Source organism: Burkholderia sp. AU45388, from assembly GCF_030481585.1.
GTDB classification, from domain to species: domain Bacteria; phylum Pseudomonadota; class Gammaproteobacteria; order Burkholderiales; family Burkholderiaceae; genus Burkholderia; species Burkholderia sola.
Map to the genome: position 1 here is coordinate 115,343 of NZ_JAUJPV010000007.1, position 56,872 is coordinate 172,214.

51 protein-coding genes and 1 riboswitch (2 of these 52 cut by a window edge) are annotated in these 56,872 nt (G+C 66.9%); of the genes, 35 read left to right on the forward strand and 16 right to left on the reverse strand.

Annotated features, from left to right (window positions below; all coding sequences use genetic code 11):
• Together QZM72_RS14865 and QZM72_RS14870 are read left to right on the forward strand one after the other, a co-directional pair.
• On the forward strand, positions 1–855 hold the 3' portion of the coding sequence (locus QZM72_RS14865) for an aconitase X (RefSeq protein WP_089469220.1). Its footprint begins 393 nt before the window's first position; only the last 855 of its 1,248 coding nucleotides appear in the window; the start codon falls outside the window, past its left edge; it ends in the stop codon at positions 853–855.
• Positions 848–1,345, forward strand: a complete 498-nt coding sequence (locus tag QZM72_RS14870) for a DUF126 domain-containing protein (RefSeq protein WP_301738511.1) — start codon at positions 848–850, stop codon at positions 1,343–1,345. The genes QZM72_RS14865 and QZM72_RS14870 overlap by 8 nt, the downstream gene beginning before the upstream one ends.
• 82 nt (positions 1,346–1,427) lie before the next feature.
• On the opposite strand, the gene QZM72_RS14875 is transcribed toward QZM72_RS14870, so the two are convergent.
• From QZM72_RS14875 to QZM72_RS14885, 3 genes are all read right to left on the reverse strand, one after another.
• A complete protein-coding gene (locus tag QZM72_RS14875) occupies positions 1,428–2,015 on the reverse strand; it encodes a hypothetical protein (RefSeq protein WP_301738512.1) in 588 nt (195 codons plus the stop codon).
• 11 nt (positions 2,016–2,026) lie between these two features.
• Complete coding sequence (locus QZM72_RS14880) at positions 2,027–2,572, reverse strand: hypothetical protein (RefSeq protein WP_301738513.1); 546 nt, start codon at positions 2,570–2,572, stop codon at positions 2,027–2,029.
• Between the two features lie 204 nt (positions 2,573–2,776).
• Complete coding sequence (locus QZM72_RS14885; RefSeq protein WP_301738514.1) at positions 2,777–3,847, reverse strand: AraC family transcriptional regulator; 1,071 nt, start codon at positions 3,845–3,847, stop codon at positions 2,777–2,779.
• Between the two features lie 75 nt (positions 3,848–3,922).
• Between QZM72_RS14885 and QZM72_RS14890 the strand changes: the two genes are divergently transcribed.
• Positions 3,923–5,956 carry an NADPH-dependent 2,4-dienoyl-CoA reductase gene (locus QZM72_RS14890; RefSeq protein WP_089469225.1) on the forward strand — a complete coding sequence of 678 codons (2,034 nt, stop codon included), beginning with the start codon at positions 3,923–3,925 and terminating at the stop codon, positions 5,954–5,956.
• Positions 5,957–6,142: 186 nt separating this feature from the next.
• On the opposite strand, the gene QZM72_RS14895 is transcribed toward QZM72_RS14890, so the two are convergent.
• Positions 6,143–6,547: a DUF2471 family protein gene (locus QZM72_RS14895; protein ID WP_089469226.1), complete on the reverse strand. Its 405-nt coding sequence runs from the start codon at positions 6,545–6,547 to the stop codon at positions 6,143–6,145.
• Positions 6,548–6,712: 165 nt separating this feature from the next.
• Positions 6,713–7,606 carry a LysR family transcriptional regulator gene (locus QZM72_RS14900; RefSeq protein ID WP_301738515.1) on the reverse strand — a complete coding sequence of 298 codons (894 nt, stop codon included), beginning with the start codon at positions 7,604–7,606 and terminating at the stop codon, positions 6,713–6,715.
• Positions 7,607–7,692: 86 nt separating this feature from the next.
• Here QZM72_RS14900 and QZM72_RS14905 point away from each other — a divergent pair, with 86 nt between their 5' ends.
• On the forward strand, positions 7,693–8,472 hold the full coding sequence (locus QZM72_RS14905) for an NAD(P)H-dependent oxidoreductase (protein WP_301738517.1): 780 nt from the start codon (positions 7,693–7,695) through the stop codon (positions 8,470–8,472).
• Positions 8,473–8,627: 155 nt separating this feature from the next.
• Here the strand turns inward: QZM72_RS14905 and catC are convergent, their stop codons facing one another.
• The 3 genes from catC to QZM72_RS14920 are packed head-to-tail and all read right to left on the reverse strand — an operon-like array spanning position 8,628 to position 11,030.
• The gene (gene catC, locus QZM72_RS14910) at positions 8,628–8,918 is read right to left on the reverse strand and encodes a muconolactone Delta-isomerase (RefSeq protein ID WP_301738519.1); all 291 of its coding nucleotides are present in this window, start codon (positions 8,916–8,918) and stop codon (positions 8,628–8,630) included.
• Between the two features lie 43 nt (positions 8,919–8,961).
• On the reverse strand, positions 8,962–9,864 hold the full coding sequence (catA, locus tag QZM72_RS14915) for a catechol 1,2-dioxygenase (protein WP_301738520.1): 903 nt from the start codon (positions 9,862–9,864) through the stop codon (positions 8,962–8,964).
• Positions 9,865–9,896: 32 nt separating this feature from the next.
• Positions 9,897–11,030, reverse strand: a complete 1,134-nt coding sequence (locus tag QZM72_RS14920) for a muconate/chloromuconate family cycloisomerase (protein WP_301738521.1) — start codon at positions 11,028–11,030, stop codon at positions 9,897–9,899.
• Positions 11,031–11,121: 91 nt separating this feature from the next.
• Here QZM72_RS14920 and QZM72_RS14925 point away from each other — a divergent pair, with 91 nt between their 5' ends.
• The 3 genes from QZM72_RS14925 to QZM72_RS14935 all read left to right on the forward strand — a co-directional run bounded on the left by QZM72_RS14925 (position 11,122) and on the right by QZM72_RS14935 (position 14,234).
• A complete protein-coding gene (locus QZM72_RS14925) occupies positions 11,122–12,012 on the forward strand; it encodes a LysR family transcriptional regulator (RefSeq protein ID WP_089469232.1) in 891 nt (296 codons plus the stop codon).
• A gap of 168 nt (positions 12,013–12,180) precedes the next feature.
• Positions 12,181–13,878, forward strand: coding sequence for a methyl-accepting chemotaxis protein (locus QZM72_RS14930; RefSeq protein ID WP_301738522.1), 1,698 nt, complete (start codon positions 12,181–12,183; stop codon positions 13,876–13,878).
• Positions 13,879–13,922: 44 nt separating this feature from the next.
• A complete protein-coding gene (locus tag QZM72_RS14935) occupies positions 13,923–14,234 on the forward strand; it encodes a hypothetical protein (protein ID WP_301738523.1) in 312 nt (103 codons plus the stop codon).
• 143 nt (positions 14,235–14,377) lie between these two features.
• Here the strand turns inward: QZM72_RS14935 and andR are convergent, their stop codons facing one another.
• Positions 14,378–15,337 carry an anthranilate 1,2-dioxygenase regulatory protein AndR gene (andR, locus tag QZM72_RS14940; RefSeq protein ID WP_301738524.1) on the reverse strand — a complete coding sequence of 320 codons (960 nt, stop codon included), beginning with the start codon at positions 15,335–15,337 and terminating at the stop codon, positions 14,378–14,380.
• 213 nt (positions 15,338–15,550) lie between these two features.
• Between andR and andAc the strand changes: the two genes are divergently transcribed.
• The 5 genes from andAc (at position 15,551) to QZM72_RS14965 (ending at position 20,346) form a co-directional block, all read left to right on the forward strand.
• Positions 15,551–16,822 (forward strand): anthranilate 1,2-dioxygenase large subunit AndAc, encoded by a 1,272-nt coding sequence (gene andAc, locus QZM72_RS14945; RefSeq protein WP_012338515.1) that lies wholly within the window; start codon positions 15,551–15,553, stop codon positions 16,820–16,822.
• 14 nt (positions 16,823–16,836) lie between these two features.
• The gene (gene andAd, locus QZM72_RS14950) at positions 16,837–17,313 is read left to right on the forward strand and encodes an anthranilate 1,2-dioxygenase small subunit AndAd (protein WP_011548235.1); all 477 of its coding nucleotides are present in this window, start codon (positions 16,837–16,839) and stop codon (positions 17,311–17,313) included.
• A gap of 35 nt (positions 17,314–17,348) precedes the next feature.
• Complete coding sequence (gene andAb / locus QZM72_RS14955) at positions 17,349–17,675, forward strand: anthranilate 1,2-dioxygenase ferredoxin subunit AndAb (RefSeq protein ID WP_301738525.1); 327 nt, start codon at positions 17,349–17,351, stop codon at positions 17,673–17,675.
• Positions 17,665–18,885, forward strand: a complete 1,221-nt coding sequence (gene andAa / locus QZM72_RS14960; protein WP_301738526.1) for an anthranilate 1,2-dioxygenase system ferredoxin--NAD(+) reductase — start codon at positions 17,665–17,667, stop codon at positions 18,883–18,885. The genes andAb and andAa overlap by 11 nt, the downstream gene beginning before the upstream one ends.
• A 174-nt stretch (positions 18,886–19,059) precedes the next feature.
• The gene (locus QZM72_RS14965) at positions 19,060–20,346 is read left to right on the forward strand and encodes a DUF445 domain-containing protein (protein WP_301738527.1); all 1,287 of its coding nucleotides are present in this window, start codon (positions 19,060–19,062) and stop codon (positions 20,344–20,346) included.
• 48 nt (positions 20,347–20,394) lie between these two features.
• Here QZM72_RS14965 and QZM72_RS14970 read toward each other — a convergent pair whose 3' ends face one another.
• Positions 20,395–20,694, reverse strand: a complete 300-nt coding sequence (locus QZM72_RS14970; RefSeq protein WP_050017389.1) for an addiction module antidote protein — start codon at positions 20,692–20,694, stop codon at positions 20,395–20,397.
• Between the two features lie 3 nt (positions 20,695–20,697).
• Positions 20,698–21,036, reverse strand: coding sequence for a type II toxin-antitoxin system RelE/ParE family toxin (locus tag QZM72_RS14975; protein WP_089469239.1), 339 nt, complete (start codon positions 21,034–21,036; stop codon positions 20,698–20,700).
• 377 nt (positions 21,037–21,413) lie between these two features.
• Here QZM72_RS14975 and QZM72_RS14980 point away from each other — a divergent pair, with 377 nt between their 5' ends.
• From QZM72_RS14980 to QZM72_RS15010, 7 genes are all read left to right on the forward strand, one after another.
• Complete coding sequence (locus tag QZM72_RS14980) at positions 21,414–23,054, forward strand: acetolactate synthase large subunit (RefSeq protein ID WP_301738528.1); 1,641 nt, start codon at positions 21,414–21,416, stop codon at positions 23,052–23,054.
• A gap of 28 nt (positions 23,055–23,082) precedes the next feature.
• Positions 23,083–24,516: an aldehyde dehydrogenase family protein gene (locus tag QZM72_RS14985; protein WP_175883690.1), complete on the forward strand. Its 1,434-nt coding sequence runs from the start codon at positions 23,083–23,085 to the stop codon at positions 24,514–24,516.
• A 236-nt stretch (positions 24,517–24,752) separates the two neighbouring features.
• Entirely contained in the window at positions 24,753–26,336 is a 1,584-nt protein-coding gene (locus tag QZM72_RS14990) for a Na+/H+ antiporter (RefSeq protein ID WP_089469242.1), read from the forward strand.
• Positions 26,337–26,816: 480 nt separating this feature from the next.
• Entirely contained in the window at positions 26,817–27,950 is a 1,134-nt protein-coding gene (locus QZM72_RS14995; protein ID WP_089469243.1) for a hybrid sensor histidine kinase/response regulator, read from the forward strand.
• Positions 27,951–28,074: 124 nt separating this feature from the next.
• Positions 28,075–29,751: a methyl-accepting chemotaxis protein gene (locus QZM72_RS15000; RefSeq protein ID WP_089469244.1), complete on the forward strand. Its 1,677-nt coding sequence runs from the start codon at positions 28,075–28,077 to the stop codon at positions 29,749–29,751.
• On the forward strand, positions 29,748–30,260 hold the full coding sequence (locus QZM72_RS15005) for a chemotaxis protein CheW (protein ID WP_089469245.1): 513 nt from the start codon (positions 29,748–29,750) through the stop codon (positions 30,258–30,260). Before QZM72_RS15000 ends, QZM72_RS15005 begins: the two co-directional genes overlap by 4 nt.
• Positions 30,257–31,672 carry a protein-glutamate O-methyltransferase CheR gene (locus QZM72_RS15010; protein WP_089469246.1) on the forward strand — a complete coding sequence of 472 codons (1,416 nt, stop codon included), beginning with the start codon at positions 30,257–30,259 and terminating at the stop codon, positions 31,670–31,672. The genes QZM72_RS15005 and QZM72_RS15010 overlap by 4 nt, the downstream gene beginning before the upstream one ends.
• Before the next feature lie 64 nt (positions 31,673–31,736).
• On the opposite strand, the gene QZM72_RS15015 is transcribed toward QZM72_RS15010, so the two are convergent.
• Positions 31,737–32,789: an RNA-guided endonuclease TnpB family protein gene (locus QZM72_RS15015; protein ID WP_089469247.1), complete on the reverse strand. Its 1,053-nt coding sequence runs from the start codon at positions 32,787–32,789 to the stop codon at positions 31,737–31,739.
• 92 nt (positions 32,790–32,881) lie between these two features.
• Between QZM72_RS15015 and QZM72_RS15020 the strand changes: the two genes are divergently transcribed.
• The 5 genes from QZM72_RS15020 to QZM72_RS15040 all read left to right on the forward strand — a co-directional run bounded on the left by QZM72_RS15020 (position 32,882) and on the right by QZM72_RS15040 (position 39,078).
• Positions 32,882–33,586 carry a chemotaxis protein CheW gene (locus tag QZM72_RS15020; protein WP_301738529.1) on the forward strand — a complete coding sequence of 235 codons (705 nt, stop codon included), beginning with the start codon at positions 32,882–32,884 and terminating at the stop codon, positions 33,584–33,586.
• Entirely contained in the window at positions 33,583–35,892 is a 2,310-nt protein-coding gene (locus QZM72_RS15025) for a hybrid sensor histidine kinase/response regulator (protein ID WP_301738530.1), read from the forward strand. Before QZM72_RS15020 ends, QZM72_RS15025 begins: the two co-directional genes overlap by 4 nt.
• Entirely contained in the window at positions 35,889–36,908 is a 1,020-nt protein-coding gene (locus tag QZM72_RS15030; protein WP_089469250.1) for a chemotaxis response regulator protein-glutamate methylesterase, read from the forward strand. Before QZM72_RS15025 ends, QZM72_RS15030 begins: the two co-directional genes overlap by 4 nt.
• Before the next feature lie 78 nt (positions 36,909–36,986).
• Positions 36,987–37,091, forward strand: a riboswitch (Fluoride riboswitch).
• 79 nt (positions 37,092–37,170) lie between these two features.
• Positions 37,171–38,412 (forward strand): voltage-gated chloride channel family protein, encoded by a 1,242-nt coding sequence (locus QZM72_RS15035; RefSeq protein ID WP_301738531.1) that lies wholly within the window; start codon positions 37,171–37,173, stop codon positions 38,410–38,412.
• Positions 38,413–38,493: 81 nt separating this feature from the next.
• On the forward strand, positions 38,494–39,078 hold the full coding sequence (locus tag QZM72_RS15040) for a hypothetical protein (protein ID WP_089469443.1): 585 nt from the start codon (positions 38,494–38,496) through the stop codon (positions 39,076–39,078).
• 16 nt (positions 39,079–39,094) lie between these two features.
• On the opposite strand, the gene QZM72_RS15045 is transcribed toward QZM72_RS15040, so the two are convergent.
• Positions 39,095–39,808: a riboflavin synthase subunit alpha gene (locus QZM72_RS15045; RefSeq protein WP_301738532.1), complete on the reverse strand. Its 714-nt coding sequence runs from the start codon at positions 39,806–39,808 to the stop codon at positions 39,095–39,097.
• A gap of 220 nt (positions 39,809–40,028) precedes the next feature.
• Entirely contained in the window at positions 40,029–41,891 is a 1,863-nt protein-coding gene (locus QZM72_RS15050) for an ABC transporter ATP-binding protein (RefSeq protein WP_089469253.1), read from the reverse strand.
• A gap of 489 nt (positions 41,892–42,380) precedes the next feature.
• Here QZM72_RS15050 and QZM72_RS15055 point away from each other — a divergent pair, with 489 nt between their 5' ends.
• Positions 42,381–43,262, forward strand: coding sequence for a Dyp-type peroxidase (locus QZM72_RS15055; protein ID WP_089469254.1), 882 nt, complete (start codon positions 42,381–42,383; stop codon positions 43,260–43,262).
• Between the two features lie 104 nt (positions 43,263–43,366).
• Here QZM72_RS15055 and QZM72_RS15060 read toward each other — a convergent pair whose 3' ends face one another.
• Together QZM72_RS15060 and QZM72_RS15065 are read right to left on the reverse strand one after the other, a co-directional pair.
• Positions 43,367–43,768, reverse strand: coding sequence for an OsmC family protein (locus tag QZM72_RS15060; protein ID WP_089469255.1), 402 nt, complete (start codon positions 43,766–43,768; stop codon positions 43,367–43,369).
• Positions 43,769–43,865: 97 nt separating this feature from the next.
• Positions 43,866–44,789 (reverse strand): LysR family transcriptional regulator, encoded by a 924-nt coding sequence (locus QZM72_RS15065; protein WP_089469256.1) that lies wholly within the window; start codon positions 44,787–44,789, stop codon positions 43,866–43,868.
• Between the two features lie 485 nt (positions 44,790–45,274).
• On the opposite strand from QZM72_RS15065, the gene QZM72_RS15070 reads away from it, so the two are divergent.
• From QZM72_RS15070 to QZM72_RS15115, 10 genes are all read left to right on the forward strand, one after another.
• Positions 45,275–46,336 (forward strand): helix-turn-helix domain-containing protein, encoded by a 1,062-nt coding sequence (locus tag QZM72_RS15070; protein WP_301738534.1) that lies wholly within the window; start codon positions 45,275–45,277, stop codon positions 46,334–46,336.
• Positions 46,285–47,601, forward strand: coding sequence for an Nramp family divalent metal transporter (locus QZM72_RS15075; RefSeq protein WP_089469258.1), 1,317 nt, complete (start codon positions 46,285–46,287; stop codon positions 47,599–47,601). Before QZM72_RS15070 ends, QZM72_RS15075 begins: the two co-directional genes overlap by 52 nt.
• An 80-nt stretch (positions 47,602–47,681) precedes the next feature.
• Entirely contained in the window at positions 47,682–48,272 is a 591-nt protein-coding gene (locus QZM72_RS15080; RefSeq protein ID WP_301738535.1) for a phosphatase PAP2 family protein, read from the forward strand.
• A gap of 521 nt (positions 48,273–48,793) precedes the next feature.
• Positions 48,794–49,582, forward strand: coding sequence for an SDR family oxidoreductase (locus tag QZM72_RS15085; protein WP_301738536.1), 789 nt, complete (start codon positions 48,794–48,796; stop codon positions 49,580–49,582).
• 37 nt (positions 49,583–49,619) lie between these two features.
• Positions 49,620–50,636: an NADP-dependent oxidoreductase gene (locus QZM72_RS15090; protein WP_301738538.1), complete on the forward strand. Its 1,017-nt coding sequence runs from the start codon at positions 49,620–49,622 to the stop codon at positions 50,634–50,636.
• A 133-nt stretch (positions 50,637–50,769) separates the two neighbouring features.
• On the forward strand, positions 50,770–53,289 hold the full coding sequence (locus QZM72_RS15095) for a type VI secretion system Vgr family protein (RefSeq protein ID WP_256979713.1): 2,520 nt from the start codon (positions 50,770–50,772) through the stop codon (positions 53,287–53,289).
• Entirely contained in the window at positions 53,282–55,243 is a 1,962-nt protein-coding gene (locus QZM72_RS15100) for a DUF3274 domain-containing protein (RefSeq protein WP_089469262.1), read from the forward strand. Before QZM72_RS15095 ends, QZM72_RS15100 begins: the two co-directional genes overlap by 8 nt.
• A complete protein-coding gene (locus QZM72_RS15105) occupies positions 55,233–55,961 on the forward strand; it encodes a hypothetical protein (protein ID WP_089469263.1) in 729 nt (242 codons plus the stop codon). The genes QZM72_RS15100 and QZM72_RS15105 overlap by 11 nt, the downstream gene beginning before the upstream one ends.
• 60 nt (positions 55,962–56,021) lie before the next feature.
• A complete protein-coding gene (locus QZM72_RS15110) occupies positions 56,022–56,720 on the forward strand; it encodes a hypothetical protein (protein WP_256979714.1) in 699 nt (232 codons plus the stop codon).
• 49 nt (positions 56,721–56,769) lie between these two features.
• Positions 56,770–56,872 carry the 5' end (the start) of a hypothetical protein gene (locus QZM72_RS15115; protein ID WP_301738539.1) on the forward strand. It continues 629 nt past the right edge of the window, so the window shows 103 of its 732 coding nt (coding positions 1–103); it begins with the start codon at positions 56,770–56,772; the stop codon falls past the right edge of the window.

The following is a 56,872-nucleotide window of genomic DNA, read 5'->3' on the forward strand; positions in this document are numbered from 1 at the left end:
CAGATCGCGTGGGCCGAATCGAATGCGATCGTGTTCGCGAACTCGGTGCTCGGCGCGCGCACGAGCCGCTACGGCGATTTTCTCGATCTGGCCGCCGCGATCACGGGGCGCGCGCCGTATGCGGGGCTGCACGTCGATGCGAACCGCGCCGCGCGGATCGTGTTCAACGCACCGGATTTCACCGGCCTGCCGTCGCGCGACATCTATTTCGCCGCGCTCGGTTTGGCGATCGGCAAGATCGCGGGCGCGGTCGTGCCGGCGATCGTCGGGCTGCCGGCCGACACCACCGAGGACGAACTCAAGGCGCTCGGCGCGGCCGCCGCATCGAGCGGGGCCGTCGCGCTGTTCCATGCGGTCGGCGTGACGCCCGAGGCGCCGACGCTCGACGCCGCGTTGCACGGGCGCGCCGCGCAACGCACGATCGATATCGCGATGGCCGATCTCGACGAGATTCGCCGCACGCTGAATCACGGCGCGGCCGGCGACGCGCTCGTCGCGGTCGCGCTCGGCACGCCGCATTTTTCGCTGGCCGAATTCCGCACGCTCGACACGTTGCTCGACGCGTTCGACGGCAAGCCGGCCTGCGATTTCTACGTGAACACGAGCCGCTTCATTCTGTGGGAGCTGGAGCAAGCCGGCCTCGCGGAGAAATTCGCCGCGCGCGGCGTGCAGATCGTCGTCGATACCTGCACGTACATCACGCCGGTGATGAAACAGCTGTCGGGGCTGGTGATGACCAACTCGGGAAAATGGGCGTCGTATGCGCCCGCGAACATCGGCGTGACGGTCGCGTACGGCAGCATGCGCGAATGCGTGCGCTCCGCGTACGAAGGCAAGGTGCGATTCGATGACTGACGCGACGGGCACATTCTTGACGGGCGACACGCTCGTGCCGGGCAGCGCATGTGGGCGCCCGTTCATCCTCGACAAGCCGCTCAGCTTCTGGGGCGGATACGACTCGGGCGCGGGCAGGATCGTCGATCGCGGGCATCCGCAGGCCGGCGCGAGCCTCGCCGGCAAGGTGATGGTGATGCCGCACGCGAAGGGCTCGAGTTCGAGCAGCAGCGTGCTCGCGGAAGCGGTGCGCAACGGCACGGGGCCGGTCGGGATCGTGCTGAAGGAGCGCGACCTGATCATCTCGATCGGCGCGATCGTGGCAGCGGAGCTGTATGCGATCGCGGTGCCGGTGGTGTGCGTGGCCGACGAGGTGTACGACGCGATCGTCGCCGCCACGGGCGACGTGCGGATCGAAGCGGGCGAGGGGGATGGTGGTGCGAGGATTTATCTGGGCGCCGATGCTCGTTCGGGCGGACCCGGTTCGACCCGAACGAGCGGCGCGCGCTGACGGCGAGTCAGGCGGTGGCCGTGGCGATGCGATCCGGAGCGAGCAGCCTCGTTCGTCAGCGCTGCAGCCGCACCTGGCCCGGTCAGATGAAGCGCACGTATCGGGTTTCTTCCTGCGTGAGCGACAGCGCTTGAGCGGCCGCGTTCATTTCGCGTTTGCCGCCCGGCTGCGCCAGTCTTCTGATTTCGGGCCACACGATCACGCCGAAGAGGATGCGCAGGATCGCGCTCAGCACGCACAAGCCGATTACACCCGCGCTGATCAGCGCAAACACGTCGAACGTCGATTCCATGCTGAGCGTCACCGCGGATACGATTCCGCTGACGACGGCCGCGCCGATCACGCAAATAAGCATGACGAAGAGGTCGGCCCGGGCGCCGGCGACTTTGGCGGGGCGCAGCAGATAAGCCGAACCGTCGGTCATGTTGCGAATGCCGTAGACGAACTGGCGATCCTGGTCGCCGACATAGGCGACATTCAATCGATCGCCATCGGCGATGAACAGGCGCGTCGTCCGGTTGGTCCTGAACACGAGGGGGGACGCGAGCGAATCGAGTTTGAGCGTGATTTCCTCGATACTTTGCGTCGTCGCGCCCAGGTTGTTGCTCCAGACCTTCGTCTCGATCGATTGCTGGCTGATTGCCGTCACGCGGCCGGATGTGGTCTGCATGTCGTGGTTCGTCATCGGCTGCTGCGCTCCGCGCTGAAACCGGACGGTTCGCCTAGCCAGCAATCCTGGGCTTCGCGTCGCTGCGGCTGGAAGATCAGGTCGGACAAGCCGCCGATGGCGACCAGGTTGCCCACCAGACCGACGATGGACACGACGGTGGCCAGTGCCGAGGTGAACGCCCAACCCGAATGGAGTGCCGCGGCAGCGGTACCCAGACTCAGCACGACCAGGCACGACGCCCAGGCAAGCAGCGACAGGTTCCGTCGCTTGTGCGCGATCACGTCGTACGGCGCGATGGCAAGGCTGCCGCTCCTGATCCACGCGATTCGGCGGCGGCCGCGATGCTCGAATGTGCAGGCGCGTACCGACATGCCGGGTCTCAGTTTCTCGATCTGCTTGAATGCTTCTTCATCGACGTCGTTGGCCGTGACGAAGTAGCAGACGTTCTGCATCGTCAAACGGTATGGCGGGTGCTTCCTGACATCGGCCTTGACTCGGATGAGGTTGGTATCGACGCGGTCGATCGTGGCCTCGATCAGGGTGGTGCGATTGGGCATGGGTCGGAGAGGGCGCGGGTCCGCGCGACGTCGTTTTGATGTGGCGCCCATCATACGCCAACGCTTTCGGCCGACCGTCCGGCATTGCCGGGCGACGGGTGGCCCGGCGCGTGGCAATGAAATCCGCGCGTAGCGGCAGCCGTACGCTGCCGCCGGCGGTTCGGCGTTATTCGCGTACCAGTGCCCGGGTCACCGCTGACGCGATCACTCAGCCGCCGCGTCCCGAAACGCGCCCGGCGTCTGCCCGGCCCAGCGCCGGAACGCACGCGTGAAATTCGCCGGGTCGGTGAATTGCAGCCGCTCGGCGATCGTCTTCAGATCGAGATCCGACGCGGCGAGCAACTGTTTTGCGTCGCGAAACCGCGCTTCGTCGAGCAATTGCCGATAGCTCGACCCGGCTTCCTCCAGCCGGCGCCGCAGCGTGCGCGTCGATACGAGCAGCGCGTCGGCGAGCATGTCCGGCCCCGGATAATCGCCGGCTGCGCGCGCCAGTTCCGCCCGCACGCGCTCGACCAGATCGCCTTCCTCCTGCCGCACCTGCGCATATTCGCGTTCCACCTGTACGAGCGCCTGCCGGTGCGCGACTTCGTCGGCGAGCGGCAGCGGCCAGTCGAGCACGTCGCGCGCGATCCACAGCGCATTGGCCGCGCAGCCGAATGCCACCGGCGGCAACGTATCGCGATAGCGCGCGAAATACGCGGGCTCCGGCCACGCGAATTGCAGCCTGATCGGCGGCGACGCGCGGCCGGACCATTGCGAGATGTTCTGCGCGAGCCCCGTCAGCACGAATTCGAACATCACGTGATGCTGCAGCACGGGGTTCGCCTGCACGCCGTGCAGTTCGAGCGTCGCGCCGCGCTCGTCTTCCGCATAGGTCAGCCGGTACTGGCGATTGCGCATCCGGAAGTAGCGCTGCGTGACCGATAGCGCGTCGCGGATGTCCCGCGCGGTCAGCGTCGCGTAGCCGAGAAAGCCGTGCACGGTCGGTTTCAGCAGCAGCCCGAACGCGAGCCCGATGCCCGGATCGCCGCCGATTTCGATCGCGTTGAGCACGAGCCGCCCCCATTGCGACGGCGCGACGCGCGCGTCCGGCTCGGCCAGCACCGCGTCGCGCAGGCCTGTGCCGGCGCGCACGGCGGCCAAGTCGACGCCGCGCGCGGCCAACGCCTGCAGCAGCAGGCGCGGATAGGCGACCGGAATCGTCGGCCGGCGCAGCCCGAGGCGATCCTTGCGAGAGGGGGAAGTCATGTCGATTTGGCCGGAAATGACAAGCATTATGGCTGTTTGCCCCCTCACGTTCAAGGCGACGCACGCCTACGATGGCAGGCATCGCTTATTGGCCGAATCATCATGACGACACCCTTTCCCCACCTGCTCGCCCCGCTCGATCTCGGCTTCACGACGCTGAAGAATCGCGTGCTGATGGGCTCGATGCACACCGGCCTCGAGGACAGCCGCAAGACGCTGCCGCGCCTCGCCGACTATTTCGCCGAGCGCGCGCGCGGCGGGGTCGGCCTGATCGTGACCGGCGGCTTCGCGCCGAACGTGGCCGGCTGGACCAAGCCGTTCGGCGGCACGCTGATGACGTCGGCCGCCGCGCGCCGGCATCGCGAGATCACCGGCGCCGTGCATGCGGAGGACGGCAAGATCGCGCTGCAGATCCTGCATACGGGCCGCTACGGCTATCACCCGTTCGCGGTCGCGCCGTCGAAGATCAAGTCGCCGATCTCGCCGTTCGCGCCGCACGAACTGAGCGCGCGCGGCGTCGAGCGGCAGATCCGCGCGTTCGTGCGCTGCGCGAAGCTGGCGCGCGAGGCCGGTTACGACGGCGTCGAGATCATGGGCTCCGAGGGCTACCTGATCAACCAGTTCATCTCGATGCACACGAACAAGCGCACCGACCAGTGGGGCGGGTCGTACGAGAACCGCATCCGCTTGCCGATCGAGATCATCGAGCGCACGCGCGAAGCGGTCGGCCGCGACTTCATCCTGATCTACCGGCTGTCGATGCTCGACCTGATTCCGGACGGCAGCGACTGGCGCGAAACCGTGCAGCTCGCGAAGGCGGTCGAGCGCGCGGGCGCCACCATCATCAACACGGGGATCGGCTGGCATGAGGCGCGCGTGCCGACGATCGCGACGTCGGTGCCGCGCGGCGCGTTCGCATGGGTGACGAAGAAGATGAAGGGCGAGGTCGGCATCCCGCTCGTGACGACCAACCGGATCAACCGGCCCGAAGTGGCCGAGCAGATTCTCGCGGACGGCTGCGCGGACATGGTGTCGATGGCGCGCCCGCTGCTCGCGGATGCCGAGTTCGTCGTCAAGGCCGCGCAGGGTCGCGCCGACGAAATCAATACCTGCATCGGCTGCAACCAGGCGTGCCTCGACCACGCGTTCAAGAACAAGATCGCATCGTGCCTGCTGAATCCGCGCGCGTGCCACGAGACGGAGCTGAAATACACGCCCGCGGCGCAGCCGAAGCGCATCGCGGTGGTCGGCGCGGGGCCGGCCGGGCTCGCGTGTTCGACCGTGCTCGCGCAGCGGGGCCATCAGGTCGACCTGTTCGACGGCGCGGCCGAGATTGGCGGCCAGTTCAACATGGCGAAGCGGATTCCGGGCAAGGAGGAGTTTCATGAAGCGCTGCGCTACTTCGGCCGGCAGGTCGAGTTGACCGGCGTGAAGCTGCACCTGAACCGCCGCGTCGACGCGAGCGACCTGATCGCGGGCGGCTACGACGAGATCGTGCTCGCCACGGGCGTCGCGCCGCGCGACCCGAAGATTCCGGGGCAGGACGGGTCGAACGTGCTCAGCTATATCGACGTGCTCGCGGGCAGGCAGCCGGTCGGCCGGCGAGTCGCGGTGGTGGGCGCGGGCGGGATCGGCTTCGATGTCGCCGAATATCTGGTTCAGGACGGCGAATCGCCGGCACTCGATCTGGACGAATGGAAGGCCGAGTGGGGCGTGACCGACCCGGCCGAGACGCGCGGCGGCGTGACGCGTGCGCAGGTATCGGCGCCGGCGCGGGAAGTGACGCTGCTGCAGCGCAAGGCCGCGCCGCTCGGCAAGGGGCTCGGCAAGACGACCGGCTGGATTCACCGCGCGACGCTGAAGATGAAGCAGGTGAAGATGGTCGGCGGCGTGAACTACGAACGGATCGACGCGCGCGGGCTGCATGTGTCGTACGGCGAACAGCGCGCCGATCATGAACTGATCGAAGCCGACACGATCGTGCTTTGCACCGGGCAGGAGCCGCAGCGCGCGTTGCTCGCGCCGTTGCAGGCGGCCGGACGCTCGGTGCACCTGATCGGCGGCGCGGAACTGGCCGCCGAACTCGACGCGAAGCGCGCGATCGATCAGGGCGCGCGGCTCGCGGCGCGGTTGTAACGGGCGGGCGCTGCGAGGGTCGTTCGGCCGGTCGTCGCGTGGCGATGATCGGCCTGCACGACGGTTCGCGGCTTGTTGCGCCGTTTCACGTGCGCAGAACCATAACCAACGACCGCGCCGCCCGCACCGCCACGCAACGTGGCGGCGCGAGCCCGCCAGCCCGAAACCGCGATCGACCGGCGCGGCTCAGGCCGCTTCGGCCCGCTCTTCCTGCTCCGCTTCGAGCATCGCCTTGACGATCAGGTAGACGGCCGGGAGGTCGTCGTCGTCGCGGTGCCAGTCGACCGGCTCCTCGACGTCCGCGGCGACCAGCCGGCTGTCGCGCAGCCGGATGAACGCGTCGACGACGGTCGGATCGTTGCGGTTCAGGAACCCGGGATTCGAGAACGCCAGTTCTTCGACGTTCAGCAGCGCCTGCCAGCTCATCGTGCGGACGGCCGCCGGATGCGTGCGGCGGCGCAGGCCGAGCGCCCGTTGCGCGGGGCCGCCGACGACACGCTGCAGATCGACGACCGCCCGCTGCGCGGCGCGCTCGAAGTGGACGGGGTTGAAGCCGGGTTGCTCGGGATCGAATGCGGAAGCCTGGAACATGGTCGCCTCACAAAAGTCCGTTCGTCTATGGATGACGGAATTCGGGTCAAATGGTGCAAAAGCACTGTAAATATATACAGTGTTCGGCGCGGTTTCAAGCCCCGAATGCAGGATTTCGTCCGTAGGCGCTCGACGCGGGCGAATCGCATCGATCGGGCGGACGACTTACACCGCCGCCGCGATCGTCTCGCGCAGCCATCGATGCGCCGGATCGCGATGCACGCGCTCGTGCCACAGCATCGACATTTCATAGCCGGGCACCTCGACCGGCGCGTCCACCACGCGCAGCGCGGGCACGTCGCGCACCAGCCGCTCGGGCAGCATCGCGACGAGATCGGTGCTCGCGACGGCCGACATCACGAACAGAAAGTGCGGCACCGACAGCACGACGCGCCGCGTGGCTCCCCTCTTCGCGAGTACTTCGTCCGTCACGCCGAAGAAGCCGCCGCCGTCGGGCGACACGATCACGTGCTCGAGCGCGCCGAATTGCGCAAGCGTCGGGCGCCGCTTCAGCTTCGGATGACCGGCGCGGCCGATCAGCACGTAACGCTCGACGAACAGCGGCAGGCGCCGCATGCCGGGCGGCGCGCCCTCGGTCGTATGGAAAGCGAGGTCGATGCCGTTTCGTTCGGCTTCCTGCTCGATGCGCGGCGGCACGAGTTCGACGACGGCCAGCCGCGTGCCGGGCGCGGTCGAACGCAGCATGCGCAGCGCGGGCAGCACGATCGTCGATTCGCCGTAGTCGGTCGCGGCCACGCGCCACGTGTGCGTCGCGGTCGCGGGATCGAACGGCGTGGCCGGCATCACCGCGCGTTCGACGGCTTCGAGCGCCTCGCGCAACGGCTCGCGCAGCGCTTCCGCGCGCGCGGTCGGCCGCATCCCGCGCGGCCCCGGCAGCAGTAGCGGATCGCCGAACACGTCGCGCAGCTTCTGCAACTGCACGCTGACCGACGGCTGCGACATGTTCAGCTTCTCGGCCGCGCGCGTGACGTTGTGCTCGGCGAGCAGCACGTCCAGCGTGACGAGCAGGTTCAGGTCGAGCCTTCTGAGATTATTCATGTCTATAGCTGGAATATCGGGAATTCATTTCAAATATACCTTCGAGGACGGCATCCTGCAGTCATTCAATCCACGGAGTGATGACCATGAATGTACTGATCGTGTATGCCCATCCGGAACCGCGTTCGCTGAACGGCGCGCTACGCGATTTCGCGGTCGCGCATCTCGAAGCGGCCGGCCACGCGGTGCAGGTGAGCGACCTGTATGCGATGGACTGGAAGGCGGCGTTCGATGCGAACGACGTGATCGATCATGCGCCCGACGCGCGCTTCGATCCCGCGCTCGATTCGAAGCGCGCGTTCGCGGAAGGTACGCAGAGCGAAGACATCGCGCGCGAGCAGGACAAGCTGAAGTGGGCCGACGCGGTGATCCTGCAGTTTCCGCTGTGGTGGTTCTCGATGCCCGCGATCATGAAAGGCTGGTTCGAGCGCGTGTATGCATACGGTTTTGCGTACGGCGTCGGCGAGCATTCCGATACGCACTGGGGCGACCGCTACGGCGAAGGGTCGCTGGCCGGCAAGCGAGCGATGATCGTCGTCACGACGGGCGGGTGGGAGCCGCACTACAGCCCGCGCGGCATCAACGGGCCGATCGACGACTTGCTGTTCCCGATCCAGCACGGGGTGCTGTATTACCCGGGGTTCGACGTGCTGCCGCCGTTCGTGATCTACCGGACGGGCAAGATGAATGCCGCGCGCTTCGACGAAACGTGTTCGGCGCTCGGCCAGCGTCTGGACGATTTGTGGACCACGCCGCCGATTCCTTTCCGCCGGCAGAGTGCCGGCGATTACGAGATTCCGGCGCTGACGTTGAAGGACGAGATCGCGCCGGGGAAGGTGGGGTTTGCCGCGCACCTGGCTGCCTGACGATGACTGCACACCGCGATGCAGGGTGACGCGGACACCCGCCGCCAACGCAAAATGCAAAAAACCCGGGCGGCCTGCGTGACATCGCCGGCCGCCCGGGTCGTGCATCTCGTGGCATCGCGCGGCCGTGGGTCACGGCCGCGATGCATCGTTGCTTACCGATCGTCTTCCCGCACCGAAGACGGATGCCGGCACAGCGCCCGCACGTCCATCTCCATATACGGAAACAGCGGCAACTGACTCAGCACGTCATGCAGCTGCTGCACGCTGTCGACGTCGAAGATGCTGACGTTCGCATACTGCCCGGCGATTCGCCACAGATGGCGCCAGACACCTTCGTTCATCAGCCGCTGGCACATCGCCTTTTCTTCCGCCTTCAGCGTGGCCGCCTTGACCGGATCCATGTCCGCCGGCAGGCGAACGGTCATTTCCACATGAAACAGCATCCTGCACTCCTTGCGTGGTCGATTCGTCGAAGGGAAAGCGTGTTCACGCCTGCGCGCGGGCCCGCTCGACCTCGCTGCCCGGCACGTCCTGCTTTTCCTTGAGCAGCGAGAAGTCGAAGTCGATCAGCGCGAACTGCCCGTCGACGCCGTACGGCTTGCCTTCCGCGCCCTCCGCCTGCCTGACCGGCGGGATCAGCCCGTCGCGCGTCGCGAACGCGAAGTCGTCCCACAGATGCGGATCGCCATCGATGTTGATCTGCGTCGTCAGCTTACGATAACCGTCCGCCGAAACGAAGAAGTGGATGTGTGCCGGACGATGGCCGTGGCGGCCGAGCTGGTCGAGCAGTTGCTCGGTCTTGCTGCCCGGCGGCACGCTGTAGCCGACCGGCAGCACGCTGCGGAAGCTGTAGCGGCCTTCGGCATCGGTACGGATCGAGCGGCGCAGGTTGAACGCGGGCTGCGACGCGTCGAAGTACGAGTAATTGCCCAGATGGTTCGCATGCCACACCTCGACCAGCGCGTTCGCGAGCGGCGCGCCGTCCTGGCCGAGCACCCGGCCGCGCATAATCAGCGTCTGGCCCGGATCGGTGCCGTCGTCGAGGCGCGCGTGGCCGACCGATTCCGGCGCGCCGGCGACATACAGCGGGCCTTCGATCGTGCGCGGCGTGCCGCCCTGGATGCCGGCCTTGGCCTCGGCTTCGTCCATCCGCACGTCGAGAAAGCGCTCGAGGCCGAGGCCCGCGGCGATCAGCCCGAATTCGCGGCCGGCTTCGTTCAGGTAGTTCAGCGCGGTCCAGAACTCGCTCGGCTGCACGTCGAAGTCCTCGATCGTGTAGCAGATATCTTTCACGATCCGGTTGACGATCGCGCGTACGCGCGGGTTGCCGGGCTTCTCGGCGGCGTCGTCGAAGGTTTTCAGCAGGGCGTCGATGGCTTGCTTGTTCATCTGTGTCTCCGGTGTCGGTTGTCGTGTGGGGATCAGCGGGCGCCGCGTCGCATCCGTTCGATGCGGGCCCAGTCGAAGGTGATGCCGAGGCCGGGCGTCGCCGGCAGATGCAGCTTGAAATCCTCGTAACGCAGCGGCTCGACGAGGATCTCCTCGGTGAGCAGCAGCGGGCCGAACAGTTCGGTGCCCCATTTCAGCGAGTCGAACGTGCTGAACAGTTGCGCGGACGCCATCGTGCCGGCCGCGCCTTCGAGCATCGTGCCGCCGTACAGTTCGATGCCGGCCGCCGCCGCGATCGACGCGACGCTCGCCGCGCCCTGCAGGCCGCCCGATTGCGCGATCTTCACCGCGAACACGTCGGCTGCGCGATCCTGCGCGAGCGCGAACGCATCGACGGGGCCGTGCAGCGCCTCGTCGGCCATGATCGGCACCTGCGCGAGCTGCGTCAGGCGTTTGAGCCCCGCGCGGTTGGTCGCGGCGATCGGCTGCTCGACGAGGCTCACGCCGGCGTCGGCGAGCCGCGCGCCGGCCCAGATCGCATCGGTTTCGCTCCAAGCCTGGTTCACGTCGACCCGCACGTCGCCGCGCTCGCCGAGCGCACGCTTGATCGCGACCACGTGGGCCACGTCGTCGGCGACCGCGTTCGAGCCGATCTTCAGCTTGAACGCGCGATGGCGGCGCGCGTCGAGCATCGCTTCGGCTTCCGCGATGTCGCGCTGCGTATCGCCGCTCGCGAGCGTCCACGCGACGTCGACCGCATCGGTCCGGCGCCCGCCGAACAACTCGGACAGCGGCACGCCCAGACGCCGCGCCTGCGCGTCGAACAGCGCGGTCTCGATCGCGCACTTCGCGAAGCGGTTGCCCTGGAACAGCTTGCGCGCCCGCGCCATCGCGGCGCCCGGACGCGTCGCGTCCATCCCCTGCAGCAGCGGCGCGAAGTAGGTGTCGATGTTGACCTTGATGCTCTCGGGGCTCTCCTCGCCATAGGCGAGACCGCCGATGGTCGTCGCCTCGCCGACGCCTTCGATACCGTCCGTGCATCGAATGCGGATCAGCACGAGGGTCTGGCAATTCATCGTGGCGACCGACAATTTGTGGGGCCTGATCGTCGGCACGTCGACCAGCAACGTCTCGATGCGTTCGATGGTGGCGGCAGTTGCTATCATGCGATTCCTCCTGTTGGTGAACATGGTAGGAATTCCCGCCCGCCGTCGTCCAACACTCTTTCCGACTACTTCCATACCTTCGAGGCATGAAATGGAATTGCGCCAGCTCCGTTACTTCATCGCCGTCGCCGAGGAAATGAACATCACGCGGGCCGCGGAGCGGCTGCACATGACGCAGCCGCCGCTCAGCCGTCAGCTCCAGGCGATCGAGGAAGAGATCGGGTTGCCGCTGTTCGAGCGCGGCGCGCGGCCGCTGAAATTGACCGATGCCGGGCGCGTGTTCTATACGCAGGCCAAACGTCTGGTCGATCAGGCCGACGAACTGGGGCCGCTGACGCGCCGGCTCGCGCAATCGTCGGAGCGGATCGTGATCGGCTTTGTGCCGTCGGCGCTGTACGGCGCGCTGCCGGACGTGATCCGCGCGTTTCGCGAGGCGCAGCCGGACGTCGAGCTGTCGCTGATCGAAATGTTCACGCTGGAGCAGCTCGGCGCGCTGAAGGGCGGGCGGATCGACGTGGGGTTCGGCCGCTTGCGCTTCGACGACGACCAACTGGTGCGCGAGGCGCTGATCGAGGAAAAGCTGATCGCGGCGCTGCCGGTCGGGCATCGGCTCGCCGATCCGGCCCGGCCGCTGACGCTCGCGGATCTCGCGAACGAGACGATGATCGTCTACCCGAGCACGCCGCGGCCGAGCTTCGCCGATCAGCAGTTGTCGGCGCTGCGCGACGGCGCGGTCGTGCCGGCGGCCGTGCACGAGGTGCGCGAGTTGCAGACGGCGCTCGGGCTCGTCGCCGCGCAAGTGGGCGTGTCGCTGGTGCCGGAGAGCGTGGAGGGCGTGCGTGTGAAGGGTGTCGTCTACCGGCGGCTGCCGGAGCCGGGCGCGACGTCGCCGATCATCATGAGCCGCCGGCTGCACGGCGAAAGCGCGGCGACGGCCGCGTTCTGCGCGATCGCGCGGGAGATGATCGTGCCGTCGGCGTGATGGCCGCCCGATGACCCAACAACGCTCGCCGCGTGTGCCGATTATTGCCGCACATGGTTTTTTCTCTCCCGCCGGCGCCGGATAAACCGGCAATGTTGCGCTCCGTAAACAGGGTTGGAAGTGGGGATTCTCCTTCCGCATCGACCTGCAACATTCGAGGAGAGCAGCGTGAGCCGATTTGGGAAAAGCATAAAGTTCAGGATCTTTTTCGCGCTTGCCGCGTGTGTCGCGCTCATGGTCGCCATCGGCGTGTTCGGCCTGTTCGGCCTGTCGAGGCTGAATTCGAACGTCCATGACGCTTATACGGGCAACACTTTGCCGATCAGCGAATTGTCGGAAATTCGCGCCGCGACCTTCGAGACGCAGCTTCGGCTGCGTGGGGCGCTGTCCGAGCGCGATCCCGCGCGGGCGCGCAGCGGGATCGACGAGACGCGTGCCGAACAACGCCGTCTCGACACGATATGGAACCGCTACTACGGTGAGTCGATCACGAGCGACAAGGAGCGCCGCATCGCGGACCGGATCCGCGACGTGCTGCCCCGGTTCCGCGCGGGCGTGGGCGAAGCGCTCGCGGCGGTGGGCGGCGGGGACCGCGACGCGGCCGCCGCGGCGATCGACCGTCTGGCGCCCGCCGCCGGCGCGCTCAAGCAGGCGCTCGACGACGACATCGCGCTGAACATCGATCAGGCGAAGTCGTTCGTCGACGACAGCGCGTCGACCTTCGTCATGATCGTGTGGATCGCGATCGGCCTGATCGGCGTCGGCGTGCTGGTCGCGGCGTGGGTGTCCGCGCACCTGATGCGGCACATCTCGACGCCGCTCGGGCGGGCCGTGAGCGTGGCCGACGAAATCGCCGGCGGGTCGCTGGACAACCGGATCGACGTCGATTCGCACGATGAATTCGGCCGGTTGCTCGGTGCGCTGGCGACGATGGATCGGCAGCTCGGCGCGACGGTGCGCGGCATCAAGCGCAGCGCGGAAGCGGTGGCGGTCGCGTCGCGCCAGATCGCGAGCGGCAATGCCGATCTGTCGGCCCGCACGGAACAGCAGGCCGCGTCGCTCGAGGAAACCGCGTCGAGCATGACGCAACTGACCGAGACCGTGAAGCAGAACGCCGACAACGCGCAGCAGGCCAATACGCTGGCGACGCGCGCGACCGGCATGGCCGATGCCGGCAACGATGCCGTGCAGGGCATGGTCGCGACGATCGGGCAGATCAGCAGCAGTTCCAGCCAGGTTTCCGACATCACGGGCGTCATCGAGGGCATCGCGTTCCAGACCAACATCCTTGCGCTCAACGCCGCGGTGGAGGCCGCGCGCGCCGGCGAGCAGGGGCGCGGCTTCGCGGTGGTCGCGAGCGAGGTGCGCAGCCTCGCGCAGCGCTCGGCCGCTGCCGCGAAGGAGATCAAGGAACTGATCGGCGCGTCGGTGTCGATGATCCGGGACAGCGCGCAGCAGGCCACGGGCGTCGGCGCGACGATGGGGGAGGTGAAGCTCGCGATCAAGCAGGTGTCCGATATCGTCGCCGAAATCGCGGCTGCGTCGCGCGAGCAGAGCCAGGGGATCGGGCAGGTCAATCTGGCGATCGAGCAGATGGACACGGTGACGCAGCAAAACGCGGCGCTCGTCGAGCAGGCGGCCGCGGCCGCGCATTCGCTCGAGGAGCAGGCCGGCCGTCTGCAGGCGGCGATGGCCACGTTCAAGCTCGCGCCGAACGCCGTCGATGTGCCGGTCGTGGCGTCGTCGGCGCCTGCATCTGCACCCGCACTCGCCCGCGCGCCGACGCGACCGCCGGCGGGGGTGCCGGCGGCGGCGGGGCCGAGCGAACCTGTCACGGGCGGAGCCGTCGACTGGCAGGCGTTTTGATCGGGATAACGGTCCGCAGGCTGCTGCGACGGGAGTATCGGCCCATGAAAGGCTCGACGCGTTCTGCTCACGTGGTACTCACGCTCGATGCGCTCGTCGACGCATGCGTGCGTTTCGATCCGTCGGACGGGGATCAGCGGCTGATCGTCCGAACGCTGGTCGTGCCGATGCTCGCGCGGCGGCTGAAGTGGCTGGGGCTGTTGCTGCGCGCGAGCCCGCGCAGCGAGGCCACGCGCACGATGCTCGAACGGATCGAAGGGGCGCTCGCGTGCGCGGCCGCACGGCTTGACGCGGCGCGCCGGCCGTGCGCGGAGACGGCGACGAATCCCGTGCCGCGGCGCGGGCCGCCGGCATAGAGCCCGCAGTCGTCGCGCGAGCGAGGGCCGACCGTCGATCGGGGCGCGGCCGCCCGCACGCACGGAAGGCGAAGGGTGGGAATGGCGATCGGCAGGACGACGCGCGACATGCGGCGTGCGGCGCGGCGCATGCGCGGACGGCTTCAGCGCTTCGCGTCGAGCGTTTCCGACGGCGATTCGCCGAATTTTTCCCGATACGCGATCGCGAATCGCCCGAGATGGGTAAATCCGCAGTCGAGCGCGATATCGGCGATCCGCCGGTCGGATGCCGCGCCGCGCAGCAGTTCGCGCGCATGCGCGAGCCGCGTCGCACGCAGGTATTGCATCGGGCTCACGCCGCGGAACTGCAGGAACGCGTCGCGCAGCGTCCGTTCGGGCACGTTGGCGGCCTGGACGATATCGGCAAGCTGCAGCGGCTGCGCGTAGTGCGCATCGACGAATTCCTGTGCGCGCCGCACGAAGCCCGGCGCCGGGTCGCGGTGCGACGCCTGCAGCGCGGACGGCGGGTGGCCTTCGATCAGCAGGTCGATCAGCAGATGCTCGAGCTGCGACGCGACGCGCGGGTTCGCGTTCGCGCGTTCGAGCAGCTCGGGCGACCGCGCGACGAGCATCAGCTGCTGGCGCCACGCGGCGAGCGCGGCGTCGCTCACGTGCAGCACGGGGTCGAGCGTCGCGCGCGGGTCGCCGGTCAGCGCGCCGACGGTCGCCGCGTCGATGCGCAGCACGAACTGCTCGCAATCGGCCGACAGCACCGCGTCGAAGCGCTCGCCGGGCGCGCACAGCACGCCCGTCTGCCCGTCGACGCCGAGCTGGCGCCCCATCGCGCGCACTTCGGCCTGGCCGGACAGGCAGAACATCAGCAGGTAATAGCCGTCGACGGCGTCGACCTGCACGCGCATCGCATCGCCGAACGCGATCGTCCCGATCCCGAGCCCGCCCAGCCGGACGAAATCCATGTGCGACGCGCCTTGCACGCGGCCGCTCGGCAGCAGCGCGTGCGGCTGCATCACGCGCGAGATCCGCTCGCGCGTCTCGTCGAGATCGCGGGATTCGAACAGCCGGTGCGCGCGCAGCGCGAGCGGCTCGAACGACGTTGGGGACATGGGCCTGTGCCTGGGTATGGACGACGCGCGCTTCGATCCGACGAATGGGTCGCGATCGTGCGCCGGGTCGCGTGTGCCGTCATGCTAGCGCAGAAATCCGCCGAAAGTGGATATTGCGCCGCCGCAATCGCACTTTCCGGATAGACGCCGAATATTAGCTTTTCAAAAATCGGCTCCATGCATTCAACGCAACGGATCGACAAGGAGTCCGACATGGAGCAGACAGAATCGCCCGTCGTTTTCGCCGCCCGCGGCGACGCATCCGACGTGACCTTCCCGCACGACGACGGCTCGCGCGTGCCGTACAAGGTGTTCAGTTCGCGGGCCGTCTACGATCGCGAGCAGGAGCGCATCTTCCGCGGGCCGACGTGGAATTTCGTCGCGCTCGAAGCCGAAATCCCGAACGCCGGCGACTTCAAGAGCACGTTCGTCGGCGATACGCCGGTGGTCGTCACGCGCACCGAGGACGGCGCGCTGTCCGCGTGGGTGAACCGCTGCGCGCACCGCGGCGCGCAGGTGTGCCGCAAGTCGCGCGGCAACGCGAGTTCGCACACGTGCGTGTATCACCAGTGGAGCTTCGACAACCAGGGCAACCTGCTCGGCGTGCCGTTCCGGCGCGGCCAGAAGGGAATGACCGGGATGCCGGCCGATTTCGATCCGAAGCAGCACGGGCTGCGCAAGCTGCGCGTGGACAGCTATCGCGGGCTCGTGTTCGCGACCTTCAGCGATGAAGTCGCGCCGCTGCCCGAGTATCTCGGCGAGCAGATGCGCCCGTGGATCGACCGGATCTTCCACAAGCCGATCGAGTATCTCGGCTGCACGCGCCAGTATTCGAAGTCGAACTGGAAGCTGTACATGGAGAACGTGAAGGACCCGTATCACGCGAGCATGCTGCACCTGTTCCATACGACCTTCAACATCTTCCGCGTCGGGATGAAGGCGCGCTCGATTCCGGATGCGAACCACGGGCTGCACAGCATCATCACGGTGACGAAGACCGGCGACGACACGTCGGCCGCGTACAAGCAGCAGAACATTCGCTCGTTCGACGAGGGTTTTCATCTGGAAGACGAATCGATCCTCGATCTCGTATCGGAATACGACGAGGACTGCACGAACCATATCCAGCCGATCTTCCCGCAGCTCGTGATCCAGCAGATCCACAACACGCTGGTCGCGCGGCAGATTTTGCCGAAGGGGCCGGACAACTTCGAGCTGATCTTCCACTTCTTCGGCTACGCGGACGACACGCCCGAGCTGCGCGCGCTGCGCATCAAGCAGGCGAACCTCGTCGGGCCGGCCGGCTACATCTCGATGGAGGACACCGAAGCGACCGAGCTCGTGCAGCGCGGCACGGTGCGCGATGCGGATGCGACGTCGGTGATCGAGATGTCGCGCGGCAATCCGGACCAGCAGGACACGGTGATCACCGAGAGCCTGATCCGCAAGTTCTGGGTCGGCTACCAGAAGCTGATGGGCTATTGAGGCGGGAGCAAAAAATGACGGAAGACATGAAGACGTGGTTCGAGATTTACATGCTCCAGAACCGCTACATCGGGCACCTCGACAACGACCGGCTCGAACACTGGCCGGAGATGTTCACCGAGGATTGCACGTACGAAATCGTGCCGAAGGAGAACGCCGATCTCGGGCTGCCGGTCGGGATCGTCCACTGCACGAACCAGCGGATGCTGCGCGACCGCGTGGTGTCGCTGCGGCACGCGAACATCTACGAAGAGCACACGTACCGGCACATGACGTCGGGCCTGACGATCGTCGCCGAACGCGACGGCGAGTTCGATACCGAGAGCAACTACGTGGTCGTGCAGACGCGCAGCAACGGCGAATCGAACGTGTACCAGGCCGGCAAGTACTACGACACGGTCGTGCGCACGCCCGACGGCTGGCGCTACAAGACCAAGCGCGTGATCTACGACACGTCGCGCGTGCAGACGCTGCTCGCGACGCCGATCTGACCGCTCCGACCGATCTGACGAAGCAAGGAATCGACATGACTGAAGCAACGCTGGCCGAGTGGCATCCGCTCGGCGCTTTCGACGAATTCTCCGAAGACGAACCGGCGGCGCGCGTCGCCGGCCAGAAGCCGATCGCCGTGTTCCGGATCGGCGACGAACTGTTCGCGATGCACGACCTGTGTTCGCATGGTCATGCGCGCTTGTCCGAAGGCTATGTGGAGGACGGCTGCGTCGAATGCCCGCTGCACCAGGGGCTGATCGACATTCGCACCGGCGCGCCGAAATGCGCGCCGATCACCGAGCCGGTGCGGGTCTATCCGATCCGGATCGTCGACGGGCAGGTGGAAGTCAATGTCGGCTGACCCGTTCGTGATCGTCGGCGCCGGCCACGCGGCGCGGCGCACGGTCGAGGCGCTGCGCGAGCGCGACGCCGCTGCGCGCATCGTGATGATCGGCGCGGAGCGCGAGTTGCCGTACGACCGGCCGGCGCTGTCGAAGGACGCGCTGTTGAGCGATGGCGGCGAGCAGCGCGCGTTCATTCGCGATGCCGCATGGTACGACGCGCAGCGCGTCGAATTGCGGCTCGGCACGCGCGTGGATGCGATCGAGCGCGACGCACGGCGCGTGCGGCTCGACGACGGTGCGACGTTGCCGTACGCGAAGCTCGTGCTCGCGACGGGCTCGCGCGTGCGCACGTTCGGCGGGGCGATCGACGAAGGTGTCGCCGTGCACTACGTTCGCACGGTCGACGATGCGCGTGCGTTGCGTGCGCAACTCGCGCCCGGGCGCCGCGTGGCGGTGCTCGGCGGCGGCTTCATCGGCCTCGAGGTCGCGGCGGCCGCGCGCCAGCTCGGCTGCGACGTGACGGTGATCGACCCGGCGCCGCGGTTGCTGCAGCGCGCGTTGCCGGAAGTGGTCGGCGCGTATGCGCGGCAATTGCACGATGCGCGCGGCGTGAATTTTCAGATGGCGACGCTGCCGCGCGCGATCCGCCGCGCGCCGGGCGGCGGCGCAGTCGTCGAGACCGATTGCGGCGACGTGCCGGCCGACGTCGTCGTGGTCGGCATCGGCGTGGTGCCCAATGTCGAACTCGCGCACGCGGCCGGGCTCGACGTCGACAACGGGATACGCGTCGATGCGGGCTGTCGCACGGCCGACGCCGCGATCTTCGCGGCGGGCGAGGTGACGATGCACTTCAATCCGCTGCTCGGGCGGCATGTGCGGATCGAATCGTGGCAGGTGGCCGAAAACCAGCCGGCCGTCGCGGCCGCGAACCTGCTCGGCGCCGACGAGCGCTATGCCGAGCTGCCGTGGCTGTGGTCCGATCAGTACGACTGCAACCTGCAGATGCTCGGGTTGTTCGGCGGCGAACGCACGATCGTCGTGCGCGGCGATCCGGCGAGCGGGCCGTTCGCGGTGTTCGGGCTCGGCGACGACGGGAAGATCGTCGCGGTGGCCGCGGCGAACCTCGGGCGCGACATCGGCGCATCGCGGCGGTTGATCGCGGCGGGGGCCGTGCCCGATCCGGTGAAGCTGGCCGATCCGGCAGTCAATCTGAAGACGTTCCTCTGACGCGGTGCGCGAGCGCGGTCCGCGTGGCCGTGTTCGCGTTGGCGCTCGGCGCGGATGGCCGGACATGCAGGGAGCCCGTTTCGGACAACGTGGCCGGCGCGCGCAATGCGCGCGGGTTTGTCGCGGGCCGGCGATCGGTGCATATTAGCGGCATTGCCGTTTCACCGGTTGCCCATGACGCCAGACAAAGCCCTCGAACTGAAACGAAGCAAGCGCCGTGCGCTGTGGCTGCTGCTGGCGGCCGTCGCGGTGTTCGTCACCACCATCCTGCTGCCGCGCGGCCCGTGGGTCGACGGCTGCAAGGCGGTGGCCGAAGCCGCGATGGTCGGCGCGCTCGCCGACTGGTTCGCGGTCGTCGCGCTGTTCCGCCGCGTGCCGATCCCGTTCGTGTCGCGCCACACCGAGATCATCCCGAGGAACAAGGACAAGATCGCCGACAACCTCGCGGCGTTCGTGCGCGAGAAGTTCCTCGGCCCCGACGCGCTCGCCGCGCAGATCCGCCAGCACGACCCCGCGCAGAAACTCGGCGCGTGGCTCGGCGAGCCGGCGAACACCGACGCGCTCGGCGGCTACGTGACGAAGCTGATGAGTTTCGCGCTCGACATGACCGACGACGCGCGGATCCAGTCGTTCGTCCACGATGCGTTTCGCGCGGTGATCGACCGGGTCGACCTGTCGCACTCGGCCGGCGCGATCCTCGACACGCTGACGAAGGACGGCCGCCACCAGGCGCTGCTCGACGACGCGATCGAACAGGTGGTCGACGTGCTCGACAAGGAAGAGAACCGCGAGGTGATCGCGGGCTTCATCGTCGAATGGCTGAAGACGCAATACCCGAAGGTCGAGAAGATCATGCCGACGCAGTGGTTCGGCGAAAACGGCGCGCGGATGCTCGCGAGCGCGGTGAGCCGCGTGCTGGAGGGCGTCGCGGCCGACCCCGAGCACGAGCTGCGGCAACGCTTCGACCGGACGGTCGTGCGGCTGACCGAACGGCTGAAGCACGACCCGGCGTTCATCGAGAAGGGCGAGGAGATCAAGCGCTATATCCGCGACGGCGATGCGTTCAACGACTACGTGCGCGATTTGTGGGACCAGTTGCGCGCGTGGCTGAAGGCCGATCTCGCGCGCCCCGATTCGGCGCTGCACCGGCAGGCCGCGACGCTCGGCGGCTGGCTCGGCGCACGGCTCGCCGAGAGCCCGGCGCTGCGTGCGTCGCTGAACGAGCACGTCGAGAAGGCCGTGCACGAGATGGCGCCCGATTTCGCCGATTTCCTGATGCGTCACATTCGCGACACGGTGCGCAACTGGGATGCGCGCGAGATGTCGCGACAGATCGAGCTGAACATCGGCAAGGATCTGCAAACCATCCGCATCAACGGCACGCTGGTCGGCGGGCTGATCGGGCTCGGGTTGTATCTGGTGTCGCTCGCGCCGCGCTGGGCGGCCGGATGGCTGCACTGACGCGGGCACGCGCGTTGCGCCCGTGGCGCGCTGCGGTGCGCCGCCGGGTTACGCGGCTGCCTTGGCGCCGTGCAATTGCAGGCCGAGCGCCTTGATGACTTTCAGGATCGTGCCGAAGCTCGGATTGCCGTCGTGCGACAGCGCCTTGTACAGCCCTTCGCGCGACAGGCCCGCATCGCGCGCGACCTGCGACATGCCGCGTGCGCGGGCGATCACGCCGAGCGCGTGCGCGATGAAGGCCGGATCGTCGCCGCCCTCCTGCAGGCATGCGTCGAAGTACTCGGCCATGTCGTCTTCGGTTTTCAGGTGTTCGGCCGAATCCCACGGCCGCGTGTTGATCTTGTCCATCGATCACTCCATGTCGAGGTGCGCAAGCATTGCGTGCGCGGCGCGTATGTCGGCTCGTTGCGTCGATTTATCGCCGCCGCAGAGCAGGATGACCCATATCGTTCCGCGCCTCACGTAGTAGACGCGATAGCCGGGGCCGTGGTCGATACGCATTTCGACGACGGGAGCGCCGGCGGATTTCCAGTCGCCCGTATTGCCCATCGACAGGCGGTCGATGCGCGCCTGGATGCGGCGCTTGGCGAGGCGATCGGGCAGGCCGGCAAACCAGGCGTCGAAGACGTCGGTGGTCCGGATGCTGAACGTGGGTGCACTGTAGGGCACGGATTGCAGGATGTCAACCATGGTTCACATGTTCGAGGAAAGGAATCGGTTGCGCCTACGGTAGCGCCGCGCGCGTCGTTCCGGGTCGAATTGGCCGTCAGGCCGATCCTGCCGCGCGGCCGGAGCCGGCCATCCGGTCGAATTCGGAATTCCGCGAATCCGTCTACAATCAAAAACGTCTTTGCCGTCCGTGCGTGCTCGCCGCGCGCGGACGAGTCCGTTCGTCCTCCGGCATCCGGAGGCGCCGCCGCGCATCACGCACCGAGCATCGCGTGTCGCACGGCGAGCAGTGCCGTGGTCTGTGTCCGGTAAGTAAGGCGTCCGCGTGCCGTAGGCCGGCGCGCGTCCTGAACGCCGCGTGTCCGTAGGCCGGGCAGGCGGCATAACCGAGAGTCCCCATGAAAGCATCGGATCTGTTCGTGAAGGCGCTGGAAGCCGAAGGCGTCGAGTACGTGTTCGGCATTCCCGGCGAGGAAAACCTCGATCTGCTCGAATCGCTGCGGCGATCGAAGATCAAGCTCGTGCTGACCCGGCACGAGCAGGCGGCCGGGTTCATGGCCGCCACCTACGGCCGCCTCACGGGCCGTACCGGCGTGTGTCTCGCGACGCTCGGGCCGGGCGCGACGAACTTCGTGACGGCCGCCGCGTATGCGCAGCTCGGCGGGATGCCGATGCTGATGATCACCGGGCAGAAGCCAATCAAGTCCAGCAAGCAGGGCCACTTCCAGATCGTCGACGTGGTCGACATGATGCAGCCGCTCACGAAGTTCACGCGGCAGATCGTGTCGATCGGCAACATCCCGTCGGCCGTGCGCGAGGCGTTCCGCCGCGCGGAGGAGGAGCGCCCGGGCGCCGCGCACCTCGAACTGCCGGAAGACATCGCGCACGAGGAGGGCGACGGCAAGCCGATCCCGCGCAGTTACAGCCGGCGGCCGGTGGCGGAGGAGAAGGCGGTCGCGCATGCGGTCGACGCGATCCAGGCCGCCCGCCATCCGCTGTTGATGATCGGCGCGGGCGGCAACCGCAAGACCACCTGCAAGATGCTGCTCGAATTCGTCGACAAGACGGGCATCCCGTTCTTCACGACGCAGATGGGCAAGGGCGTGATCGACGAGACGCACCCGCTGTGGCTCGGCAACGCGACGCTGTCCGACGGCGACTTCGTGCACCGCGCGATCGAGCACGCGGATTGCATCATCAACGTCGGCCACGACGTGATCGAGAAGCCGCCGTTCTTCATGCGCACCGACGACAAGACCGTGATCCACGTGAACTTCCTCGGCGCGCAGGTCGATCCCGTCTATTTCCCGCAGATCGAGGTGGTCGGCGACATCGCGAACGCGGTGTGGCAGATGAAGGAAGCGGTGGCCCCACAATCGCACTGGGATTTCGAGCGCTTCCGCATGATCAAGGAGCATTTCGACGCGCATCTGCAGAAAGGGCAGCACGACGCACGCTTTCCGATGTATCCGGTGCGGATCGTCAACGACCTGTACAACGCGTTGCCGGTGGACGGCATCGTCTGTCTCGACAACGGGATGTACAAGATCTGGTTCGCGCGCTACTGGCGCGCGCACGAGCCGAACTCGCTGCTGCTCGACAACGCGCTCGCGTCGATGGGCGCCGGCCTACCGTCGGCGATCGCGACGAAGATCGTGCATCCGCAGCGCAAGGTGATCGCCGTGTGCGGCGACGGCGGCTTCATGATGAATTCGCAGGAGCTCGAAACGGCCGTGCGGCTGAAGCTCGACATCGTCGTGATGATCCTGCGCGACGACGCGTTCGGGATGATCCGCTGGAAGCAGGAGAACATGAATTTTCCCGATTTCGCGATGACGCTGCAAAATCCGGATTTCGTGTCGTACGCGCAAAGCTACGGCGCGCACGGGCACCGCGTCGAGTCGGCCGACGATCTCGAGCCGCTGCTGCGCGAGTGCTTCTCGTCGCCGGGCGTGCACGTGATCGACGTGCCGATCGACTATTCGGACAACGAGCGCGTGTTGAACCGCGAGATCAAGCGCCTGTCGGCGCAACTTTGAATTCCCGTTCACAGGAAGGAGTCGTTCCATGTTGAAGGAAACCTATCCGTATTACCTCGCCAACGAAGCCGTCTACGCGAACACCGATCTGGAGGTGACCGACAAGTTCAGCGGCAAGGTCGCCACGCGCGTCGCGCTGGCCGACGCGAAGGCGATCGATGCGGCGATCGCCGCGGCCGTCGACGCCACGAAGCCGATGCGCGAGATGCCGGCCTACAAGCGGCAGGCCGTGCTCGATCATTGCGTCGCGCGGTTTCGCGAGCGTTTCGACGAGCTGGCCGAGGCGCTGTGCATCGAGGCCGGCAAGCCGATCAACGATTCGAAGGGCGAAGTCACGCGGCTGATCGATACGTTCCGCGTCGCGTCCGAGGAATCGGTGCGCATCGACGGCGAGATCGTCAACCTCGAGATCTCCGCGCGAGCGCAGGGCTACACGGGCTACACGAAGCGCGTGCCGATCGGCCCGTGCTCGTTCATCTCGCCGTTCAACTTCCCGCTGAACCTCGCCGCGCACAAGGTCGCGCCCGCGCTCGCGGCCGGCTGTCCGTTCGTGCTGAAGCCCGCGAGCCGCACGCCGATCGGCGCGCTGATCATCGGCGAGGTGCTCGCGGAAACCGACCTGCCGAAGGGCGCATTCTCGGTGCTGCCCGCGCATCGCGACGGCGCCGACCTGTTCACGACCGACGAGCGCTTCAAGCTGCTGTCGTTCACCGGTTCGCCGGCCGTCGGCTGGGCGCTGAAGGAGAAGGCCGGCAAGAAGAAAGTCGTGCTGGAGCTCGGCGGCAACGCGGCCGCGATCGTCGATGCGGACCAGCGCGACCGGCTCGATTACGTGGTCGAGCGGCTCGCGTTCGGCGCGTACTACCAGTCGGGCCAGAGCTGCATCGGCGTGCAGCGGATCCTCGTGCATGCAGACCTTTACGACGCGCTGCGCGAGAAGCTGATCGCGAAGACGCGTTCGCTGAAAATGGGCGATCCGAAGGATCCGTCGACGTTCGTCGGCCCGATGATCTCCGAATCCGAGTCGCGCCGGCTGTCGGGCTGGATGGACGCGGCCGTCGCGGCGGGCGCGAAGATCGTCGCGGGCGGCAAGGTCGACGGCGCGATGTTCGAGGCGACGCTGCTGGAAAACGTCGGGCGCGAGCAGGACCTGTACCGGAAGGAGGCGTTCGGCCCGGTCGCGATCCTCGAGAAGTTCGACCGCTTCGACGACGCGCTCGCGCGCGTGAACGACAGCGACTTCGGGCTGCAGGCCGGCGTGTTCACCGATTCGCTCACGCACGCGCACCGCGCATGGGACGAGCTGGAAGTCGGCGGCGTCGTGATCAACGACGTGCCGTCGTTCCGCGTCGACAACATGCCGTATGGCGGCGTGAAGGATTCCGGTCTCGGCCGCGAAGGCATCCGCTATGCGATCGAGGACATGACCGAGCCGCGGCTGATGGTCGTGCGGCGCCGGTAACGCGCGGCAGGCGGCGCGGCGCGGGGCCGCGACGGCACGCGGGCGGGCGATCGGGCCGGCCCGCGTGCCGTTTTTCATGGCGGCGCACGGCGTGGCACGGCGCCGCGCGTGTACCGCGTGGCAGGCCGCCTGAAACAGGCTCGACTACGGGCCTTGCGTCGTGATGTAATCGCGCGAAACTGCCGACCGGGGTACGACGCCGGAACGCGCGAATTCATTCTTCACGAGGTCGATTCATGTCCCCCGTCTCGGCATTCAAGCTGGTTCTGTTGTCATTCCTCGCGATCGTCGCGCTCGAATGCATCGCCAAACGGCTGCGGCTGCCGCCCGCGGCCGCGCTGCTGATCGGCGGCATCGGCATCGCATTCATCCCCGGTCTGCCGCCGGTCGACCTCGATCCCGAGCTGGTGCTGCTGGTGTTCTTGCCGCCGCTGCTGATGGATGGGGCGTACTTCTCCGTGTGGGAAGAATTCAAGCGCAACGTCGGCGGCATCCTGATGCTGGCGATCGGCGCGGTCGTGTTCACGACGTTCGCGGTCGGCTTCGCCGTCCACTGGGTGGTGCCGGCGCTGCCGTGGGCCGCGTGCTTCGCGCTTGGCGCGATCGTGTCGCCGCCCGATGCGGTCGCCGCGAAGGCCGTGCTCGAACGGGTCGCGCTGCCGCGCCGGTTGATGGTGCTGCTCGAAGGCGAGAGCCTGCTGAACGACGCGGCCGGCCTCGTGCTGTTCCGCTTCGCGGTCGCGGCCGCGCTCACGGGCGCGTTCAGCCTCGAGCATGCGGTCGTGCGCTTCGCGGAACTCGGGCTCGGCGGCGTGGTGGTCGGCTTCGTGGTCGGCAAGCTCGTCGTGTGGTTCCTGAAGCTGCTCGACGACGACTATCTCGTGATCACCGTCGCGGTGATCGCCGGCTGGATCGCGTACATCGCGGGCGAAATGGTCGAGGTGTCGGGCGTGATCTCGACCGTCACGGCCGGCATGATCATCGGCTGGCATCAGCACGAGGTGTTCACGGCGGCCGTGCGCACGCGCGGCACCGCGTTCTGGCAGGTCATCGTGTTCCTGCTCGAGGCGATGGTGTTCGTGCTGATCGGGTTGTCGCTGCGCGGCGCGATCCACCGGCTCGGCGGCTTCGAGCAGGTGCTCGGCACGATGGTGCCGCCGGTGCTCGCGGTGCTGGCGGCGGTGATCCTGTCGCGCTTCGTGTGGATCTACGCGGTCGAGGCGCTGAAGTGGCCGGTGCGTGGCCTCGTGCGGCGCGGCGACGCGCCCGACTGGAAGGCCGCGACGATCATGAGCTGGGCCGGGATGCGCGGCGTGGTGACGCTGGCGATCGCGCTGTCGCTGCCCGAGGCGCTGCCCGGCCGCGACGTGATCCTCGTCGCGTCGTTCGCGGTGATCCTCGTCACCGTGCTGCTGCAGGGCACGACGATCGGGCCGCTGATCCGGCTGCTGCGCCTGCCGCAGCGCGACGAGCGCGCCGCGCACCACCTGACCGAGCCGCAGACGTGGGCGTACGTCGAGGCCGCGCAGCTCGCGGCGATCCAGCCGCTCGTGCGCGACGAGCACGGCGTCGTGATCCATCCGCGTCTGCTCGAGCAATACACGTATCGCGCCGAGCTGACCGAACGGTCGAAGAACGAGCCCGCGTATCCGGCGGAAGTGCGCATGGCGCACTACGACGTGGTGCTGGCCGCGATCCGGGCCGGGCGTGCCGAACTGTTGCGCCTGCATCGGTCGGGGCGCATCCACGACGAGATGCTGCACACGCTCGAGCGCGACCTCGATCTGCAGGAAGTGTCCGCGCAGCACGCGCGCGGGTAAGCGGGCGCACGGGCCGGCGTCCTGCCGGCCCTGACACGCGCGGGTCGGGCACCCGCCGCGCGATTTTTCTTCACCCGCCTGCCGTTTGCGGCCCTTCGCATCCGACCCCAATACATTCGCCGATACGATCCGCCACCAGTCTTGCAGCGCATGCAAACCTCATCGCGCCGGTCTCGCAAACGTTATCGTCCTTCGAATCCGGAAATGATCCGATTTATCTGATTCCGTCTCTTTCTGCATATTTGGCAAAACTAAACCGGAAGGAGATAGATGCTGTGTTCTAATTTCATTTAGAATCAGCCGGTTAAGTTTATTGAGAGAAAGAATGCGGAGGTAATGTGGGCCGCCGACGGGGAAACAAGCGGCGTCCAAAGCCCCGCAAGGCAGGGCCGACAGGCTAAATCGGCTAAATCGGCGGAATCAGGCGGTTTTTTCAACCTGCCAATATAAGATGGCGTCCAAGTCGGATAAACAACTCCTATGAAAGAATCGATTGGAGATTCGGCGTTTGAAACTGTATTTATGAAAGAATCGAGCAGTGATAATGCCTCGGATTGCCTCGAATCGGGCTTATCGGTCCTGCTGGTCGACGACCAGCCGTTCGTCGGCGAGGTGATCCGTCGCGCGCTGCGCAGCGAGCACGACATCGACCTGCACGTGTGCACCGACGCGCACCGGGCGATGGCGGTCGCGCGCGACGTGAAGCCGACGGTCATCCTGCAGGATCTCGTGATGCCGGAGATCGACGGCCTCGATCTCGTGCGCGCCTGGCGCGCGGACCCCCGCACCGCACGCGTGCCGATCATCGTGCTGTCCGCGAAGGAGGAGCCGATCGTCAAGCGCGAGGCGTTCATCGCCGGCGCGAACGACTATCTGGTGAAGCTTCCCGACGCGATGGAGCTGACCGCGCGCATCCGCTATCACTCGAATTCGTACCTGATGTCGCGGCAACGCGACGAGGCGCTCGATTTCCTGTCGCACGACATGCGTTCGCCGCAGACGTCGATCCTCGCGCTGCTGGACGTCTACCGGGCCGAGCACGGCGACATGCCGGCGATCATGGAGCGCATCGCCGGCCATGCACGGCGCGCGCTCGCGCTCGCCGACGGCTTCATCCACCTGACCCGTGCGCAGTCCGAACGGCGCGCGCACGAGGTCGTGAGTCTCAACGAGATCGTGCTCGACGCCGTCGACCAGCTGTGGGAGAAGGCGGCCGGGCTCGGCTGCCGGGTGAGCGCGTGCGTGCCCGATACCGCGTGCGTGACGATGGGCGACCGCATGATGCTGACGCGCGCGGTCGCGAACCTGATCGACAACGGGCTGAAGTATGGGCCGGCCGGGATGGACGTACATTGCACGCTGAGCGGCGAGGACGGCGCCTGGCTGATCGGCGTCGAGGATGCCGGCGCCGGCATCGCGCCGGAGCAGCGCACGGCCGCGACCGAGTCGTTCGTGCAGCTCGAATCCGCGCACGGCGCGGCGCGCAGCGGGTTCGGCCTCGGCCTCGCGTTCGTCCGCGCGACGGCGGCGCGGCATCGCGGCCAGATCCTGATGCGCAATACGGCGCGCGGCTTCATGGTCGCGCTCCGGCTGCCGGCGCAAGCGGAGCGATGATGTCGCGGCGCGGCCTGCCGGCGTCGCGCCGCCCGCGGGACCCCGATGCGCTCGTGGCGCGCCAACCGGCGCGCCAGGCGGGCGCGGATTTTTCAACGCTGAATTTAGAAAGCCCATAACGAACATGGCCACCTTGACGCCCCGCGCGACCAACGAAAGCCTGCATCCGACGATCGGCGCTGCCCGGCTGACGCTCGGCAATCGCATTCTGCTCAGCTTCGGCGTGCTGTTCGTGCTGATGCTGGCGACCGCCGGCGTGTCGTACGAGCGTCTGCGCGCGATCAACGCCGAAGCCGTCAGCATCGAGCGCGACTCGGTGCCCGGCGTCTATCTTGCGTCGTCGCTGCGCGGCGCGGTCAACGAGTCGTTCACGCTGCTGCAGCGCGGGGTCTTCGTCGACACCGAGTCCGACGCCGCGCAGCGCGATCTCGCGAAGATCGCCGACGCGCTGAAGGAAATCGAGTCGCTGTCGGTGGACTACCAGAACACGACGTTCCGCGACGACGACCGGCAGCGCTTCGCGGCGTTCCGCGGCGCCTACGATCACTACGTGCCGTTGCTGAACGAAGCGGTGCAGAACAGCCGCGCATCGCACGGCGAGGCGGTCGCCGCGTACGCGAAGACGCTGCCCGCATGGACCGAGGTCGTGCGCAACGCGAACGTGCTGGTGCAGGAGAACCGCAAGTTCGCCGAGCAGTCCGCGAGGATGATCCGCGAATCCGTGCAGGACACCGAGATCGTGCTCGCGACCGCGCTGGCGTTCATGCTGCTGTCCGCACTCGGGTTCGGCTACATGCTGTACCGCTCGGTCACCGTGCCGATGGCGCGGCTCGTCGAGGTGCACGACGTGATGCGCACCGGCAACCTGACCCATCGCCTCGATCTGCGCCGCCGCGACGAATTCGGCACGCTCGAGACCGGTTTCAACCGGATGGCCGACGAGCTGACCGAGCTGGTTTCGCGCGCGCAGCAGTCGTCGCTGCAGGTGACGACGTCGGTGGCCGAGATCGCGGCGACGTCGCGCGAGCAGCAGGCGACCGCCAACGAGACCGCGGCGACGACGACCGAGATCGGCGCGACGTCGCGCGAGATCTTCGCGACGTCGCGCGACCTGCTGCGCACGATGAACGAGGTGGCCGGCGTGGCCGAGCAGTCGGCGACGCTCGCGGGCGTGAGCCAGAGCGGGCTCACGCGGATGGGCGAGACGATGCGCAGCGTGATGGACGCGGCCGGCTCGGTGAACGCGAAGCTCGCGATCCTCAACGAGAAGGCGCTGAACATCAACCAGGTGGTCGCGACGATCACCAAGGTGGCCGACCAGACCAACCTGCTGTCGCTGAACGCGGCGATCGAGGCCGAGAAGGCCGGCGAGTACGGCCGCGGCTTCGCGGTCGTCGCGACCGAGATCCGCCGCCTGGCGGATCAGACGGCCGTCGCGACCTACGACATCGAGCAGACGGTGAAGGAGATCCAGTCGGCCGTGTCGGCGGGCGTGATGGGGATGGACAAGTTCTCCGAGGAAGTGCGCCGCGGGATGCTCGACGTGCAGCAGGTGGGCGGGCAGCTGTCGCAGATCATCGCCGAGGTGCAGACGCTCGCGCCGCGTTTCCAGATGGTCAACGAAGGGATGCAGACGCAGGCGAACGGCGCCGAGCAGATCACGCAGGCGCTGTCGCAACTGTCGGAAGCCGCGCAGCAGACGGCCGAGTCGCTGCGCCAGTCGTCGCAGGCGATCGACGACCTGACGCTCGTCGCGAACCAGTTGCGCACCAGCGTGTCGCGCTTCAAGGTCGACGCGTGACGCGCGCCGATCCGCAGCACGGCGCCCACGCGCTGTTCCTGATGTTCGAGCTCGACGGCGAGCGTTATGCGCTTGACGCGGCCGGCATCGACGAGGTGCTGCCGCTCGCCGTCATGAAGGCGGTGCCCGGCGCGCCCGACTGGATCGCCGGGCTGCTGATGCGCGGTGGCCAGCCGGTGCCGGTGATCGACGTGCCGATGCTGGCGCTCGGGCGGCGCGCGCAGGCGCTGCGCTCGACGCGGCTCGTGATGGTCCGCCATCGCTCCGGTCACGCCGATGGCGAGCGCACGATCGGCCTGATCGTCGAGCGGGCGACGCAGACGATGCGGATCGACCGCGCGGCGTTCCGCGCCAGCGGTGTATCGACCGCGCGCACGCGCTGGCTCGGGCGGGTCGCGAACACGCCCGACGGCGTCGTGCAGCAGCTGTCGGTGCCCGACCTGATCGACGACATGGCACGCCTGTATCTGTTCGACGGCCCGGCGGGCCACGGAGAGGAGTTCGCATGAACGCGTCCGAAGCGCGCTTTCGCGACTGGTTGCTGCGGGAGACCGGCATCGACACCGATTCGCTTGGCAACGATTTCCTGATGCGGGCGCTGACGGATCGCGTGCATGCGTGGCAGGCGGACGGCGAGCGCGTGCCGTCGGCCGCGCGCCCGCCCGTCACGCCGGAAGCGCTCGATGCGTACTGGCAGCAGCTCAACGCGTCGGCCGACGAACGGCGCGCGCTGATCGAGTTGTTCGTCGTCCCGGAAACGTGGTTCTTCCGCGACCGCGAAGCCTTCGCGACGCTCGCGCGGCAGGCCGCCGAACGGCTCGCCGCGATGCCCGGCCGCGTGATCCGCGTGCTGAGCGCGCCGTGCTCGACGGGCGAGGAGCCGTATTCGGCGGCGATGGCGTTGCTGGATGCGGGGCTCCCGCCGGGCAGCTTCGCGATCGACGCGATCGACCTCAGCGCGCGCGCGATCGAACAGGCCCGGCTCGGTTGTTACGGGCGCAATGCGTTCCGCGGGACGGCGACGGAGTTCCGTACGCGGTATTTCACGCCGACCCGCGATGGCTGGCTGCTCGACGAGCGCGTGCGCGCGTGCGTGCAGTTCAGTCACGCGAACCTCGTCGAACCGGCGGCCGACAACGGCATTCGCTACGACTTCGTGTTCTGCCGCAACGTGCTGATCTATTTCGACCGCGATGCGCAGGACCGCGTGATCCGCTCGCTCGACGCGCGTCTTGCCGACGACGGCATGCTGTTCGTCGGGCCGGCGGAGACGGGCGTCGCGATGCGGCACGGGATGCGCTCGGCGCGCGTGCCGCTGGCGTTCGCGTTTCGTCGCGAGCCGGCCGGCGCGGCGGCCGATGCAGGCGCGGCCCGGCCGGTTGCGCCGCTGTCCGCGGCGGCGCAGGACCGGCGCACGGAGCGCTTCACGCTCGCACCGCTCGCCGCGCCGCGCCCGGTGGTGGCCGTCGCGCCGCCGGGCTGGCTCGGCGACGTGCGCCAGTCGCTCGCGGCGGCGCAGCCCGTGCGGGCCGCCGCAGTCGACGCACGGGCCTCTCCGGCGGCGGCGACCGCCGTGGCGGCCGCACCGGCCTACGACGGCATCGCGCCGGCGATCGACGCTGCGCCGACGCTGGAGGATGCGCAGGCCCTGGCGAACGCGGGCGCGTTCGACGCGGCCGAGCGCGTGCTCGCGCAGTTCTCGGCGCGTGTCGGCCCGCATGCCGATGCGTTCTACCTGAACGGACTGATCGCCGATGCGCGCGGGCACGCCGCGGAAGCGAGCGACTTTTACCGCAAGGCGCTGTACCTGCGCCCCACGCATCACGAGGCGCTGACGCATCTCGCGACGCTGCTCGACGTCGGCGGCGATCGCGCGGGCGCGCAATGGCTGCTCGAACGCGCCCGGCGTTCGGCCGGCTGACACGACGACGGGAAATGGGACCGACACCGCGATGACCAGAGGAACCCTTGACGTCCTCCTCCGCTTAAAGGCGGAAGATTCCCACACCTGGCGATGCACGTCCGCATCGGAGAATGTTCAGCGCAGCGTTGGTATCTCGATCATGCTCGACACCACAGTCACTGCAGGTCCACTCTCTTATTCTCAGTCCCGCGATACCTTTCGGCCGCGTCGTGCTGTCTTTCGACCCGCACGACGAACAGGACTGGGTCGAACCGCTTTCGTCGACTTCATCGAACGTGACTCCGTGCGCCATCGCTTTGTAACGGAGCTTGTTTCGGAAGGACGACCAGGACGCGTCGTAGACGCTCTTCGCCATCCTGGTTCTGGCGAGTTTTGCGGCCGACACGTTGCCGACCGCGATGTAATCGAAGCGCCGCACCAGATCGAGCGCGAGCTTGTGTTGGAAATCGGCACGGGCGTTCGTCACTTTGGCGTGCAACTTCGCGATATGCCGCCTGTGTTTTCGCGCCCGTTGCGCTTTCGCGAGTTTCTCGGCCGCGCATCGACCGAACCGATCGTTAGGCAGCTTCTCGCCGGTCGAAAGTGTGGCGAAGTCTTTCAAGCCGAGATCGATGCCGACACCGGAACGGATAGGTCGGGCCAGTACATCGGGCATCTCGATCACGATGTTGAGAAACCAGTTGCCGCGTGCATCCTGCGCGAAGTTGGTTCCATCCTTGATCTTGCCTTCGGGAAGCGGTCGGCTGTTGAACACGCGGAAGGTGTTGCCGGCGAAACGAAACGCGTCGCCCTCGCGCTTCAAGTCACGCCCCTTCAGCGGCACCCAGCCCAGCGATTTCCTGCCGCGATAGCGCAGGTAGGGCCGACGGTGCTGGCTGCGCGACTTCGCGTATTGCTCGCACGCCGCGTTGATCGTGCCGGAATGAATACCAAGTTCCTTGCTACTCCCGGTCGTCAGCACGTTCAGGTCAAACCCGGTCGGCCACTTCTTGCTCCACTTGAGCGCGTGCTTCTGCGTGTCGTTGCAGAAGTTCCAGACGTAGTTCACCGCACGGCTCTGCTTGTTGAGCAGTCCGTTGAGCGACTTCACCCGGTAGCGGTAGACAAGGATCATGCCGGTGATCCTAACTCGTGGAAGAAGCTGCCTGTCAACAGCACGCCTTTCCTTCCCGCCATCAATGGCGGGGTCTCTCGGAGAAAATTCTGATGAACCGCGCCGCTGCCACTGACGACGCGACGCTCGACGTCGACGATTGCTGGAACCGGATCGGCACGCGCGGCGACCGCTCGTGCGAGCGGCTGAACGACTGCCTGCGCTGCCTGAACTGCCCGGTCTACGCGTCGCACGCGGCGAAGCTGCTCGAGCGTCCGCTCGACGTGGCCGAGATGGCGGACGTCACGCGCCGGATGAGCGCGTTCGGCACGGCGCGTGCGGGCGACGACGACGGCGATACGCACCATGCGGCGCTTGCGTTTCGGGTGGCCGACGAATGGCTCGCGCTGCCGATCGGCGTGCTGCGCGAGATCGCCGGCACGCGCCCGATCCATTCGCTGCCGTATCGCCGCCATTCGGCCGTGCGCGGCGTGGTCAACATCCGCGGCACGCTGCGCATCGCGATCTCGATCGGCGCGCTGCTCGGCCTCGATGCCGGCAACGCCCGCCGCGGTAGCGACGACGGCCGTTTCACGCGGCTGCTGGTGGCCGCGCACCAGGGCGAGCCGGTGGTGTTTCCGGTCGACGAAGTCGAGGGCGTGCTGCGCTTCGGCACGTCCGATTGGGTGCCGGTGCCCGCGACGGTCGGGCGCGCGAGCGCCGGCCTGTCGCGCGGCGTGCTGTCGTGGCGCGGCAAGTCGGTGGGCCTGCTCGACGACGATCGTCTGTTCGACGCCGTGACACGGAGCATGCGATGAGCGGCGATGACGACCTGAGCCACTTGTCGCTGCTCGAGCTGTATCGCGAGGAGACGCGCACGCAGACCCAGGCGCTGTCGGAGCGGCTGCTCGCGCTCGAATCGGGCGAGCCCGATTCCGTCGCGCTCGAAGCGTGCATGCGCGCCGCGCATTCGCTGAAGGGCGCCGCGCGGATCGTCGGCGTGCCGCTCGGCGTCGAGATCGCCGGGCGGATGGAGGAGTGCTTCGTCGCCGCGCAGGCCGGCACGATCGCGCTGACGGCCACGCACGTCGACGTGCTGCTGGCCGGCGTCGATTTGCTGGTGCGCGTCGGCGATCCGCAGGGGCAGCCCGTGTCGCAGGCCGAGATCGACGTGTTCGCGGCGGCGCTCACGGGCGCCGACGGTGCGCAGACGATGCAGGCGCCGGCCGCGGTGCCGCCGCCGGTGCCGCCGTCGTTCGTGCCGTATCGCGATCATGACGGCGCCGCGAACGAGCCGGTCGGCGCGGGTGCCGCGGTGCCGCCGCTCGCCGTGTCGGGCGCGGTGCCCGATCCGGTCCAGGCCGGCCGCGTGGCGGGCGCCGGCGCGATGCGCCGCGTGCGCGCCGATACGCTGAACCGGCTGCTGAGCCTGTCCGGCGAATCGCTGGTCGAATCGCGCTGGCTCAAGCCGTTCGCCGAATCGATGCTGCGCGTGAAGCGCGCGCAGCGCGACGCGGCCCGTTCGCTCGACCTGATGGTCGAGCAGTTCGCCGACGATCTCGACGCCGGCATGCTCGCGTCGATGAACGAAGTGCGGCACATGCTCAACGACCTGCAGCGCTCGCTCGCCGAACGCATGGACGAATTCGACCGCTTCGAGCGGCGCAGCACGCATATCGCCGAGCAGTTGTACGACGAGGCGCTGCAGTGCCGGATGCGGCCGTTCGGCGACGCGACGCGCGCGTATCCGCGCATCGTTCGCGATCTCGCGCGCTCGCTCGGCAAGCAGGTGCGTTTCTCGATCGTCGGCGAAGGCACGCAGGTCGATCGCGACATCCTAGACCTGCTCGACGCGCCGCTCGGCCACCTGCTGCGCAACGCGATCGACCACGGCGTCGATTCGCCCGACGCGCGGCGGGCGCGCGGCAAGCCGGCCGAGGCGAGCGTCACGCTCGAGGCGCGCCACAGCGCCGGCTCGCTGCTCGTCAGCGTGATCGACGACGGGCCGGGCGTCGACATGGACGCGCTGCGCGCGGCCGTCGTGCGCCAGCGCCTGACCGACGACGAGACGGCCGCGCGGCTGTCCGACCCCGAATTGCTCGAATTCCTGCTGCTGCCCGGCTTCTCGATGCGCGATGCGGTGACCGACGTATCGGGGCGCGGCGTCGGCCTCGATGCGGTGCAGGAGATGGTGCGCGGCGTGCGCGGCGCGGTGCGGATCTTCAACGAGCCGGGCGCCGGCATGCGCTTCGTGCTGCAGTTGCCGCTCACGCTGTCGGTGATCCGCAGCCTGCTCGTCGAGGTCGGCGGCGAGCCGTATGCGTTCCCGCTCGCGCATGTGCGCCGCACGCTCGAACTCTCGCACGACGACATCGACGTGCTCGAAGGGCAGCCGCATTTTCCGTTCGACGGCCGGCGCGCGGGCCTCGTCGCCGCGCACCAGTTGCTCGACGCGGGCGAACCCGACGTGGCCCGCGCCAGTACGGCGGTCGTGGTCGTCGGCGCCGAACCCGAGCTGTACGGCGTCGCGGTCGACCGCTTCCTCGGCGAACGGATGCTCGTCGTGCAGCCGCTCGACAGCCGCCTGCACAAGATCCAGAACATCGCGGCCGGCGCGTTGCTCGAGAACGGCGACCCGGTGCTGATCGTCGACGTCGAGGACCTGATCCGCTCGGTCGACAAGCTCGTGCGCGGCGGCCAGCTCGCGCGGGTCACGCGCGATCCGCAGCTTGCGCTGGCCGACCGGCGCCGCCGCGTGCTCGTCGTCGACGATTCGCTGACGGTGCGCGAGCTCGAACGCAAGCTGCTGGAAAAGCGCGGCTACGACGTGACGGTCGCGGTCGACGGGATGGAAGGGTGGAACGCGGTGCGCAGCGATGCGTTCGATCTCGTCGTGACCGACGTCGACATGCCGCGCATGGACGGAATCGAACTCGTCACGCTGATCAAGAGCGACCCGATGCTCAAGCGCGTGCCGGTGATGATCGTGTCGTACAAGGATCGCGACGAGGATCGCCGCCGCGGGCTCGACGCCGGCGCCGACTACTACCTCGCGAAGAGCAGCTTCCACGACGAAGCGCTGCTCGATGCCGTGCACGACCTGATCGGGGACGCACGGGGATGAACATCGGCATCGTCAACGACCTGCCGCTGGCCGTGGAGGCGCTGCGCCGCGTGATCGCGCTGCGCGCGGACCATCGCGTGCTGTGGGTGGCGACCGATGGCGACGAGGCGGTGGATTTCTGCGTCGCGCAGCCGCCCGACGTCGTGCTGATGGATCTCGTGATGCCGAAGGTCGACGGCGTCGCCGCGACGCGCCGGATCATGGCGCGCGCGCCGTGCGCGATCCTGATCGTGACCGCGAGCGTCAGCGCGAACACATCGTCGGTGTACGAGGCGATGGGCGCCGGCGCGCTCGATGCGGTCGATACGCCGACGCTCGCGCTCGGGCTGTCGACCAACGCGTCGCCGCAGGCGCTGCTCGCGAAGATCGACCAGATCGGCCGGCTGCTCGAAAGCCGCACCGCGGCGCTCGTGCCGCCGGGGCCCGCGCCCGCGCGCGGACAGCCGACGCTCGTCGCGATCGGTGCGTCGGCGGGTGGGCCGACCGCGCTCACCGCGCTGCTGCGCGCGCTGCCGGCCGACTTCCCGGCCGCGATCGTGATCGTCCAGCACGTCGACCAGGCCTTCGCGTACGGGATGGCCGAATGGCTCGACGGCTATACGCGGCTGCCGGTGCGCGTCGCGCGGCAGGGCACTGTGCCGGAAGCCGGCACGGTGCTGCTCGCGGCGACCAACGACCATCTGATGCTGTCGCCGCGCGGCGTGCTCGGCTATACGCGGCATCCGGTCGAAACGCCGTACCGGCCGTCGATCGACGTGTTCTTCAACAGCGTCGCGGACGGCTGGCAGGGCGACGCGCTCGGCGTGCTGCTGACGGGCATGGGGCGCGACGGCGCGCTCGGCCTGAAGGCGATGCGGGCGAAGGGCTGCTACACGATCGCGCAGGATGAAGCGACCAGCGCCGTGTACGGGATGCCGAAGGCGGCCGCGGCGGTCGGCGCGGCGGCGGCGATCCTGCCGCTCGAGCAGATCGCGCCGCAGTTGATCGCGCGGATCGCGCTCGCGCCGCGCGACTGACCGCGCCTCGGGCAGGGGCCGGCGCTGCGTGGCGTGCCGGCGCCGCATTGCGTGCGTGGCGCGGCGTCGCGTACAATTGCGGCCTGCGGAGATGGCATGCCTCCCTGCGGTCGTTCCCGGCGCGTCGCGCGCGGGTGCGGCCCTCAACCGCCGGTTTGCCCGGCTGATGATGCCTGCGTGTTCCTGGGTCGTCAGGAGGTCGCAGGCCGTCCATCCGGTATTCTGCCGCCCAGGTTTTGATGTTCCGTCGAATCTGGAAATCATGTTTTTCACCACTTCTGCCGATCTTTTCGCAACCGTGCGCTACGTGTGCCGCTGGCTCGCGCTTTCCGCGCTGCTCGGCGTGCTCGCCGGCACGGCTTCCGCGCTGTTCCTGATCGCGCTCGACTGGGCGACCGGTACGCGCGTCGCGCATCCGTGGCTGCTGTGGGGGCTGCCGGCCGCCGGTTTCGCAACCGGCTGGATCTACCATCGCTTCGGCCAGTCGGTCGCGCGCGGCAACAACCTGCTGATCGACGAGATTCACGACCCGAAGGCGCTCGTGCCGAAGCGGATGGCGCCGCTCGTGCTCGTCGCCACCGTCGTCACGCACCTGTTCGGCGGATCGGCCGGCCGCGAGGGCACGGCCGTGCAGATGGGCGGCGCGCTCGCCGATCGCGTCACGCACGTGCTCCGTCTCGATCGCGAGCATCGCCGCGTGTTGCTGATGGGCGGCATCGCGGCTGGTTTCTCGTCGGTGTTCGGCACGCCGCTCGCGGGCGCCGTGTTCGGGCTCGAGGTGCTCGCGATCGGGCGCCTGCGCTACGACGCGCTGCTGACCTGCGTCGCGTCGGCGATCGTCGCGGACGTCGTGTGCCGCGCGTGGGGCGTCCATCACACGGCCTATGCGATTCCGTTCGTGCCGGCCGTATCGGCGACCGGGCTGGCCGTGACGGTCGTCGCGGGCATCGCGTTCGGCGTGGTCGGGCGGCTGTTCGCGTTCGCGACGCATGCGCTGACCGCGTGGTTTCGCCGCGTGATCCGCCATGCGCCGCTGCAGCCGGTGCTCGGTGGCCTGCTGGTTGCGGTGGCCGCGACCGTGCTGAACGTGCCGCAGTATCTCGGCCTCGGCATCCCGACGATCGAAGCGGCGTTTCACGGCCCGCTGCCGCCTTACGATTTCGCGGGCAAGTTCGCGTTCACCGTCGTCACGCTCGCGTCCGGGTTCAAGGGCGGCGAGGTGACGCCGCTGTTCTACATCGGCGCGACGCTCGGCAACGCGCTCGGCCAGGTGCTGGCGCTGCCGGTGCCCGTGCTCGCGGGGCTCGGCTTCGTCGCGGTGTTCGCGGGCGCGGCGAACACGCCGATCGCGTCGACGATCATGGCGATCGAACTGTTCGGCGCGGATATCGGCGTGTATGCGATCGTCGCCTGTGTCGTCGCGTATCTGTTTTCCGGGCACGCGGGGATTTATCGCGCGCAACGCGTGGCGGTGGGGAAGGGCGCGCGGGTGGAGGCGGAGTGAAGCGGGGGCGCGGTCGATGTGGTTCGATCGCGGCGGCGCGACGCGATACCCGGGATGCAAGCAACGACCGACGGAGACCCGATGACGCTGGACGACTTTCTGAACGAAGCGAAGCAGCTTGCGCGGCCGTGCCGTCAGTACCGCTTCGCGGACGACGGTGAACCCGTCGCCGGGTACTGGCACGGGATCGGTGACGGCGTGTTGTGCATGTCCGTCGAGCACGACGGCAACTGGTTGAACGTGTATCTCGACGAAAGCGGCACGTCGGGCCACGTGGAGACCTCCACGCAACCTGTGCGCTCCGCCCACCCGCTGTGTCGATCCGACGCGATGTCGCTGCCGCCGGTCGACGCGGTGTTCCGCTTCGGTTCCGCCGCGATCGGCGCGTACCTCGACGCACACGGCTGGCAGCGCGACTGGGGATTCAACGGCAACTTCAAGGGCGCGGCCGCGCACGACTACGAGCGCGCATGGATGGCGCAATGCCCACTCTACACAGGCGACGTGGTGGCCGTCGTGGGCGGCTGGAGCATGCCATGGCCCGACGACGACTGGCATGAACTGATCGATCTCGAACTCGTCCTGTGGACGTTCGAGGAATCGGAGCCGTGGGTCGAGGTGTTCTTCGACGGAAGCCGGTACTCGGTGATCCAGCGGATCACCTAGCACGCGGGCATCGCGCTTACTGCTTCGGCAGCCGCGCGACATTGCGCGCGAGCAGTTCCTCGATATCGATACCTTTTTCCGCGAGCAGCGCGGTGACGACGCCGTTCAATTCGCCGAGCGTTTCCTTGACCGACTCGCGAATCGTATCCACGACGACCTGCGTGCTGCGCTCGATCTCGATGTTGACCTTATCGCTCACGCCCTTCGCATCGAACGTGGTCGCGCGGCGCGTTTCCGGAATCAGCCAGACGTCGAACCAGCCTTCGTCGCGATTGACGTCCGACACGGTGAGGCTGCAGCCGTTGATCGCGATGTAGCCTTTCGCGAACACATAGCGCTTGAATTCGGCCGGCACGCCGATGCGGATCATCCGGTTGTGCTCGGACGACGCAATGTGCGCGATGGTCCCCGTGAAATCGACATGACCGGACAGCGGATGCCCGCCGATTTCCGCGCCGTCCTTCGCGGCCCGCTCGACGTTGACGCGCGCGCCGGTCGTTAGATCGGCCAGCGTGGTGATTCGCAGGCTCGGCAGCATCACGTCGAAGTCGATCAGCACCGGCGAATGGATGGTCGTCACGGTCAGGCACACGCCATCGACCGACACGCTCGCGCCGATCTCGATATCGTCGGTGAACCGTTCGGGGAACGCGATGCTGAACGTTCTCAGCTCGCCGTGATCCTTGATGGCGTCGATGGTGCCAACGCCCTGAACAATGCCTGTGAACATGATCGATCCCTCGTCGCAAATTTCCTGGCCGACATGATAAGTGATCCCGCTGCCGGACACGCCGCGGCATGCGGGTGCGCACCGGCGCGCACCGGCCACGGATACAAAAAAGGCCGTGCGCGTGGCACGGCCTCGACCCAAATTAGCGGGTTCCGCTGGTTGGCCGACGCGACCCGGCGGCGATGACCGCGCCGCCGGGCCACATCGTGATGCGCTTGCATCAAACCCTCGCCGGCTCTCCCAGCGCGCCGGCATCGCGATCCGCCATGGGTCGCGGCGAATCGGCGAGCCCCTTCGCGAGCTCCAGCGCCTGCCGCTCGAACAGCCGGCGATAGATGCCGCCGTCGATGCGGATCAGCGCGTCGTGATTGCCTTCCTCGATCACCTTGCCGCGATCGAGCACCAGCAGCCGGTCGAGCGCGCGCACGGTCGACAGCCGGTGCGCGACGACGAGCGTCGTGCGGCCGACCATCAGCCGCTCCATCGCCTGCTGGATCAGCAGCTCGCTTTCGCTGTCGAGGCTCGACGTCGCTTCGTCGAGGATCAGGATCGGCGCATCGGCGAGGAACGCGCGGGCGATCGCGACGCGCTGGCGCTCGCCGCCCGACAGCTTGATCCCGCGTTCGCCGACGAGCGTGTCATAGCCGTCCGGCAGCGCGGCGATGAAGTCGTGCGCGCTCGCCAGACGCGCGGCGCGCTCGATGTCGGCGCGGCTCGCATCGGGGCGCGCATACGCGATGTTCTCCGCGAGCGTGCGATGGAACAGCACGGGCTCCTGCTGGACGATCGCGATCTGGCTGCGCAGCGAATCCTGCCGCACTTGCGCGATGTCCTGGCCGTCGATCGTGATGCGGCCGCCCGACACGTCGTACAGGCGCTGGATCAGCTTGATGAACGTCGTCTTGCCCGAGCCGGAATGGCCGACGAGGCCCACGCGCTCGCCGGGCGCGATCCGCATCGAGAAATCGTCGTACAGCGGCACCGGATGGTTGCCGTAGCGGAACGTCACGTGTTCGAAGCGGATCTCGCCTTGCCCGATCCGGATCGCCGGCGCGCCGGGGCGATCATCGATGCCGAGCGGCTGACGTTCGAGCGCGACGAGTTCTTCCATGTCGTTCACCGAGCGCTGCAGGTTGCGGATGTGCATGCCGACGTCGCGCAGGTAACCCTGCAGCATGAAGAACATCGTCAGCGCGAACGCGATGTCGCCGACGCTCGCCTCGTCGTTCATCCACAGCCGCAGCGCGACGCCGATCATCGCGGCCTGCATCGCGACGAGCATCGCACCCTGCAGCCCGCCGTTGAACGTGCCGCGCACCCACGTGCGGCGCGTGCGCTGCCGCCACTTGCCGATCACGCGTGCGAGCCGCGCTTCCTCGCGCGTTTCCGCGCCGAACGCCTTGACGACCGCGTTGCAGCTCACGGCGTCGGCGAGCGCGCCGCCCATGCGCGTATCCCACAGGTTGCCGAGGCGGGCGGCCGGCGCCACGATGCCGAGCGACACCGCGACCGTCACCGCGATGTACAGCAGCGAACCCGCGCCGACGACGAGCCCCATCACCGGCCAGTGCGTGCCGAGCAGCACGGTCGCGCCGACCAGCATCGCGACCGACGGCAGCAGCGCGATCAGCACGGTGTCGTTGAGCAGGTCGAGCGCCCAGATTCCGCGCGTGATCTTGCGCACGGTCGAACCCGCGAAGCTGTTCGCGTGCCAGTCGGTCGAGAAGCGCTGCACGCGGTGGAACGACGCGGCGGCGATCTCGCTCATCATCTTCAGCGTGAGCGTGATGATGTTCAGGTAGACGCCCTGGCGCAGCACCGTCGCGCCGATGCCGAGCGCGGCGAGCGTGCCGAACGCGACGAGGGCCGAATGCCACGCGGCGGCGCGGTCGGTCAGGCCGGTCGACAGCGCGTCGACGAGGCGGCCGGCGAACAGCGGCGTGAGGACGTCTGCGAGCGCGGCGAGCAGCGCGAGGCTCGCGACCGTGGCGATGCGCGCCGGCTGCTGGCGCCAGTAACGGATGGTGAAGCCGAAGACGGCCTGGAATGCGTGGCCGCCCAGATGGGAGGTTTTTCTGGTCATGTATCGTTGCCCGGCGCATCGCGCGACGGGACTTTCCGGTTCGGAGAACGTCGAAAACGCAACAGCCGGGCCGCGCGACACACGCGGGGCGGAACGAAACGGGCTGTCGGGAAGAGCGCGGCTGACGGGTTAGCGGAAAACTCGGGAGCCGGCGCGGACGGCGGGCTGGATCAGCTGCGCCGTGGGACCACGTTCGGGAAGGTTGCTGGCATTCGGAACATCTGCACCTCCCTGAAGTGAACGGTTGAATGAAAGGACGCCGAAAAGACGTGCAGCGATTCTATCAGGACAGTCGCGGGCGCCGCAATGTCTGACGAATGCGGCGTTGCTGCGTCGATACGGTTAGTATTCAGGGTTTTGGCCCCTTTTCGCGTACGTTGCGCGAGGGCGGGCACGGAGCCGGTGCGCGCATCGATTACACTTCCGCGTCCGCGGCGCGCGACGACGCGCGGCCGCCCGGCTTTACTGCGAACCATTCCCGAGGAAACGATGAGCGACGTTCAGCAAGGCATCCTGGCTCCGATCGATACGGCAGCCCGATACCTCACTTTCACGATGTCGAACGACGGCAATGTCGCCGCGGCGCTGGCCGCGCTGCGCGAGATCGTCGACGGACGCGACACGGTGGTCGGTTTCGGACGCGCGCTGGCCGCCTATCTCGGACACCCGGTGCCGGGCCTGACCGACTATCCGGCGTTCTCGGTGAACGACCGCACGCTGCCGGCGACGCCGGCCGACGTGTGGGTCTGGCTGCGCTCGGACGACCGCGGCGAGATCGTGCTGCGCGCGCGGGCGATCGAACGCGCGCTCGCGCCGGCGTTCGCGCTGCAGGAGGCCGTCGACGGCTTCCGCTATTCGAACGATCGCGACCTGTCCGGCTACGAGGACGGCACCGAGAATCCGGAAGGCGACGACGCGGTGGCCGCGGCGATCGTCGCGGGGCAGGGTGCCGGGCTCGACGGCTCGAGCTTCGTCGCGGTGCAGCAGTGGGTGCACGACTTCGACCGGATGGAGCGTATTCCCTCGGGCGAGATGGATCACATCGTCGGGCGCCGCCGTTCGGACAACGAGGAACTCGACGACGCGCCCGAATTCGCGCACGTGAAGCGCACCGCGCAGGAAAGCTTCGCGCCCGAGGCGTTCATGCTGCGCCGTTCGTCGCCGTGGTCGGACACGCGCCGGGCGGGCCTGTACTTCGTCGCGTTCGGCTGCTCGTTCCGCGCGTTCGACGTGCAGATGCGCCGGATGAGCGGCGCGGAAGACGGGATCGTCGACGGGCTGTTCCGCTTCACGCGGCCGCTGACGGGCGCGTATTTCTGGTGCCCGCCGATGAAGGACGGCAAGCTGGACCTCGCCGCGCTCGGACTGTAAGCGCCGGGCAGGATCGACGAACGGGCGGGCCGCGCTGGATGCGCGGCCCGCCCGTTTCGTTTTTCAAGCTTTCGAGCGGCAGTGCGACGGTGCCCGCCGCTGCGTCAGTTCAACGTCGTGTCGATCCGCGTGCCGCGCTTGATGAACTGCGTCACCGGGGTTTTCTCGCAGATTTCCGCGAGACGCTGGCGTTGCGCGTCGTCGAGCGGGCCGTCGAGCGTCACGACGCGGCGCACGTATTGCACGCCTTCGCGATCGGCATGCAGTTCGGTGCGCACGGCGATGCGCACGGCCGGCCACGTCTTGCGCTGCATGTACATGCGCAGCGTCGCGGCCGTGCATTGCGCGAGCCCGGCCAGCACGAACTCGTACGGCGCCGGCCCGCGATCCTGGCCGCCTTCGCGCGGCGCTTCGTCGCCGGTCAACGCGTGCGTGCCGGCCTGCAACTGGACGACGTAGTCGGGCGCGTCGGCATCGAGGACGGCGGCGGCGTGGATGAGCGACATGGCAGGTCTCCGGTAAGCGAATAAAGGAAAGGGGGCGCCGCGTGGCGGCGTGCAGCCGCCAGCATACCGTTCCGGCCGCGCGGGCGTGCGCCGCGTGCTACGCGTCGACGATGCCGGCGCTGCTGCGCACGAGCGCGGCGATGCGTTCGCGCACCCACTGATGCGCGCGGTCGGTGTCGCGCGACTCGTGCCAGTACGCGAGCAGCGGGAACGGCTTGAGCCGCAGCGGCAACGGCCGCACGGCGATCGGCAGCAGCGCGGCCATGCGCAGCGCATAGGTGTGCGGCAGCGTGACGAGCAGGTTGCCGGCCGCGGCGATCTGGCAGGCGGCGAAATAGTGCTGGCAGGTGAGCCGGATGTCGCGAAAGCGCCCGTCGTTGCCGAGCAGGACGTCGAGCGATTGCGGCTCGCCGAGCGACGATACGGCGATATGCTTCGCCGCGAAATAGTCGCCGCGTCGCAGCGGGTCGCGCGCCAGAGGATGATCGCGGCGCAGCGCGACGACGAGCGAATCGTCGAGCAGATGTTCGGTGGCGATGCGCGGGCCGGTCTGCACGCGGCGATCGACGACGAGATCGAGGTTGCCCGACGCGAGTTCGCGTTCGATGTCCGGCACCGCGATGCGGCGGCTGACGAGCCGCAGGCCGGGCGCTTCGTCGGCGAACGCGGCGACGATGCGCGGCAATGCGATGGATTCGAGCACGTCGCGGATGCCGACCGCGATGCTCAGGTCGAGCGTCGCGGGATCGAGCGCGGACGGATCGCGCGCGGTGCCTTGCAGCCCTTTCAGGTGTAACTGCACGTCCGCGATGATCGATCGCGTGCGCTCGGTCGGCACGACGCGGTTGCCCTGGCGCACGAATAGCGGATCGTCGAAATGCGCGCGCAGCCGGTTGAGCGCATGCGTGACGGCCGGTTGCGTCAGATGCAGCGCACGGGCGGCCGCGCCGATGCCGCCGTGCACGTAGACGGCGTCGAGCACGCGAAACAGGTTCAGGTCGAGACGATGATCGGCGGGCACGGAGCGCGGACGGCGTGGTGAAGGACGGACCGATTCTAAAGGATACGCAGGCAGCGGATGCGCGGGTTGGCATACGCGGCGATCGCGTGCGTTCGATGCATGTCGATACCGTTCGCGCCGATACGCGAGCGTCCGTTTTGCCGATGTGCGACGCAATCGAGCACGCACCTTGTTGAGCATGACGGCCGCAATAATCGGCCGCATCGCATACGCGATTCTGCGGCGGCATACCAGCGGCGCGTAGCAGCCTGTAGTAATCCGCCATCATGCTGTCCCCGTCGGCCATTTCGCGCCAAAGGCGCTACCCGTTCGGCTAAGATGCCGTCGCTTCATATTTCGGGATAGCCGTCCTGTCGCACGCATTCAAACCAAATATAAGCCTGACAGTTCGACGGTATTAGAAGAAGTCGAACAAGTCGGGGGCTTGGCCAGTGAATGCAGCAGATCAGCGGTGGGTCATTATCTATTTGAGTACGGGGTTTTCGTTGGCCCAGGCCGCGCGTCTTGGCGAGGCCTTCAACCTGGCGAATCGCCTGCATGGATACGGCGTGGATTATCAGCTCAAGTACGTATCCGAAAGCGGGGGACTATTGCAGTCGTCGTCCGGCGTGAGAATCGCGGCCGATCCGTTCGGAGACGAACACAGTCGCCGTGCGTGCGCGTTCTTTCATCTTCATGGCGAGCGCGCGGCCGTCAATTGGGACGACGCATTGCAGCAGCGCCTGGCCGACGTTCGCCAGCATGCGCGCTGGATCGTCGATGCGATGGACCTGCCCGCGCTCGCCGCCGCGCGGCGGCCGTCGTCGATCGACGTGCGGCCCGGCAGGGCGCGGCGCCGCGCGCCCACGACGATCGAATCGCGGGCCGGCGAGACCGACGTGTTTGCCGCCGCGCTCGACATGTTCCGCGCCGACCTCGGCGACGGCGCCGCGCAGGAGATCGCCAGCAACATGATGCGGCCGGTCGAGCAGCGCTATGTTCAGTCGATGTGGGCGTTCCGCGAACTCAGCGCGAGCCCGTCGATCCGGATGTCCGCGCAGCGGCTGCGCGCGCAGAGCGTGAACCGCATCTCGATCGCCAACGCCGCGCAGGCGGCCGCGATGAGCGAGCGCAATTTCCTGCGACGCTTCAAGAAGGAAATCGGCGTGACGCCGACCGAGTTCGTCCAGCACGTGCGGCTCGAACGGGCGTGCCACATGCTGATCCATACGACGCTGCCGGCCGACAAGGTCGCGCGGCGCACCGGGTTCGGCAGCGGCGAGCGGCTCGCGAAGCTGTTTCGCCAGCGCCTGTTGATGTCGCCGACGGAATTTCGTGTCGCCGAGCGGGAAAGAATCCTCGCGCACGGCGCGGCGTCGTCCAATCCGGATGACGGAGCTGCCGCCGCGTGTTGCGACGGCGACGGGGCGAATTGCGACGCGTGCGCGGCGGCGCGCGAGAAAACGGGACGGATACCCGTAGAATCGTCGTGTCGCGACCTCGATTCCCGGTTTCCATGTCCTTCCTCCCCACTACCGCCACCGCCCCTTTCTGCCCGTCGGAAGTAAAGGGCAGCATCACGGTCGACGCCACCGCGCCGCGCTGGCAGAAGCTCAAGCGTTTCTTCGGCCCCGGCCTGCTGGTCGCGATCGGCTACATGGATCCCGGCAACTGGGCGACCGATATCCAGGCGGGCTCGCAGTTCGGCTATTCGCTGCTGTGGGTCGTCGCGTTCTCGAGCCTCGCGGCGATCTTCCTGCAGATGCTCGCGGCGCGGCTCGGCCTCGTCGCGGGCAAGGATCTCGCGCAGGCCAGCTACGACCGCTACGGCCGGTTCGGCCGCGTCGTGCAGTGGATCACCGCCGAAGTGTCGATCATCGCGTGCGACATCGCGGAAGTGCTCGGCTGCGCGCTCGCGTTCAAGCTGCTGCTCGGCGTGCCGCTCGCGTGGGGCGTCGTGCTCACCGCGCTCGACACGGTGATCGTGCTCGGCCTGCAGGGCAAGGGGGTCCGGCAGATCGAGGCGATCGTGCTGGGGCTGATCGCGACGATGGCGTTCTGCTTCGTCGCGCAGGTGGCGATCACGCCGCCCGACTGGCACGCGGTGGTGGGCGGCCTCGTACCGGGCGACCCGGGCCACGACCGCAAGGACGCGATCGTGCTCGCGCTCGGCATCGTCGGCGCGACGATCATGCCGCACAACCTGTACCTGCATTCGTCGGTCGTGCAGACGCGGCATGTGGTCGGCGGCGCGCGCGGCGTGATCCGCGACACGCTGGCGCTCGTGCGCATCGATACCTGCGTGTCGCTGTTCGTCGCGATGCTCGTCAACGCGGCGATCCTCGTCGTCGCGGGCGCCGCGTTTCATGCGACGGGCCAGCACAACGTGACCGACATCGAACAGGCGTACCGGCTGATCACGCCGATCGCCGGCGGCGCGGCCGCGCTGTTGTTCGGCATCGCGCTGCTCGCATCGGGGCAGAGCTCGACGCTGACCGGCACGATCGCCGGCCAGGTCATCATGGACGGTTTCCTGCATACGAAGATCCCGTGCTACCAGCGCCGGCTGATCACGCGCGGGCTCGCGCTCGTGCCGGCGCTGATCGGCGTGCTGTGGCTCGGCGACGGCTCGGTCGGGCGACTGCTCGTCTGGAGCCAGGTGCTGCTGAGCCTGCAGTTGCCGTTCGCGATGTGGCCGCTGATCCGCTCGGTCAGCGACCGCAATACGATGGGCGAACACGCGATCGGCCGCGGGATGCAGGTGGCCGCGTGGGCGCTGTTCGCCGTGATCACCGGCACGAACCTGCTGCTGATTACCGGTGTCGCGGGTTGATACAGCCTGTCACAGGCTGACACAGGCGTGCGGCGCGCATGCGGTAAACTGCCGCCTTTGGATCGACCCCGAAGTCCGTTATGTGGAGTGAAATCAGCAATATCGGCGATGCCGCGCTGACCTTGCCGATCGCGCTGACCTGCGCGGCATGGCTCGTGCTGACCGACTGGCGCCTCGCCGCCCGCTGGGGCGTGCTGCTGGCCGCCGGCATGGGGCTCGTCGGCGCGACGAAGATCCTGTACGCCGGATGCGGCGTCGAGCTTCCGCAATTCGATTTCCGCGTGATCAGCGGCCATACGATGCTGTCGACGTCCGTGTGGACGGTCGCGCTGTCGATGCTGTGGCAGGCGTTCCGGCCGGGCAAGGCGCCCGGCATCGCGGCCGGGCTGGCCGTCGGCGCGATCACGGCCGTCGCGCGCGTGTTCGATCATTCGCACACCGTGCCGGAAGTCGTCGTCGGCTGGATGCTCGGCGCGCTGGTCGCGCTGGTGTTCCTGCGCGGCTACGATGGCGCGCGGCAGCGCGCGTTTTCGCCGCGCGTCGCGGCGGCGTGCCTGCTGCTGGTGTCGGGCATCGCGTACGGGCACCGTGCGCCATTCCAGCAGATGATCGACACGCATTCGCCGCAGCTCTGCGCGTTCGTGCGCGCGCCGTCGGGCGACCGGTTCTGACCGGTACCGAAGGCGGGCCTTCGGCGCCGCCTTCCTGCCGCTGGCGTTCGTCCGGCGTTTTCCCGGGTTTTCCGGCGGGTCGCACGATGCCGCGCCGGTTCATTTTTCCGACTGCTTCCCCCTGTTTCCCCGGTCGAGGGGAGCGCAACGCCCGGTATCCCGAAAATCCGCCCGCTCGCCAGTCCGCCCGGTCGGCCCGCTTGGGCTCGCGCATCGACGCCGGTACGCGCTGGTCATGAACGATGTCTATGACCGGGCATAACGAATATTCATTTCATCGATTGGCGGCATTCGCGTACGCTGGCTGTCGTTCAACCGCGGATAGCCTGCCCGGCCGGGCAGGCATGCGTCGCGTTCATCGCGTTCATCTCGATATACTCGCGGAAACCGTGCGGCGCGTCGTCACGTCGGCGCACCGGCCACCGGCGCACGTCGACCGGCAGCGGGCCTGAAGGCACGGAAAGCCCGGACACCTCGTCGCGGCAACGTTCCGCGACGACGATTCAGACAGGAGCAGGCACATGACAATCGTTTCTCCGCGCCTCGCCGGCAAGTGCGCATACATCACGGGCGCCGCGGGCGGCCTCGGCCGCGCGATCGCGCGGCGGATGGTCGAGCAGGGTGCGCACGTGTTCGTGACCGACATCGCCGAAGCGGCGGTGCTCAACGCGCTCGCACAGGAACTCAACGCGGGCCGCGCGACGCCGGTCGCATTCGCCGCGACCCAGGACGTGCGCGACGAAGCGCGCTGGCAGACGCTGCTCGCACAGGCGACCGATGCGATGGGCGGGCTGTCGGTGCTCGTCAACAACGCGGGCGTCGGCTCGATCGGCTCGCCCGCGCAAATCGAGCTGGACGAATGGCGGCGCGTGATGGCGATCAACGTCGAGAGCATCGTGCTCGGCTGCAAGCATGCGCTGTCGTATCTGGCCGAGAGCCATCCCGCGTCGATCATCAACATCTCGTCGGTCGCGGCGTTCAAGGTCGAGCCGGATTTCACCGCGTACAACGCGTCGAAGGCGGCGGTCGCGTCGTTGACGAAGTCGGTTGCGATCGATTGCGCGCGCCGCGAGATCGACGTGCGCTGCAATTCGATTCACCCGGCGTTCATCCGCACGGGGATCGTCGAGCCGCTGTTCCAGTCGCTCGGCGAACGCGACGCGACGCGCAAGCTCGCGCGCGGCATTCCGCTGCGCCGGCTCGGCGAGCCTGACGACGTCGCGCATGCGGCCGTGTATCTCGCGTCCGACGAGAGCCGCTTCGTGACGGCCGCCGAACTCGTGATCGACGGCGGCATGTGCGCGGTCTGACGCGCATCCCGAACCACAACGATTGGAGGAGAACATCATGTCGACACCCGTGAATCGCCAACTGCTGCTGAAGACGCGCCCGGAAGGGCGGGTCGGCCGCGAACATTTTTCGCTCGTCGAGACGCCGGTGCCGGCGCTCGCCGACGGCGAGGTGCTCGTGCGCGTGCTGTATCTGTCGATGGACCCGACCAACCGCGTATGGATGAGCGACGTGCCGCAGTACCTGCCGCCCGTCGCGATCGGCGAGGTGATGCGCGCGCTCGGCATCGGCCGCGTGGTTGCGTCGCGCAACGCGGGGTTCGCGGAAGGCGATCTCGTGCAGGGGCTCGTCGGCTGGCAGGACTACGCGGTCGTGCCGGCCGAGCAGGCCGCGCAGCTCGTGAAGCTGCCCGCGCAGTCGGGCCTGCCGCTGCCGACGCTGCTCGGCGCGTGCGGGATGAGCGGGTTGACCGCGTACTACGGGCTGACCGACATCGCGCCGGTGCAGCCGGGCGAAACGCTCGTCGTGTCGGCGGCGGCCGGCTCGGTTGGCTCGATCGCCGGGCAGATCGGCAAGATCCACGGCGCACGGGTGGTCGGCATCGCGGGCGGCGCGGACAAGTGCCGCTACTTGACCGAGACGCTCGGCTTCGACGCGGCCGTCGACTACAAGGCCGACGATTTTCGTCAGCAACTGAAGGCGGCGACGCCGGACGGCGTGCACGTGAACTTCGAGAACGTTGGCGGCGAGGTGATGCGCGCGGTGCTGTCGCGGATGGTGATCGGCGGGCGCGTCGCGCTGTGCGGCGTGATCTCGAGCTACAACAGCGGCCGCGCGGCCGACGACGTCGGCGTGCTGATCTCGAAGCGGCTGACGATGCGCGGCTTCCTGATCCTCGACTACCGCAAGAGCCGCGAAGCCGTGCAGACGCTTTCCGGCTGGCTGCGCGACGGCCGGCTCAAGGCCGAGGAAACCGTGGCCGATGGGCTCGAAAACGCGCCGGACGTGCTGAACCGGCTGTTCGATGGCGACCATCGCGGCAAGCTCGTGCTGCGTGTCGATTCGGATGCGTGAGCCGCAGCGCTCGCACGCGCTGAGTCAGCGCTTCCGATAAATTCGAATTCGTCTGATTGCTGCTTGGGTCCTGATCCGTTAGTGTCCGGCGGAGTATTCCGCCGACATTTGGGAGGGCCTATTGACAGCGAGCATGGCTATCGTCAACGCAACCGCGCGCGCGGGCGTCAACATCCACCAGTTCTACAGCCTCGACATCAAGGGCAATCCCGCTGCCGCGCTGGCGGACATCTACGAGTTCGAGGGCGCGCGCGGAATTGGTGAGCCGACAAAGTACACCATCCAGTTCACCCATCCCCGCCATGACCTGTCGCGCGGCGAGTTTCTGAACAGGATCGGCACGTTCGTGATCCAGCCTCCGCCGCGCGACCGTTGGAGGCAGCCGGAAGACGCGCGACGTGTGCAAGGTGTCGTGACGGGATTCGCGCTGAAGGATACCCATCGCGACCAGTCCCTCTACGAGATTGTGCTGGAGTCTCGACTGGCCTTGCTTCGTCATGCACCGAAGTGCCGGTTCTTCTTGGACATGACCGTTCCCGATATCATCGAACAGATTCTCCGGGAACACGCGTTCAACAAAATTTTTGCCGGCTTTGAATTCACGTTGCACCGTACCTACCGCAAACGTAGCTTCGTGATGCAGTGGGGTGAGGACGACCTCGCGTTCATCACAAGACTGTGCCGCCGTTCGGGCATCTGGTTCGTATGCGAAGCGGGCGAGCGCTGCGAACAGGTGCGCTTCGGCGACGACTATGCGCACTACCGACGCGATCCCGACCGCCTGACGGTTGCCTACCGGCCGCACAGCGGGCTGGAATCCAGCGGCATCGAATCCGTCAATGAACTGCAGATGAGCGCAAGGACGCTGCCGGAGACTTATACGGTCCGCACGTTCAGCACGGAGGCGCAGCTTTCCGAACCGATCGAGGCAGTCAGCCCGATCCGTGAGGACCGCACCACCTATGGCGACGCATATACGTGGGGCACGCCGAACCAGAGCGTGGACGAGGCGAAGGAGGAAGCGCTGCTTCGGCGCGAGGCCGCGCTGGCCGAACAGGTCGAGTATCGCGGCGAGTGCGACATGCTGGACCTCACGCCCGGGTCGGTGTTGAAGTTGTCGAACCGGAAGCTGCCCGATGCGGAGCACGGTTTGCTGGTGGTCCGGATGGCATGTCGCGCGTCGCGCAAGCAGGCGTATCGCGTGAAGTTCGACGCGATTCCGTCCGACCGTCAATACCGGCTGCCGTTGAAGACGGAGACGTGGCCGAAGATTCACGGCGTCATCACGGGGACCATCGCGTCGTCGGGTGGCTGGAAAGACCCTTACCTGGACGGGCAGGGCGAATATATCGTTCACCTTCATCTGGACCGCGACACGCGGATGCCGGGTCTGCGAAGCTGCCCGATGCGTCTTGCCAAGCCATTCGCAGGACCGAATCAAACTGGCTTTCATTTTGGACTGGTCGAAGGCACCGTTGTTGGCGTGAGCTTCCTGTGGGGCTGCGTCGATTTGCCGTTCATCAGCCACGTGCTCCATACCGCGCAGCACACGGACCCGATCGTCTCGGGCGTTCCGTGGGGCACGCGCAATACCCTGCGGACCCGGTCGAACAACACCCTGGAGATGGACGACCGGGACGGTCGCGAACACATCAAGTTGGCGACCGAGCATGGCAAGACGCAACTGAATCTCGGCCACACCGTCGACCGTGACCAAAAGCCGCGTGGCGAAGGCTTCGAACTGCGCACGGACAATCGCGGACACGTGCGAGCGGGTGGCGGCATGTTCGTGTCGGCGGATCGGCAGGAGAAGGCGCGAGGGGAGCAGGCGGACATGCGTTCCGCGACCAACCAGTTCCAGTTGACGCAGGCGCATGCGAATGGGTTGGCGGAGGCTGCGCGGGTGGCGAAAGCCGAGATCGCGGACCTGAAGGCCGAAAACGCGTGGCTCAAAGATGAACTGGCGGGCCTGAAAAAGTCGGTCATCGCGCTGTCCGCGCCGGCCGGCATTGGCGTGGCGACTCCCGACCGCGTGATGGTGTCGGCGGGCAAGGACGTGAGCATCGCCACGTCGTCGCGATTCAACGTGAATGCGATACGGAATGTCGCCATCGCCGCAGGCGACGTGTTGTCGCTGTTCGCGCACCGGATGGGCATTCGCCTGTTCGCCGCACGCGGCAAGGTTCAGATTCAGGCGCAGTCGGACGCGATGGAACTGGTAGCACAACAGAACATGCAATTGAGCAGCGCGGCGGGCACGCTGACGGCGAACGCAGCCAATGGCGTTGTGCTCAGTGGCGGCGGCACGGCTTACGTCAAGGTGCAGGGCGATAACGTCGAGATTGGCGGTGCAGGAAGCCTGATTCTGAAGATCGTCGAGATTCAGAAGGAAGGTCCGGGCGCGCTGTCGTTGCCGTTGCCGAAGTTCGATCAAACCACGATGGCGAATGACGAGCGGTTCATCCTGAGCGACGGCGTGACCGGACGACCCATGAAGAACAAGCCGTACAAGATCCAACTGGCGGACGGTCGACTCGTGGAGGGCGTGACGAGCGCGAAGGGGGAAACGTCGTTGACGCCGAACGACATCGCACAGGGAATCAAGCTGATGCTGTCGAAGAACAACGACAACGGAGCTCGAGCAAATGGATGATTCAGTTAATCGGTCGGGCGATACGGCGAACACGCCGACCGAAACACAGCCGGAGCACTATCGGCATGAGGACGCAACCCGCATCGTGCCGATGCAGCGCGATCACCTGGGCCGGCCGTTCTGGGAATCGTACCTGACACCGACGGGCTATCAGGTGCGAGCCGAGGTGCGGATTCCCCCGCATTTGCCCGGTGTCGTCATCTTCGTGCACGGCGTGAATTCCGAGGGGGAGTGGTATGAGGCTGCAGAGCAGGCGTTGTGTCAAGGGCTCAATGAACGGCTAAATCGGAGTGATCTGAAGGCAAATGCCTACAGCACGACAGATGGTGAATATCCTGTCCCTAGGCATATCGCTAAGGGAGATCAAGGTAACTCGCCCGTGATCCGCTTCTACTGGGGCTACCGGGCGCAGAAAGGTCAGGAGAAGAACTGGCGGATCGCGTTGCGCGATCAGCAGGGTTCCGATTTTTGGGCGCCGGAATGTACGCCACACAAGGTTGAGGACCACCGCCAAAACACGCCGTGGTATTGGGGCGGCGGGCCATTCCAGAACGGCACCAACAACCTCCAGCAGCTTTGGAGTGAAAAAGGCTTCACGCGCACGATCTACGGCTTCGACTTGCAACGGCTCAACACGGAAGTGGAACGGCAGTTGCAGGATGCGCCACCGCGCGACTATTACGCGCACGCCGCACAGCGTTTGGCAAACCTGATCGACGAAATTCGAACCGAGTGCCCGCGCGACACGGTGACTGTGATGTCGCATAGTCAGGGCACCATGATTGCGATGGCTGCGACGGCCCTATGCAAGACTCGCGCGCCCGACGCATTGTTCGTGATGAACTCGCCTTTCGCGATGGATGACAAGACAACGGATGCGTTGACTTGCGGGAGCGAGCGACCGACCGCGCAGGCGCGCGTTAACACGTTCCGCCAGATTGCGAATCGCATCAAGCGGGACAAGCGGGTCTTCACCGCAGAAATGATGGAGCAATTGCACGTCGGTGCAACGCAGGACATGAATTTCTGGCGGCCGGACGTGAAGCTGCATTACGGCGTGCCGGAGCGCGACAATCACGGCCGCTTATACGTCTATTTCACGCCGCATGATCGGGTGATGGGTATCACGACGTTGCAAAGCATTGGCTGGCAAGGCATCGGCGATGAACTGCTGACGGAACTGGGCGATACCGTCAAGCAGCGGATGCTGGCGCGTGAAATGGCGGTGGGTGATGAATCAGGCGTTCGGCCATTCGGCACGTTGCCGCCGACCCCGGAGAACAAGTTGGTCCCTGGTGCGAAAACGACGGACTTCTGGAATGGCAATCGCGGGCCGGCTGGCGGGGTATTCGGTCTGACAAACCTGTGGGCGGTACCGAAGCCAAACCAGACCGTCACGATCAATGCGGAGCAGGTACCGAATCCGCTGACGGCGGAAGAGATGCGGGATTTTGAAGAGTCGCGCAAAGTCGCGCCGGAGTGGGGAAAGTTTGTTCCCGATCCGCTTGACCCGGAAAAGGGAAGGTATCTGGATCCCACCTTTCCCAACTTTGCCTCAATGTATGAACGCGAAGAATACAAAACACGCGAAGACGTGTATGCCAACAGCGGGCGCATGCGTTCACTCGAAACACAAGAGGAACTCCAGGAGCGGATCAACAATTACCGTCCCGAGCCGACCAATCACAGCACGCTTCCGTCGCATGCGGAGTTCATGAAACGGGTCGTGGCCTGGGACTTGCCGATTGGTTTTTGTGATGCTGCCGAGGACTGGGATTTCTGGGCTCGACTGATCAAGAAGGCTGACTGGACGCGAGGCTACGATCCGTACTTTACGGACGGTGTTCTCAAGGCTGTCGAAAAGCCGGACATGATCGACTGGAGCACAGTGGCGGAAGAAAAGAGCCGCGCCGACGCAAAACGAATCGAATGGGGGAATTCCAATGGTGCGTAACTTCGTCATTGTCGCGCTGCTGTTGCTGATGCAGGCCTGTAGTGCACCGCGCCCGTATTCGTTTAACCTCGCGGACTTTCTGAGCGCCAAGGAACTGCCTTACGACTCGTCACCCCAAGTCATTTACCGACTTGACGATCACCGGTTCGTGACGCTGGAGCGGTATCGTGATTGCTATCACGGCGAGACGTTCTATAACGATACGAAGGCGAACATTCGCAAGAAGATCGGAATTGGTTTGTTCGAGGATTTTCAAGGACGAATAGTCAACGCCGATCAGACAGGGATGAATATCGTACTGCCTCTTGCACTTCCACCTCGAATTTCATGCGGAGATCGAGGTTGTACCGTTCCGCTGTGGTACTCGACGGATGGCGGAGCGACTTTCCATCTTTTGACGTACATGCCTCATAGCTTCAAGCCGTTCGAGGATTCGAAGGACTATACGGTGGCGGTCACGAGCGACAAGCTGTTTATAGCCAAGAAATTCCAGTACAGAAGCGATCGCCCTGAATACGATCTAAACGTTCGACAATATACGCTTGCCCCGTTTGCTGATCGGAGCAAGCCTTATCAACCGATCGTTGAGTCGGATAGTGCATGGGCATCCAAGAAAAAGCTGATGCCGGACGGACTTCGCACTCCCTCCGGTCAAGACCGCATCACGTGCGATTCATCAATCAAGCCGACCAACCTGGATGCGCCGCTGGTGCGCTAATGTGCATCTCCCTCGCTGCAAGGAACGACATCATGAAAAATCCTGTTTATGGAAATCCCTATGGTGCGTAATCTCGTCATTGTCGGGCTGATGCTGATGATGCAGGCCTGTAGTACACAAAAGCCATATTCGTTTAACCTCGCGGACTTTCTGAGCGCCAAGGAACTGCCTTACGACTCGCCACCCCAAGTCATTTACCGACTTGACAATTACCGGTTCGTGACGCTGGAGCGGTATCGTGATTGCTATCACGGCGAGACCTTCTACAACGATACGAAAGCAGGTATCCGCAGGAAGCTTGGACGGGGTACCGTCGAGAATTTCCAGGGGCGAATCATCAATGCCGATCCGACTGGAATGAATCTCGTGTTTCCATCCGCAGTCGCGCCTTATACAGTTTGTGGCGACAGAGGATGCAACCCCGTCATGGCTTACTCAACGGATGGCGGCAACACGTTTCATGGGATGGTGTATGCGAGGCACATCTATAAGCCGTTCGAGGATTCGAGGAGATATACGATATCGGCAACGAAAGATCGTGTTTATATCGAAAAGCATCGTCAATATGATTCTTATGTCGTTTCATATCCATTGATTCCGGGATTTGTCTACGACGGCAAGAGCGACATACCTGACAGCAAGCATGTCGAATACGACACAACTGTCCCGCTCGGTTTAAGGACGCCATCGGGCCAGGACCGCATCACGTGCGACTCATCAATCAAGCCGACCAACCCGGATGCGCCGCTGGTGCGTTAGAACGCGCGTCCCTCGTTGCAAGGAACAACATCATGAAAAAATCCCGTTTATGAAAATTCGTATGGTGCGTAATCTCGTCATTGTCGCGCTGATGCTGATGATGCAGGCCTGTAGTACACAAAAGCCGCATTCGTTTAACCTCGCGGACTTTC

Bases quoted from the DNA above. Each gene is read 5' to 3' on its own strand.
- QZM72_RS14870 (WP_301738511.1), top strand. From the start codon at position 848: ATGACTGACGCGACGGGCACATTCTTGACGGGCGACACGCTCGTGCCG.
- QZM72_RS14875 (WP_301738512.1), bottom strand. From the start codon at position 2,015: ATGCAGACCACATCCGGCCGCGTGACGGCAATCAGCCAGCAATCGATC.
- QZM72_RS14880 (WP_301738513.1), bottom strand. From the start codon at position 2,572: ATGCCCAATCGCACCACCCTGATCGAGGCCACGATCGACCGCGTCGAT.
- QZM72_RS14885 (WP_301738514.1), bottom strand. From the start codon at position 3,847: ATGCTTGTCATTTCCGGCCAAATCGACATGACTTCCCCCTCTCGCAAG.
- QZM72_RS14890 (WP_089469225.1), top strand. From the start codon at position 3,923: ATGACGACACCCTTTCCCCACCTGCTCGCCCCGCTCGATCTCGGCTTC.
- QZM72_RS14895 (WP_089469226.1), bottom strand. From the start codon at position 6,547: ATGTTCCAGGCTTCCGCATTCGATCCCGAGCAACCCGGCTTCAACCCC.
- QZM72_RS14900 (WP_301738515.1), bottom strand. From the start codon at position 7,606: ATGAATAATCTCAGAAGGCTCGACCTGAACCTGCTCGTCACGCTGGAC.
- QZM72_RS14905 (WP_301738517.1), top strand. From the start codon at position 7,693: ATGAATGTACTGATCGTGTATGCCCATCCGGAACCGCGTTCGCTGAAC.
- catC (WP_301738519.1), bottom strand. From the start codon at position 8,918: ATGCTGTTTCATGTGGAAATGACCGTTCGCCTGCCGGCGGACATGGAT.
- catA (WP_301738520.1), bottom strand. From the start codon at position 9,864: ATGAACAAGCAAGCCATCGACGCCCTGCTGAAAACCTTCGACGACGCC.
- QZM72_RS14920 (WP_301738521.1), bottom strand. From the start codon at position 11,030: ATGATAGCAACTGCCGCCACCATCGAACGCATCGAGACGTTGCTGGTC.
- QZM72_RS14925 (WP_089469232.1), top strand. From the start codon at position 11,122: ATGGAATTGCGCCAGCTCCGTTACTTCATCGCCGTCGCCGAGGAAATG.
- QZM72_RS14935 (WP_301738523.1), top strand. From the start codon at position 13,923: ATGAAAGGCTCGACGCGTTCTGCTCACGTGGTACTCACGCTCGATGCG.
- andR (WP_301738524.1), bottom strand. From the start codon at position 15,337: ATGTCCCCAACGTCGTTCGAGCCGCTCGCGCTGCGCGCGCACCGGCTG.
- andAc (WP_012338515.1), top strand. From the start codon at position 15,551: ATGGAGCAGACAGAATCGCCCGTCGTTTTCGCCGCCCGCGGCGACGCA.
- andAd (WP_011548235.1), top strand. From the start codon at position 16,837: ATGACGGAAGACATGAAGACGTGGTTCGAGATTTACATGCTCCAGAAC.
- andAb (WP_301738525.1), top strand. From the start codon at position 17,349: ATGACTGAAGCAACGCTGGCCGAGTGGCATCCGCTCGGCGCTTTCGAC.
- andAa (WP_301738526.1), top strand. From the start codon at position 17,665: ATGTCGGCTGACCCGTTCGTGATCGTCGGCGCCGGCCACGCGGCGCGG.
- QZM72_RS14965 (WP_301738527.1), top strand. From the start codon at position 19,060: ATGACGCCAGACAAAGCCCTCGAACTGAAACGAAGCAAGCGCCGTGCG.
- QZM72_RS14970 (WP_050017389.1), bottom strand. From the start codon at position 20,694: ATGGACAAGATCAACACGCGGCCGTGGGATTCGGCCGAACACCTGAAA.
- QZM72_RS14975 (WP_089469239.1), bottom strand. From the start codon at position 21,036: ATGGTTGACATCCTGCAATCCGTGCCCTACAGTGCACCCACGTTCAGC.
- QZM72_RS14980 (WP_301738528.1), top strand. From the start codon at position 21,414: ATGAAAGCATCGGATCTGTTCGTGAAGGCGCTGGAAGCCGAAGGCGTC.
- QZM72_RS14985 (WP_175883690.1), top strand. From the start codon at position 23,083: ATGTTGAAGGAAACCTATCCGTATTACCTCGCCAACGAAGCCGTCTAC.
- QZM72_RS14990 (WP_089469242.1), top strand. From the start codon at position 24,753: ATGTCCCCCGTCTCGGCATTCAAGCTGGTTCTGTTGTCATTCCTCGCG.
- QZM72_RS14995 (WP_089469243.1), top strand. From the start codon at position 26,817: ATGAAAGAATCGATTGGAGATTCGGCGTTTGAAACTGTATTTATGAAA.
- QZM72_RS15000 (WP_089469244.1), top strand. From the start codon at position 28,075: ATGGCCACCTTGACGCCCCGCGCGACCAACGAAAGCCTGCATCCGACG.
- QZM72_RS15010 (WP_089469246.1), top strand. From the start codon at position 30,257: ATGAACGCGTCCGAAGCGCGCTTTCGCGACTGGTTGCTGCGGGAGACC.
- QZM72_RS15015 (WP_089469247.1), bottom strand. From the start codon at position 32,789: ATGATCCTTGTCTACCGCTACCGGGTGAAGTCGCTCAACGGACTGCTC.
- QZM72_RS15020 (WP_301738529.1), top strand. From the start codon at position 32,882: ATGAACCGCGCCGCTGCCACTGACGACGCGACGCTCGACGTCGACGAT.
- QZM72_RS15025 (WP_301738530.1), top strand. From the start codon at position 33,583: ATGAGCGGCGATGACGACCTGAGCCACTTGTCGCTGCTCGAGCTGTAT.
- QZM72_RS15030 (WP_089469250.1), top strand. From the start codon at position 35,889: ATGAACATCGGCATCGTCAACGACCTGCCGCTGGCCGTGGAGGCGCTG.
- QZM72_RS15035 (WP_301738531.1), top strand. From the start codon at position 37,171: ATGTTTTTCACCACTTCTGCCGATCTTTTCGCAACCGTGCGCTACGTG.
- QZM72_RS15040 (WP_089469443.1), top strand. From the start codon at position 38,494: ATGACGCTGGACGACTTTCTGAACGAAGCGAAGCAGCTTGCGCGGCCG.
- QZM72_RS15045 (WP_301738532.1), bottom strand. From the start codon at position 39,808: ATGTTCACAGGCATTGTTCAGGGCGTTGGCACCATCGACGCCATCAAG.
- QZM72_RS15050 (WP_089469253.1), bottom strand. From the start codon at position 41,891: ATGACCAGAAAAACCTCCCATCTGGGCGGCCACGCATTCCAGGCCGTC.
- QZM72_RS15055 (WP_089469254.1), top strand. From the start codon at position 42,381: ATGAGCGACGTTCAGCAAGGCATCCTGGCTCCGATCGATACGGCAGCC.
- QZM72_RS15060 (WP_089469255.1), bottom strand. From the start codon at position 43,768: ATGTCGCTCATCCACGCCGCCGCCGTCCTCGATGCCGACGCGCCCGAC.
- QZM72_RS15075 (WP_089469258.1), top strand. From the start codon at position 46,285: ATGTCCTTCCTCCCCACTACCGCCACCGCCCCTTTCTGCCCGTCGGAA.
- QZM72_RS15080 (WP_301738535.1), top strand. From the start codon at position 47,682: ATGTGGAGTGAAATCAGCAATATCGGCGATGCCGCGCTGACCTTGCCG.
- QZM72_RS15085 (WP_301738536.1), top strand. From the start codon at position 48,794: ATGACAATCGTTTCTCCGCGCCTCGCCGGCAAGTGCGCATACATCACG.
- QZM72_RS15090 (WP_301738538.1), top strand. From the start codon at position 49,620: ATGTCGACACCCGTGAATCGCCAACTGCTGCTGAAGACGCGCCCGGAA.
- QZM72_RS15095 (WP_256979713.1), top strand. From the start codon at position 50,770: ATGGCTATCGTCAACGCAACCGCGCGCGCGGGCGTCAACATCCACCAG.
- QZM72_RS15100 (WP_089469262.1), top strand. From the start codon at position 53,282: ATGGATGATTCAGTTAATCGGTCGGGCGATACGGCGAACACGCCGACC.
- QZM72_RS15105 (WP_089469263.1), top strand. From the start codon at position 55,233: ATGGTGCGTAACTTCGTCATTGTCGCGCTGCTGTTGCTGATGCAGGCC.
- QZM72_RS15110 (WP_256979714.1), top strand. From the start codon at position 56,022: ATGGTGCGTAATCTCGTCATTGTCGGGCTGATGCTGATGATGCAGGCC.